This window comes from Streptomyces wuyuanensis, from assembly GCF_900103455.1.
GTDB lineage: Bacteria > Actinomycetota > Actinomycetes > Streptomycetales > Streptomycetaceae > Streptomyces > Streptomyces wuyuanensis.
Window position 1 is genome coordinate 1 of record NZ_FNHI01000021.1, and the last position, 50,168, is coordinate 50,168.

Annotated in this window: 80 protein-coding genes (1 of these 80 running past the window's edge); 7 read left to right on the top strand and 73 right to left on the bottom strand. The window is 69.4% G+C overall.

From position 1 onward, the window contains the following. Nucleotides 1-286 precede the first annotated feature (286 nt). Nucleotides 287-514, bottom strand: coding sequence for a hypothetical protein (locus BLT82_RS26565; RefSeq protein WP_093659238.1), 228 nt, complete (start codon nt 512-514; stop codon nt 287-289). A gap of 407 nt (nt 515-921) precedes the next feature. Between BLT82_RS26565 and BLT82_RS26570 the strand changes: the two genes are divergently transcribed. After that, entirely contained in the window at nt 922-1,077 is a 156-nt protein-coding gene (locus BLT82_RS26570) for a helix-turn-helix domain-containing protein (protein ID WP_093659554.1), read from the top strand. A 312-nt stretch (nt 1,078-1,389) separates the two neighbouring features. On the opposite strand, the gene BLT82_RS26575 is transcribed toward BLT82_RS26570, so the two are convergent. Beyond that, on the bottom strand, nt 1,390-1,617 hold the full coding sequence (locus BLT82_RS26575) for a hypothetical protein (RefSeq protein ID WP_093659240.1): 228 nt from the start codon (nt 1,615-1,617) through the stop codon (nt 1,390-1,392). A 157-nt stretch (nt 1,618-1,774) separates the two neighbouring features. Here BLT82_RS26575 and BLT82_RS38185 point away from each other — a divergent pair, with 157 nt between their 5' ends. Both BLT82_RS38185 and BLT82_RS37295 read left to right on the top strand, forming a co-directional pair. After that, nucleotides 1,775-2,038, top strand: coding sequence for a GntR family transcriptional regulator (locus BLT82_RS38185; RefSeq protein WP_244529632.1), 264 nt, complete (start codon nt 1,775-1,777; stop codon nt 2,036-2,038). Between the two features lie 25 nt (nt 2,039-2,063). Further along, entirely contained in the window at nt 2,064-2,231 is a 168-nt protein-coding gene (locus tag BLT82_RS37295) for a hypothetical protein (RefSeq protein ID WP_167746095.1), read from the top strand. A 121-nt stretch (nt 2,232-2,352) separates the two neighbouring features. Here the strand turns inward: BLT82_RS37295 and BLT82_RS26585 are convergent, their stop codons facing one another. Beyond that, on the bottom strand, nt 2,353-2,550 hold the full coding sequence (locus BLT82_RS26585) for a hypothetical protein (RefSeq protein ID WP_093659243.1): 198 nt from the start codon (nt 2,548-2,550) through the stop codon (nt 2,353-2,355). Nucleotides 2,551-2,583: 33 nt separating this feature from the next. On the opposite strand from BLT82_RS26585, the gene BLT82_RS26590 reads away from it, so the two are divergent. Then, nucleotides 2,584-2,937 carry a DUF6233 domain-containing protein gene (locus BLT82_RS26590; RefSeq protein WP_093659556.1) on the top strand — a complete coding sequence of 118 codons (354 nt, stop codon included), beginning with the start codon at nt 2,584-2,586 and terminating at the stop codon, nt 2,935-2,937. 53 nt (nt 2,938-2,990) lie between these two features. Further along, nucleotides 2,991-3,200: a helix-turn-helix domain-containing protein gene (locus tag BLT82_RS26595; protein WP_093659245.1), complete on the top strand. Its 210-nt coding sequence runs from the start codon at nt 2,991-2,993 to the stop codon at nt 3,198-3,200. A 260-nt stretch (nt 3,201-3,460) separates the two neighbouring features. On the opposite strand, the gene BLT82_RS26600 is transcribed toward BLT82_RS26595, so the two are convergent. The 31 genes from BLT82_RS26600 to BLT82_RS26750 all read right to left on the bottom strand — a co-directional run bounded on the left by BLT82_RS26600 (nt 3,461) and on the right by BLT82_RS26750 (nt 28,040). Beyond that, nucleotides 3,461-4,357, bottom strand: coding sequence for a hypothetical protein (locus BLT82_RS26600; RefSeq protein ID WP_093659247.1), 897 nt, complete (start codon nt 4,355-4,357; stop codon nt 3,461-3,463). A 1-nt stretch (nt 4,358) separates the two neighbouring features. Continuing rightward, entirely contained in the window at nt 4,359-4,928 is a 570-nt protein-coding gene (locus tag BLT82_RS26605) for a recombinase family protein (protein WP_093659249.1), read from the bottom strand. Nucleotides 4,929-5,234: 306 nt separating this feature from the next. After that, nucleotides 5,235-5,366, bottom strand: coding sequence for a hypothetical protein (locus BLT82_RS38600; RefSeq protein WP_280142500.1), 132 nt, complete (start codon nt 5,364-5,366; stop codon nt 5,235-5,237). Between the two features lie 655 nt (nt 5,367-6,021). Further along, a complete protein-coding gene (locus BLT82_RS26615; RefSeq protein ID WP_244529633.1) occupies nt 6,022-6,339 on the bottom strand; it encodes a hypothetical protein in 318 nt (105 codons plus the stop codon). A gap of 43 nt (nt 6,340-6,382) precedes the next feature. After that, nucleotides 6,383-6,730: a hypothetical protein gene (locus tag BLT82_RS26620; RefSeq protein WP_093659253.1), complete on the bottom strand. Its 348-nt coding sequence runs from the start codon at nt 6,728-6,730 to the stop codon at nt 6,383-6,385. A 29-nt stretch (nt 6,731-6,759) separates the two neighbouring features. Then, complete coding sequence (locus BLT82_RS38190; protein ID WP_244529637.1) at nt 6,760-7,551, bottom strand: peptidoglycan recognition protein family protein; 792 nt, start codon at nt 7,549-7,551, stop codon at nt 6,760-6,762. Between the two features lie 18 nt (nt 7,552-7,569). Further along, nucleotides 7,570-8,988 carry a D-glucuronyl C5-epimerase family protein gene (locus BLT82_RS26630; protein WP_244529639.1) on the bottom strand — a complete coding sequence of 473 codons (1,419 nt, stop codon included), beginning with the start codon at nt 8,986-8,988 and terminating at the stop codon, nt 7,570-7,572. Nucleotides 8,989-9,054: 66 nt separating this feature from the next. After that, entirely contained in the window at nt 9,055-9,612 is a 558-nt protein-coding gene (locus BLT82_RS26635) for a hypothetical protein (RefSeq protein WP_093659257.1), read from the bottom strand. Between the two features lie 4 nt (nt 9,613-9,616). After that, complete coding sequence (locus BLT82_RS26640; protein ID WP_093659259.1) at nt 9,617-10,090, bottom strand: hypothetical protein; 474 nt, start codon at nt 10,088-10,090, stop codon at nt 9,617-9,619. Between the two features lie 11 nt (nt 10,091-10,101). Beyond that, nucleotides 10,102-12,420: a carbohydrate binding domain-containing protein gene (locus tag BLT82_RS26645; RefSeq protein ID WP_093659261.1), complete on the bottom strand. Its 2,319-nt coding sequence runs from the start codon at nt 12,418-12,420 to the stop codon at nt 10,102-10,104. 3 nt (nt 12,421-12,423) lie between these two features. Then, the gene (locus BLT82_RS26650; RefSeq protein ID WP_143041540.1) at nt 12,424-14,997 is read right to left on the bottom strand and encodes a coiled-coil domain-containing protein; all 2,574 of its coding nucleotides are present in this window, start codon (nt 14,995-14,997) and stop codon (nt 12,424-12,426) included. A 136-nt stretch (nt 14,998-15,133) separates the two neighbouring features. Next, nucleotides 15,134-15,676, bottom strand: coding sequence for a hypothetical protein (locus tag BLT82_RS26655; protein ID WP_093659265.1), 543 nt, complete (start codon nt 15,674-15,676; stop codon nt 15,134-15,136). A gap of 9 nt (nt 15,677-15,685) precedes the next feature. Beyond that, a complete protein-coding gene (locus BLT82_RS26660) occupies nt 15,686-16,207 on the bottom strand; it encodes a hypothetical protein (RefSeq protein WP_093659267.1) in 522 nt (173 codons plus the stop codon). A gap of 6 nt (nt 16,208-16,213) precedes the next feature. Continuing rightward, complete coding sequence (locus BLT82_RS26665; protein WP_093659269.1) at nt 16,214-17,200, bottom strand: phage tail tube protein; 987 nt, start codon at nt 17,198-17,200, stop codon at nt 16,214-16,216. Then, complete coding sequence (locus tag BLT82_RS26670; protein WP_093659271.1) at nt 17,200-17,418, bottom strand: hypothetical protein; 219 nt, start codon at nt 17,416-17,418, stop codon at nt 17,200-17,202. Before BLT82_RS26670 ends, BLT82_RS26665 begins: the two co-directional genes overlap by 1 nt. Before the next feature lie 29 nt (nt 17,419-17,447). Continuing rightward, the gene (locus BLT82_RS26675) at nt 17,448-17,915 is read right to left on the bottom strand and encodes a hypothetical protein (protein WP_093659273.1); all 468 of its coding nucleotides are present in this window, start codon (nt 17,913-17,915) and stop codon (nt 17,448-17,450) included. Then, nucleotides 17,915-18,733 carry a head-tail connector protein gene (locus tag BLT82_RS26680; protein WP_093659275.1) on the bottom strand — a complete coding sequence of 273 codons (819 nt, stop codon included), beginning with the start codon at nt 18,731-18,733 and terminating at the stop codon, nt 17,915-17,917. Before BLT82_RS26680 ends, BLT82_RS26675 begins: the two co-directional genes overlap by 1 nt. 1 nt (nt 18,734) lies before the next feature. After that, complete coding sequence (locus BLT82_RS26685; protein ID WP_093659277.1) at nt 18,735-19,382, bottom strand: hypothetical protein; 648 nt, start codon at nt 19,380-19,382, stop codon at nt 18,735-18,737. Between the two features lie 2 nt (nt 19,383-19,384). Then, entirely contained in the window at nt 19,385-19,795 is a 411-nt protein-coding gene (locus BLT82_RS26690) for a hypothetical protein (protein ID WP_208868045.1), read from the bottom strand. Continuing rightward, a complete protein-coding gene (locus tag BLT82_RS26695) occupies nt 19,792-20,103 on the bottom strand; it encodes a hypothetical protein (RefSeq protein ID WP_093659279.1) in 312 nt (103 codons plus the stop codon). Before BLT82_RS26695 ends, BLT82_RS26690 begins: the two co-directional genes overlap by 4 nt. 67 nt (nt 20,104-20,170) lie before the next feature. Then, nucleotides 20,171-21,661 (bottom strand): phage major capsid protein, encoded by a 1,491-nt coding sequence (locus BLT82_RS26700; protein WP_093659281.1) that lies wholly within the window; start codon nt 21,659-21,661, stop codon nt 20,171-20,173. Beyond that, on the bottom strand, nt 21,661-22,659 hold the full coding sequence (locus BLT82_RS26705; RefSeq protein ID WP_093659283.1) for an HK97 family phage prohead protease: 999 nt from the start codon (nt 22,657-22,659) through the stop codon (nt 21,661-21,663). Before BLT82_RS26705 ends, BLT82_RS26700 begins: the two co-directional genes overlap by 1 nt. Then, the gene (locus BLT82_RS26710; RefSeq protein ID WP_093659285.1) at nt 22,659-24,011 is read right to left on the bottom strand and encodes a phage portal protein; all 1,353 of its coding nucleotides are present in this window, start codon (nt 24,009-24,011) and stop codon (nt 22,659-22,661) included. Before BLT82_RS26710 ends, BLT82_RS26705 begins: the two co-directional genes overlap by 1 nt. Then, the gene (locus tag BLT82_RS26715) at nt 24,008-24,205 is read right to left on the bottom strand and encodes a hypothetical protein (protein ID WP_143041541.1); all 198 of its coding nucleotides are present in this window, start codon (nt 24,203-24,205) and stop codon (nt 24,008-24,010) included. The genes BLT82_RS26710 and BLT82_RS26715 overlap by 4 nt, the downstream gene beginning before the upstream one ends. Then, on the bottom strand, nt 24,187-25,698 hold the full coding sequence (locus BLT82_RS26720) for a terminase (RefSeq protein ID WP_093659289.1): 1,512 nt from the start codon (nt 25,696-25,698) through the stop codon (nt 24,187-24,189). The genes BLT82_RS26715 and BLT82_RS26720 overlap by 19 nt, the downstream gene beginning before the upstream one ends. Continuing rightward, nucleotides 25,658-25,921: a hypothetical protein gene (locus BLT82_RS26725; RefSeq protein ID WP_244529641.1), complete on the bottom strand. Its 264-nt coding sequence runs from the start codon at nt 25,919-25,921 to the stop codon at nt 25,658-25,660. Before BLT82_RS26725 ends, BLT82_RS26720 begins: the two co-directional genes overlap by 41 nt. A 358-nt stretch (nt 25,922-26,279) precedes the next feature. Continuing rightward, nucleotides 26,280-26,720 (bottom strand): hypothetical protein, encoded by a 441-nt coding sequence (locus tag BLT82_RS26730; protein WP_093659291.1) that lies wholly within the window; start codon nt 26,718-26,720, stop codon nt 26,280-26,282. A 1-nt stretch (nt 26,721) separates the two neighbouring features. Beyond that, on the bottom strand, nt 26,722-27,012 hold the full coding sequence (locus tag BLT82_RS26735; RefSeq protein WP_093659293.1) for an HNH endonuclease: 291 nt from the start codon (nt 27,010-27,012) through the stop codon (nt 26,722-26,724). Nucleotides 27,013-27,026: 14 nt separating this feature from the next. After that, entirely contained in the window at nt 27,027-27,398 is a 372-nt protein-coding gene (locus BLT82_RS26740; RefSeq protein WP_093659295.1) for a hypothetical protein, read from the bottom strand. A gap of 104 nt (nt 27,399-27,502) precedes the next feature. Next, nucleotides 27,503-27,709 (bottom strand): hypothetical protein, encoded by a 207-nt coding sequence (locus BLT82_RS26745; RefSeq protein ID WP_143041542.1) that lies wholly within the window; start codon nt 27,707-27,709, stop codon nt 27,503-27,505. Between the two features lie 103 nt (nt 27,710-27,812). Further along, on the bottom strand, nt 27,813-28,040 hold the full coding sequence (locus BLT82_RS26750) for a MerR family transcriptional regulator (RefSeq protein ID WP_093659299.1): 228 nt from the start codon (nt 28,038-28,040) through the stop codon (nt 27,813-27,815). Between the two features lie 177 nt (nt 28,041-28,217). Between BLT82_RS26750 and BLT82_RS26755 the strand changes: the two genes are divergently transcribed. Continuing rightward, nucleotides 28,218-28,403: a hypothetical protein gene (locus BLT82_RS26755; protein ID WP_143041543.1), complete on the top strand. Its 186-nt coding sequence runs from the start codon at nt 28,218-28,220 to the stop codon at nt 28,401-28,403. A 229-nt stretch (nt 28,404-28,632) separates the two neighbouring features. On the opposite strand, the gene BLT82_RS26760 is transcribed toward BLT82_RS26755, so the two are convergent. From BLT82_RS26760 to BLT82_RS26865, 24 genes are all read right to left on the bottom strand, one after another. Next, a complete protein-coding gene (locus BLT82_RS26760; protein ID WP_093659303.1) occupies nt 28,633-29,043 on the bottom strand; it encodes a hypothetical protein in 411 nt (136 codons plus the stop codon). Nucleotides 29,044-29,100: 57 nt separating this feature from the next. Further along, nucleotides 29,101-29,550, bottom strand: a complete 450-nt coding sequence (locus BLT82_RS26765; protein WP_093659305.1) for a hypothetical protein — start codon at nt 29,548-29,550, stop codon at nt 29,101-29,103. A 192-nt stretch (nt 29,551-29,742) separates the two neighbouring features. Further along, a complete protein-coding gene (locus BLT82_RS26770) occupies nt 29,743-31,857 on the bottom strand; it encodes an FtsK/SpoIIIE domain-containing protein (protein WP_093659307.1) in 2,115 nt (704 codons plus the stop codon). Then, nucleotides 31,854-33,197 (bottom strand): hypothetical protein, encoded by a 1,344-nt coding sequence (locus BLT82_RS26775; RefSeq protein WP_093659309.1) that lies wholly within the window; start codon nt 33,195-33,197, stop codon nt 31,854-31,856. Before BLT82_RS26775 ends, BLT82_RS26770 begins: the two co-directional genes overlap by 4 nt. Nucleotides 33,198-33,218: 21 nt before the next feature. Further along, nucleotides 33,219-33,401 (bottom strand): hypothetical protein, encoded by a 183-nt coding sequence (locus BLT82_RS26780; RefSeq protein ID WP_093659311.1) that lies wholly within the window; start codon nt 33,399-33,401, stop codon nt 33,219-33,221. Nucleotides 33,402-33,491: 90 nt separating this feature from the next. Next, nucleotides 33,492-33,686, bottom strand: a complete 195-nt coding sequence (locus BLT82_RS26785; RefSeq protein WP_093659313.1) for a hypothetical protein — start codon at nt 33,684-33,686, stop codon at nt 33,492-33,494. Nucleotides 33,687-33,701: 15 nt separating this feature from the next. Beyond that, complete coding sequence (locus BLT82_RS26790) at nt 33,702-33,887, bottom strand: hypothetical protein (RefSeq protein WP_093659315.1); 186 nt, start codon at nt 33,885-33,887, stop codon at nt 33,702-33,704. After that, nucleotides 33,887-34,060, bottom strand: coding sequence for a hypothetical protein (locus BLT82_RS37300; RefSeq protein WP_167746096.1), 174 nt, complete (start codon nt 34,058-34,060; stop codon nt 33,887-33,889). The genes BLT82_RS26790 and BLT82_RS37300 overlap by 1 nt, the downstream gene beginning before the upstream one ends. Nucleotides 34,061-34,279: 219 nt before the next feature. Continuing rightward, on the bottom strand, nt 34,280-34,486 hold the full coding sequence (locus BLT82_RS26795) for a hypothetical protein (RefSeq protein ID WP_093659317.1): 207 nt from the start codon (nt 34,484-34,486) through the stop codon (nt 34,280-34,282). Then, entirely contained in the window at nt 34,483-34,704 is a 222-nt protein-coding gene (locus BLT82_RS26800) for a MerR family transcriptional regulator (RefSeq protein ID WP_143041544.1), read from the bottom strand. Before BLT82_RS26800 ends, BLT82_RS26795 begins: the two co-directional genes overlap by 4 nt. A gap of 145 nt (nt 34,705-34,849) precedes the next feature. Continuing rightward, complete coding sequence (locus tag BLT82_RS26805; protein ID WP_093659321.1) at nt 34,850-35,608, bottom strand: GntR family transcriptional regulator; 759 nt, start codon at nt 35,606-35,608, stop codon at nt 34,850-34,852. A 96-nt stretch (nt 35,609-35,704) separates the two neighbouring features. Continuing rightward, complete coding sequence (locus tag BLT82_RS26810; RefSeq protein ID WP_093659323.1) at nt 35,705-36,235, bottom strand: hypothetical protein; 531 nt, start codon at nt 36,233-36,235, stop codon at nt 35,705-35,707. A 127-nt stretch (nt 36,236-36,362) separates the two neighbouring features. Beyond that, nucleotides 36,363-36,662: a hypothetical protein gene (locus tag BLT82_RS26815; protein ID WP_093659325.1), complete on the bottom strand. Its 300-nt coding sequence runs from the start codon at nt 36,660-36,662 to the stop codon at nt 36,363-36,365. Continuing rightward, a complete protein-coding gene (locus tag BLT82_RS26820) occupies nt 36,659-36,961 on the bottom strand; it encodes a hypothetical protein (RefSeq protein ID WP_093659327.1) in 303 nt (100 codons plus the stop codon). Before BLT82_RS26820 ends, BLT82_RS26815 begins: the two co-directional genes overlap by 4 nt. Before the next feature lie 35 nt (nt 36,962-36,996). Beyond that, entirely contained in the window at nt 36,997-37,302 is a 306-nt protein-coding gene (locus BLT82_RS26825) for a hypothetical protein (RefSeq protein WP_093659329.1), read from the bottom strand. Between the two features lie 157 nt (nt 37,303-37,459). Continuing rightward, entirely contained in the window at nt 37,460-37,819 is a 360-nt protein-coding gene (locus BLT82_RS26830) for a response regulator transcription factor (protein ID WP_167746097.1), read from the bottom strand. Continuing rightward, on the bottom strand, nt 37,816-38,046 hold the full coding sequence (locus BLT82_RS37305) for a hypothetical protein (RefSeq protein WP_167746098.1): 231 nt from the start codon (nt 38,044-38,046) through the stop codon (nt 37,816-37,818). Before BLT82_RS37305 ends, BLT82_RS26830 begins: the two co-directional genes overlap by 4 nt. Further along, nucleotides 38,043-38,312 carry a hypothetical protein gene (locus tag BLT82_RS26835; protein WP_093659333.1) on the bottom strand — a complete coding sequence of 90 codons (270 nt, stop codon included), beginning with the start codon at nt 38,310-38,312 and terminating at the stop codon, nt 38,043-38,045. Before BLT82_RS26835 ends, BLT82_RS37305 begins: the two co-directional genes overlap by 4 nt. Nucleotides 38,313-38,376: 64 nt before the next feature. Beyond that, nucleotides 38,377-38,667, bottom strand: coding sequence for a hypothetical protein (locus BLT82_RS26840; RefSeq protein WP_093659335.1), 291 nt, complete (start codon nt 38,665-38,667; stop codon nt 38,377-38,379). 33 nt (nt 38,668-38,700) lie between these two features. Beyond that, nucleotides 38,701-40,428 carry a DNA cytosine methyltransferase gene (locus BLT82_RS26845; RefSeq protein WP_244529643.1) on the bottom strand — a complete coding sequence of 576 codons (1,728 nt, stop codon included), beginning with the start codon at nt 40,426-40,428 and terminating at the stop codon, nt 38,701-38,703. Beyond that, nucleotides 40,428-40,661, bottom strand: coding sequence for a hypothetical protein (locus BLT82_RS26850; RefSeq protein WP_093659337.1), 234 nt, complete (start codon nt 40,659-40,661; stop codon nt 40,428-40,430). Before BLT82_RS26850 ends, BLT82_RS26845 begins: the two co-directional genes overlap by 1 nt. After that, nucleotides 40,658-42,025, bottom strand: coding sequence for a replicative DNA helicase (locus BLT82_RS26855; protein ID WP_244529645.1), 1,368 nt, complete (start codon nt 42,023-42,025; stop codon nt 40,658-40,660). Before BLT82_RS26855 ends, BLT82_RS26850 begins: the two co-directional genes overlap by 4 nt. Further along, nucleotides 42,022-42,645, bottom strand: a complete 624-nt coding sequence (locus BLT82_RS26860; protein WP_093659339.1) for an ATP-binding protein — start codon at nt 42,643-42,645, stop codon at nt 42,022-42,024. The genes BLT82_RS26855 and BLT82_RS26860 overlap by 4 nt, the downstream gene beginning before the upstream one ends. Beyond that, nucleotides 42,629-43,516, bottom strand: coding sequence for a hypothetical protein (locus tag BLT82_RS26865; RefSeq protein WP_093659341.1), 888 nt, complete (start codon nt 43,514-43,516; stop codon nt 42,629-42,631). Before BLT82_RS26865 ends, BLT82_RS26860 begins: the two co-directional genes overlap by 17 nt. A 181-nt stretch (nt 43,517-43,697) precedes the next feature. On the opposite strand from BLT82_RS26865, the gene BLT82_RS26870 reads away from it, so the two are divergent. Continuing rightward, nucleotides 43,698-43,949 (top strand): hypothetical protein, encoded by a 252-nt coding sequence (locus BLT82_RS26870; protein ID WP_093659343.1) that lies wholly within the window; start codon nt 43,698-43,700, stop codon nt 43,947-43,949. Nucleotides 43,950-44,002: 53 nt separating this feature from the next. On the opposite strand, the gene BLT82_RS26875 is transcribed toward BLT82_RS26870, so the two are convergent. The 15 genes from BLT82_RS26875 to BLT82_RS26940 all read right to left on the bottom strand — a co-directional run. Next, a complete protein-coding gene (locus tag BLT82_RS26875; RefSeq protein ID WP_093659345.1) occupies nt 44,003-44,974 on the bottom strand; it encodes a helix-turn-helix domain-containing protein in 972 nt (323 codons plus the stop codon). After that, nucleotides 44,971-45,255: a hypothetical protein gene (locus BLT82_RS26880; RefSeq protein WP_093659347.1), complete on the bottom strand. Its 285-nt coding sequence runs from the start codon at nt 45,253-45,255 to the stop codon at nt 44,971-44,973. The genes BLT82_RS26875 and BLT82_RS26880 overlap by 4 nt, the downstream gene beginning before the upstream one ends. Continuing rightward, the gene (locus BLT82_RS26885; protein WP_093659349.1) at nt 45,243-45,632 is read right to left on the bottom strand and encodes an SLOG family protein; all 390 of its coding nucleotides are present in this window, start codon (nt 45,630-45,632) and stop codon (nt 45,243-45,245) included. Before BLT82_RS26885 ends, BLT82_RS26880 begins: the two co-directional genes overlap by 13 nt. After that, on the bottom strand, nt 45,632-45,991 hold the full coding sequence (locus tag BLT82_RS26890) for a hypothetical protein (protein ID WP_093659568.1): 360 nt from the start codon (nt 45,989-45,991) through the stop codon (nt 45,632-45,634). The genes BLT82_RS26885 and BLT82_RS26890 overlap by 1 nt, the downstream gene beginning before the upstream one ends. A 5-nt stretch (nt 45,992-45,996) precedes the next feature. Further along, nucleotides 45,997-46,257 carry a hypothetical protein gene (locus tag BLT82_RS26895; RefSeq protein WP_093659351.1) on the bottom strand — a complete coding sequence of 87 codons (261 nt, stop codon included), beginning with the start codon at nt 46,255-46,257 and terminating at the stop codon, nt 45,997-45,999. A gap of 77 nt (nt 46,258-46,334) precedes the next feature. Then, a complete protein-coding gene (locus tag BLT82_RS26900) occupies nt 46,335-46,751 on the bottom strand; it encodes a hypothetical protein (protein ID WP_093659353.1) in 417 nt (138 codons plus the stop codon). After that, a complete protein-coding gene (locus BLT82_RS26905; protein ID WP_093659355.1) occupies nt 46,748-47,389 on the bottom strand; it encodes a hypothetical protein in 642 nt (213 codons plus the stop codon). Before BLT82_RS26905 ends, BLT82_RS26900 begins: the two co-directional genes overlap by 4 nt. Then, on the bottom strand, nt 47,386-48,243 hold the full coding sequence (locus BLT82_RS26910; RefSeq protein WP_167746099.1) for a PD-(D/E)XK nuclease-like domain-containing protein: 858 nt from the start codon (nt 48,241-48,243) through the stop codon (nt 47,386-47,388). The genes BLT82_RS26905 and BLT82_RS26910 overlap by 4 nt, the downstream gene beginning before the upstream one ends. A gap of 106 nt (nt 48,244-48,349) precedes the next feature. Further along, nucleotides 48,350-48,589: a hypothetical protein gene (locus BLT82_RS26915; RefSeq protein ID WP_093659359.1), complete on the bottom strand. Its 240-nt coding sequence runs from the start codon at nt 48,587-48,589 to the stop codon at nt 48,350-48,352. Nucleotides 48,590-48,664: 75 nt separating this feature from the next. Next, nucleotides 48,665-48,838 (bottom strand): hypothetical protein, encoded by a 174-nt coding sequence (locus BLT82_RS37310; RefSeq protein ID WP_167746100.1) that lies wholly within the window; start codon nt 48,836-48,838, stop codon nt 48,665-48,667. Continuing rightward, nucleotides 48,838-49,200 (bottom strand): hypothetical protein, encoded by a 363-nt coding sequence (locus BLT82_RS26920; RefSeq protein ID WP_093659361.1) that lies wholly within the window; start codon nt 49,198-49,200, stop codon nt 48,838-48,840. The genes BLT82_RS37310 and BLT82_RS26920 overlap by 1 nt, the downstream gene beginning before the upstream one ends. After that, nucleotides 49,197-49,481 carry a hypothetical protein gene (locus tag BLT82_RS26925; RefSeq protein ID WP_093659363.1) on the bottom strand — a complete coding sequence of 95 codons (285 nt, stop codon included), beginning with the start codon at nt 49,479-49,481 and terminating at the stop codon, nt 49,197-49,199. Before BLT82_RS26925 ends, BLT82_RS26920 begins: the two co-directional genes overlap by 4 nt. Next, entirely contained in the window at nt 49,478-49,738 is a 261-nt protein-coding gene (locus tag BLT82_RS26930; RefSeq protein ID WP_093659365.1) for a hypothetical protein, read from the bottom strand. The genes BLT82_RS26925 and BLT82_RS26930 overlap by 4 nt, the downstream gene beginning before the upstream one ends. Next, nucleotides 49,735-49,947, bottom strand: a complete 213-nt coding sequence (locus BLT82_RS26935; RefSeq protein WP_093659367.1) for a hypothetical protein — start codon at nt 49,945-49,947, stop codon at nt 49,735-49,737. The genes BLT82_RS26930 and BLT82_RS26935 overlap by 4 nt, the downstream gene beginning before the upstream one ends. Continuing rightward, nucleotides 49,944-50,168: the 3' portion of a hypothetical protein gene (locus tag BLT82_RS26940; RefSeq protein WP_093659369.1), read on the bottom strand. The gene runs 54 nt beyond the window's last position; only the last 225 of its 279 coding nucleotides appear in the window; its start codon lies beyond the right edge, outside the window — the gene reads right to left on this strand; the stop codon is at nt 49,944-49,946. The genes BLT82_RS26935 and BLT82_RS26940 overlap by 4 nt, the downstream gene beginning before the upstream one ends.

The window sequence follows — 50,168 nt, forward strand, 5'->3', positions numbered from 1 at the left end:
GGCAGACGAGTCGGGCTGTACGCCGGGTTCTGTCGCCCGGTGTTGCGGGATCAGGGGCAACTCGCTGCGGCCTCGGTGACGCCCTCGTGACCTGCGTTCTTATGAGTTCCGATCGGTTCCGATGCGGTGTAGATCGGAGGTGGATAGAGGGAAATCTGGGTGCCCCCCCGTCGCCCCCCGCCCCCCAATTACCCCCAGAGAACCCCCAGAAGATGCACCCCCGCCAGGGCGTCTACAGCAAGAAGCCGCCCTCCGAGTGACCGGAGGGCGGCTTCTTGCTCGATGTCTACACGCCGAGCGACCCCGGCCGGTACTCCAGCCCGCGGCGGATGGCGTACCGCCGACGCTCGTTCTCCATGACCAGGACGCAGCTGCCGCACGCGGCTATCTCGTAGACGTCCCCTGAGGGCGTGGTGATGTCATCGATGCGCGTGACAAAGACATCCCGATCGGCGCACCGGAAGCAGGAGCCGGGCTTCCAGCGGTACAGGGCAAGGATCACGTCGGGCGTCATGGCCGTCTCCGTCAGACCGAGCAGGCGACGAGGGGGCGTCGCAAGGGGGGACTGCGTAGGCGCGTGGGAAGGCGCTCGATGTTGCTCATGTCCAAGGGCTGCAGGTAGCACGCCGTCATTCACCCCTTTGAGTGAACAGATGTTCGATTCATTCAAACTACAGGTCGCCCTGCGGCATATGCCACACCGCCACAGGGCCTGACCTCCCTCGCCGGGGCGGCGCCCTTGCCTGCTCTACGCACAGGCCGGGCCCGTCCGTCGCGCCAACTCCTTGATCGAATAATGCCTCAAATTTGCTGCTGACTTATGATCTTGATCTGGCTGAGCGTTCTGGGGTGCCAGCCGATCAGCCCGAGTGGATCCTCGACTCCCGTCGGCGGATCGGCCTACGTGTCCGTGACGCCCGCATGTACGCCGACCTGACCCAAGAACGCCTTGCCCATCGGGCCGGCATCGACCGGTCGACGGTGCAGCGGATCGAGGCCGGCGAAGAGATGAAGATCAGCCACCTTCTGTTGATCGCGCGTGAGCTTCGGATCCACGTGGCCGACCTCCTTCGTTAGACGGCGCGTTAACGGTCACTCACCCGATGGCCGGAACGCAACCTTCCGAAACGCGGTAACCAGCCCTGGTTACGGATCTGTAACTTCCTGTTCGATGATTCAGTAAGGGTTGCCTTCGAACCTGCACGAATCTCAGCCACTAAGGGAGTTAGTGCAGGTCAGAACGTTGCACGGGGTTGCACGCATGATGCCCGGATAGGGGGCGTCTTGGGTGGCCCTTTACCTGGCGCACATGTGCCAGTGCCCATTCGCGCCATTGCCCATTCGCGCCATTGCCGCCCGCCGCGGTCCGCCGAACGCGGCGGGCGGCGGTCATGGGGTGGGGGGTATGTGGCGCCGGCAGGACCTGGGGAACCAGGTGAACGTCCGGTCGGCGATGCGCAGGAGTCGAGGCTTCAGGTCGACGGCGGTCTGCGCGGTGAGGACGATGCCGCAGTGGACGCAGTCCATGCCGCGGACCTGGCGCTGGGTGAGGCTGCCGATCGGGGGTAACGGCCGGCCCTCTTCGCTGCTGGTCGTGGCGCGGGTACTCTCCGCCATGGCGACTCCTGCTAGTCGTCCGCGCCCCGGGGCCGGTGACAGCCGGCTGCCGGGGTCTCTCTCGTGCAGCGTACCCGTTCTGCTGCATACCGCTGCATACAGCAGCACACCGCTTCCTGCCACTGCGCGCTGCTGCGGTCAGCCCTACGTTCGCAGTGTGGGCGAATCGGACACCCCGGGCGTTGACCACACGAGCCACGTGTACGTGTACGTGCAGGTCGCGGACCGGATCGCAGGGCAGATCGCGTCGGGCAGGATCCCGGCGGGGGCGATGCTGCCCGGGGAGCGGGCGCTGATGGCCGAGTACGGCATCGCGCTCCACACCGCCCGGCGTGCGGTACGCGAGCTACGGGATCGCGGCCTCGTCATCACCGTGCCGGCGAAGGGGACGTTCGTCGTCGAGCAGCCACCCGCCGACTGACAGTCCCTCCCGCTAGCCTTGCCGTATGAGTGGGGGGCGTAGCGCGGCTGAGGTGAATGCGGAGATCCGGGCGCTGTGGGCGTCGGGCAGCCTGGCGTCCGAGGACCGGGGCCGGTACCACCAGCTGGTGGTCGAGTGGGCGCGGGCGGTCGACGCTGAGCGGTTCGGCGGCGAGCAGGGGCTCGCGGCTTAGTTCGTCCCGCCCGTCGGGTTCTGTCCCCGTGGGGCCGACGGGCGGGTCCGAGTGCCGCGCCCAGCCAGGAGCGCGAATGGGAAGCCCCAGTGTCTCAGGCTGCGCTGACAGTCGGGGGTGGCTACGGCCAGCTGCTCAGCTCGGCGCCGGTGGTCTCGTCGACGAGGGTGATGCGGGCCCCGGGGATGCTGCCGCGCTCGCCGATCCAGGCCCGGTACTTCAGGTCAGCAGTGGCGCGGCTCTGCCACCAGCCGTGTGCTGCGGGCCGGCCGTCGAGGGTGAGGGTGACGTGGTAGCGCGGCAGGTCTGGGGCGGGCATGCGGACAGGATGCCACCACGTATGCTCGAACGCATGTCCGGTCGTCCGCGTGCTGAGCGCATCGTCCTCCTCGAGGGCCTACGCGACTGGCTCGCCTACCAGCTGCGCCAGACCGAACGCACCCTCGCACAGCTGCGCGCCGAGGAAGACGAGGAGCGGCGGCGGCTGGAGGCGGAGCGGATCGCCGGGTCGTGGAAGTTGCAGCCCGCCCGCGTCACCGGCGCCCAGCCCATGCTCCACCGCGCCGACTGCCGCCTGTACAAAACGCAGCTCGGCTACCTCGACCGCGAGCACGCCGCCGTGGCGCTCGAGGAATTCCCGCGGCTGGAGATGTGCCAGATCTGCGCGCCATGGGGCAGCCTCGGGCTGCCGGCGCCAGAGGGCTGACAGTAGAGTCCGACGCCATGCCGTACAGGAAACGTCCCCAGCTCCCGGAGTCAGTGCGCGAAGCGATCCTTACCGATGTCCAGCTCCTCCATGAGGCGAGCATCGCAGCCGAGCGCCTGTTCAAGATGCGCGTACACCTTGCTGTTGAACAGGGCCTGACCACCCAGGAACTCGCCGATCGATTGGGCTGCTCAGGCCAGACGGTCCTCAACTGGAGAGCCCAAGGCGCGAAGTACCTCGCCGAGAAGCAGGGGGGCAGCTGACGCACGAGCGCCCTCCCCGGTGAGGTCGGGGAGGGCGCAAGATGGGGCGTCCCTGCCCCGTCGCATGGGGCAGGGACGCGGGGCCAGTCTGGCACGAGGGGCTGACAGGGGGCGGGGTTTCCCCTAACGTGGCAGTGCGGCCCTCGCAGTTCGCACTGCCCCTTCGGGGGTTGAAGCCTTCGGGCCTCCGAGGGCCGCGCCTATATGCTGACGCAGCGATGCCCCCGCCACTTCGACTGGCGGGGGCATCGTTGGTGCGGCTACTTCTCGTCGTCCGCGTGGTGGCCTACCCACTCCACACCGGACACGACACCAGTGCTGGCGGTGCCGACGAAGCTGGGCGCCCATCCGTCGGCGATGAACTTCGCTGCGGCGGCTGGCGGAACCCATCGGTTCCCTCGGGCCGGGTCGGACATCCAGGTAGCCAGCCCGTCAGCGGTGGCGAACACGGGGCTGACCGGGGAGCCCTCGCTCACGGTCTCCCACAGCTGCCAGCCATCACCCTCCGGCGGGCCGGTCGGCTCCCACGCTTCGGCCTCGGCTCGCTGCCCCTCGTACTTCTCCAGGCTGGCGTGGCCCCCGCACGTCGAGCAGGTGTCGTCGACGCCCTCCCGCTCGCAGCGGGCGCGGATCGCGACGCTGGCGTTGATGGCGTCGTGGCCAAAGCCTCGCAGGGACCACTCGTTGACCTGCTCGGCAGTCGGCGTAACGGCAGGCTCCTTCTTCTGCCAGCCCGCACCTCGGCTCCAGGTGTGGGTGAAGTCGTGGAGCCTTCCGGCTTCGACAAGTGCGTCCACGTCTTCCTGTGAGAGGTGGTGCAGCCACCCGCTGTTGAAGTGGTCAGCGAGCCGCTGCGCCTCGCGCTGGAGCGCGGCCTCGCCGGTGCCGTAGAAGTCCGGCGCGTTGCTCAGGTTGCGCTCGGCGAACTCCCGCACGGCCGGGCTGTCGTGCCGCCACGGTGTCGAGCCAGTGCTGGCTGGGTCGAACGGCAGCTTGCCGTACCAAAGGTCGTACAGGTTCTGCGCCTGCGGCGAGTAGCCACTCGTGCAGTCGGGGCACTTCTCCTCGTCGAACCGGTCGGGCATGAGGAACCCCTGCCAGACCTTGTTGAGAGGCCAATCGAAGTCGAGGGCGACTCGACGTACTTCTCGTCCCATATCAGTTCCTTTCCAGGTAGCGGTAGATGGTGGTGCGGGCGACGCCGAGCTGTTCGGCGATGTCCTGCACGGTGTGCTTGCGCTTGCCGTCGTCGCCCAGCTCGTCGTACATCTGTTGGGCGAGCTCGGCCTGCCGGGGCTTCAGGGCGGCCTTCCGTCCGCCGACCCGTCCGCGCGCCCGGGCGGCGGCGAGCCCGTCCCTGGTGCGCTCTGCGGTGAGAGCCCGCTCGAACTCGGCGACAGCCCCGAGGATGTGGAAGAACATTCGCCCCTGCGGCGTGCTGGTGTCGATCGCCTGATGGAGCACGACCAGGTTGACGCCCTGCTTCTGTAGTCGCTCCGACAGTTCGATGAGGTTCTTCAGCGAGCGGCCGAGCCGGTCCAGCTTGGTGATGACGAACTCGTCGCCCTCGCGGGCGACCATGAGCGCCTTGTCCAGCTCGGGCCGGGAGGCGAGCTTGCCGGACGCCTTGTCGACGAAGATCTGACCGCAGTTGGCCTCGCGGAGCGCGTCCTCTTGCGCGTCCGGATTCTGGTCCCGGGTGGAGACCCGTCCGTATCCGATTCTCATGGCTTCACTGTACTGATTGACAACCCTTTTCGCTACATAGTTGGGGACACGAGTTCTCGTCAGATTCGTCCTGCAGTAACGCAGTTGGAGCGACACCCGTCGACAGACACTCGTTACCGGACACCGCCGATAGCCCATAGTCCGTGCCGCCCCGTACCCTGGCTTCTGCTGCGGCGCCCGACCGTAGCGGCGAGGAGGGGACCATGCGACGCGACCCGAACTGGGACTACGACGACTCCGGCTGGGGCGTCACCGCCTGACCCCGCACAGCAGAAGGCCCCCACCGCCGAAGCGGTGGGGGCTCTGTCATTCCTCCGGTACCGGGTCCGGTGGCTGTGGTTGTTCGGGGACGTGGCCCATGTCGACGAGCGTCTCCAGGTCCGCGGCAGACTCATCCACCCGCCGCTGCACGGGACGCTCGGAGGGAAGGTCGGTCACGTCAGCCTCCTGTACGCGGCGGTTGAGGCGAACAGCCCGGCGCCGAGGAGCCCGCGGCCGTCGTCTGGCGGTGGCGCCCCGTCCCGTCGGCAGACGAGAGCGTCCGGGTCGCCCTTCGCGGGCTGCCAGCTGTAGCCGGTCGGGCAGGCTTGTCCGTCGGCACCGTCCCGTCCGTCTTCGCCCGCGGGGCCGCGTTCGCCCCGGGGCCCGGCCGGTCCGGGTTCTCCCTGCGGTCCCGGGGGTCCTGCCGGGCCGGCTTCTCCGTCGGAACCATCGGTGCCGGGAGATCCGGGTGCGCCGGTCTGACCGACACCATCCGTGCCATCCGTGCCCGGGGAACCGGAGGGGCCGGGCGGCCCTGTGGGGCCAGCCTCTCCAGGCGGCCCGGACGGGCCCGGCTCACCACGCTCTCCCGGCGGACCAGACGGGCCGACGTCGCCGCGACTACCAGGCTTCCCCGCCACGGGCGTGCCGCCCAGCTCCTGCACCTGCTGGGCCAGCGCGTCGCGCGCCATGTTCGCGGTACGCAGATCCTGGGCCAGGCCCTGCATGGTGATGACCAGCCACGCGAACGCAGCCAGACCGATTGCGACCGCCACAGCGAACGCCACGTCCGAGCGCCGGCGGTGCGCTGGTGTGGTGCTCTTGTGTCGTGTCACGCTCCTGCCCCCCGGGCTTGGATGTAGACGGTGAGGAGCAGCATCAGTACGGGCGCGACGATGGCGCTGAACAGCAGCCGCCTGTCGGCGGCGCGGCGGTCAGCGGCCTTCTGCTCGTCCTGCCGCTTCCTCTCCGCTTCCTGCTCGCGTGCTTCCTCAATCACCTTGATGCGCTCGGCCAGCTGAGCAGCAGCCGTGTCGCGGGCTTGCTGCTCGAGCTGGTACCGCTCCATGGAGACTTTGCTGTCGAGCCGTGTGCCCAGCTCTCGGAAGTCCTCCTTCAGATCTTGGCGGACGTCTTCGAGGCGTCTCATCACCTCGCCGAGAGTCGGGTCGTTCGGCACGCGCTATCTCCACTCAGACGCTCGTCGGCTTGGCCGGGGCGGGGGTGGGTGACACCTGCCCGCGGGTGACGAGTGCGAGGACGGCGAGGACGACGGCGTTGAGGGCGCCGACGGTTTCGGGTGCGGTCTCGAGCCCGTAGGCGGCGAGGAGGGCGACACCGGCGGCGACGAGTCCGGTGAACGCCGACGGGGCGACCGGCCTTGTGACGGCGGCGGTGGCGGCGGCGAACACGGCGGACACGACGGCGACGATCGCACCAGCCTGCTCGGCGCTGAGGCCGAAGTTGAAGGACACGATCAGCGACAGGGCCGCTGAGACAGCAGCGATCAGGAGAGCCGGTTCACGGCCGAAGACCTTCATGATGATCTCGATTCTCGGGAGGGGTGTGGCTACTCGGCGAGGCGGGCGGCGAGCTTGTCGGCGACGAGCTCGGCGAGGCGGTTCATCTGCGTGTCGGTGAGGCCCGTGGTTTCCAGGGCTTGGACGCGTGCGTCGATGTCTCCGACGATCTGGCTCATCTCGCGGCCGTCGTCGGCCTTGCTCCGCCAGGCGAGCAGGCCGAGGTTGTCGTAGAGCCGCTGGATCTTCCAGTGGAGGTAGGTGAGCTTGTCGTCCTGCTCCTTGGTCAGAGCCATGTCGGGGGCCTCCTGTGCGGGCGGCGTGGTGGGTGTGCTGGCTGGGCGGGGTGCGCCTTTCTGGACCCAGGCGTACAGCGGTTCTCCGGGGCAGGCGGTGGCGTAGCCGTCGCGGTGCCCGCCGAGCCACGTCCCGGCAGGGCCTTCCTTGCGGCAGTAGTCGATGGCGTCCCGGCCGCCGTGGAGTTGGTCGTCGGTCGGCTTGGTCAGGCCGGACGATCCGACGAGGAAGCAGACCGCATAGTCCTGCTCGTTCAGGCTGGTGTTGCCGTTCGCGGAGTTGCGGCGCTTCAGGCCGCGGCCTTCGTACACGTAGCCGTGGGTGCAGACCAGGAACGAGTAGCCAATGTCGGACCAGCCGTTGCCGTCCATGTGGGAGTCCTGCAGCTTGCGCACGTAGGCGGCGCACGCGGTGTGCGGACGGTCTTCGTAGGCGCTGCCGAGGTAGTGCACCTTCACGCCGCGGCGGGCGCGGGAGTACAGGGTGGCGCCGCCCGGGGTGCGGTATGGACGCGCACCCCATTCGGCGCGAGAGACAAGCTTCATGGACACCCCTCAGAGCGGTCAGCCCAGGGCGGGCTGGGAGTCGATGGTGACGGAGGCCGCGGGCACCCAGTAGCCGGTGAGTGCTCCGGCGGTGATCTGGAACATGGGCCTGCCGTTGACGATGGCCCGGCGGTCGGCCGGGGCGTTCGACGGGTTCGCGAACGACACGGCCTTGACGCTGGTGACGGTGCCGTCGGCGGAGACCTTGTACGTGTCGACGGGCACGCTGCCGCCGGGGAACGTGACCGTCCTGTGCGGCCGGAACAGGGTCGCCAGGTGGATGCCCCGCAGCCACGCTTTCGACCAGTTCTCGCCGACCCACCAGCCCGTGTAGGCGCCCGCGGAGATGAGGTAGTAGATGCCGCGGCCCTGGATCCGGCGTCGCATGCTCGTCGGGGCCTGCGTGTCGCTGGAGAAGGAGACGCTCTTCGACTCGAGCTCGGCGTCGTTCTTCCCGGACACCCACGCGCCGGATGCGGCGGTGTCGAACCGGTACAGGGTGTGGCTGCCCGCCTCGAACTGGATCGTGCCGGCGACCCCGGGCGCGGGGAAGTCGTCGACGAGGCGCTCGGTGTCGTCGGCGAAATCCGGGGAGCCGGTCTGCCAGTGCAGCTGCGAGAACAGGTTGATGTGGTGCTGGTGGTAGGTCGGGGCGGGGATGCGGTGCGTCTGGCAGTAGAAGCTGTGCCACTTGCTGTTCCGTAGCAGCGGGAAGTAACGGGCCATCGTCGTGGCGGACGCGTCGTACAGGTCCGCCGCCGTCTGGGAGCCGGTCGCGCAGTAGTAGTCGTACAGCCCGAACATCGCGAAGATCATGCCGTTGTACGTGTAGTCCCCGGTGCCCGGCTGGTCGCCGGGGTACTCCTGGATCCACAGGTAGCCCGCGTCGTCGACGTTCACGCACCACGGGTACGCCTCGTCGTGCACCAGCAGCGATGCGAGGGCCCCGTCCGCGGCGGCCATGTAGCGGGCCTGGTCCTCCGCGCACACCTCGGCCAGTCCGGCGAGCTGCACGAACAGGCTGATGATTTCGCCCTGTGCCATGCCCGAGTACCAGGGGGCGGTGTAGTCGACGCCGGTGTGGACGGAGTGGGCGAAGTCGAAGCCGTAGGGGAACCACCAGGCGCCGCGGGCTTCGTCGTGCATCGCGATGAGCCGCCCGGCCTGAGCCCGCGCCCGCTCCAGGAACACCGCCCGCCGTGCCGGATCCGTCTCCGTGCGATAGCTGGTGATACAGCCCAGCCCGAACTGGGCCTGGCCCACCGGATGGTCGTAGCCGACCGTCCCGCCGTCCGGGTAGTACAGGTACTCGCCCTGCGCGTTCAGACGGTACGGCCCGGAGCTGGGCGACACGTTCGCCCAGGCGACGGGACGGTCACGCCACGGCCGCATCGCCTCCGGCAGATCAGTGACGAGCCGATAGCCGGCCTGATTCATGAGCCCTCCGGGCATGAGAAAACCCCGGCCAACAGGCGCGGGGCGGGAGAAGTATGGGCGGGTGGGTCAGGCGGTACGGCGGACCACGATGTACGAGCCGGCCACCACCGTCGTGGCCGTAGCCGAGCTGGCGTTCTGCGCCCACCGCATCTGGACCGTGCCGGCCGTACTCGAGGTGACCACGTAGAGGATCTCCTCGACGAAGGACAGCTGTCCGGTGGAGAAGACGCCGTAGTTGATCTCCGTGCCGAAGCTGTTGGTCAGGCCGCTCGCCCTGGTGGTCGTGTCCGCTGTCGACGTCGCTGAGGACACGGCGGGCCCGGAGGAGAACCGCTGCCCGGTGCAGCCTGCGGGCAGGGTCCACGCCATCTTGAAGTCGCTCGACGCCGCGCCGTTCACGGCGATGCGCACGATGATCTCGTACTCGGAGTTGGCGAGCACCGACACCAGCAGGTGGTTGTCGTTCTGCAGCGTCGTCGAGCTGGCGACGGACTCGTCAGCGGTCTTGTGGACGTAGTCGACGTCGGCGATCAGCGCGTTCATCTGGTCGCGGATCTCCGCGTTCATCAGCGCCGCGGTGACGGTCTCACCGACGACCCACGTGCGGGGGCTAGCCAGAGGCACGTGCTCACCCCCTCCTCATCGAGTTCTGCAGGTCCTGTTCGGCCTGCTGCTTCAGCGTGATCGGCGGCCGCGGGCGGGGCCGGTTGTAGGCGGTGTCGTCACTGGCCCACCAGAACCGGCGGGCCTTGAGCGGCTCACCGGCCACGAGCCCTTCCACGGCGGCGACGTCGTCGGGGAACCGCAGCGTGGTCCAGACGCCGGGCTGACAGCCCACGCACCAGAACCGCGGGTCGGCCGGGGACACGACCTGCGCCGACAGGCACACAGGGCACTGGGCCACCCACCGGCCGGCATCCACCCGCGCGATGAGCAGCGCGTCAGGGTCCACCCCGTCCGGCCGTGGGAGGCCACGCTTCTCCATGTTCTCCAGGTAGGCGATGACCCGCTCCGCCGGGGGGATCAGGTCCCATGCGTCTGGCCGGAGCGGCGGCGCCGGGGCGTAGAAGTCCTCCGCCCTCGACACGATCGGCACGGCCATGCGTCCCCCTCTCAGTACGCCAGGCGCGTGGTCTGGTCGAGCTGGCTGTAGTCCGAGCTGTTCAGGACCCACACGGTGTCGGTCTCTGTCCGGCTGACGTGGAAGTTGATGTAGTGCTGGTGGCGTCGAAGGGTTCGGGTGATGCCCTCGATCGTGACGGTGGCGCTTGAGGCTGCGGCCTCGTCGGGGAGGTCCGTCACCTCGAGCACTGTGGACACGTCCGCGTCGAGCAGTGCCCGGTAGGTGGCGAGCGGCAGCGTGTATGAGTCAACGGGGACTTGCCGCATCTCCGGCGGCGGGTCGGCGAACCGGTTGACCAGCCAGTTCGCCGCGTCCACGACTTCGTTGTCCGTCTCCTTCACCAGCGTGATCGACTGCGGGTACTGGCCGTAGGCATCGATGCTGGCCTGGTTCTTCACGCGCTGTGTCGCCCCACCCGGCCTGGTGGCGGTGACGAGGTTGATGAGCTTCTGGTCGTCGTCGTCGAAGCGGACCTCGGCAGTATCGAGGTCCGGATACGACAGGGTGATGGAGGCGCTCGGGTTGTAGCGGACGTCGCGGGACTGCAGGATCACGGCACCACTCGCCCGGTCGGCAACGAGGATGCCGCCCTCAGCCAGGGCCACCTCCTGCAAGTGCGAGAGGGGCGACCCGCCAAGCCCGGCCTGGGATCCGATACCGCCGAACGTCCCGCCCGTCGCCGTCACCGACGCGCCGACGTAGGACGCGATCCGGGCGGCGCGCACGTCGCCGTTCTCCCCGACATGCCTGGTGGTGCCGGTGGTGTAGTGCGCCACGTACTGGGCGACGTCGCCGGACGGGCCCGGGGCGTAGAACGCCAGGTGCGACAACTGGCCGGTCCAGAGTCGCCCGTTCGCCCACGAGCCGACGGTCAGGTGCCGGAGCCGGAACATCGAGTCGACGCCGACGCTGTACGCCACGCCGTCGACCCAGACGTTCCCAGCCTCTTCGTCGTACACGAAGTGATGGTGGACGCCGTTCGCCAGGTTCCCGGTCGCCGGCGCGGAGGAGGTGAGCGTCTCACCCGTGCGAGTGGACTGGATCTGGAACTCGCCGCTGCTGTTGAGGCTGAACACGATTTGGTAGCGGTTGTCGGTGGAGGTCAGGCCGCAGATGACGCGGTTGTTCGTGCTGGTGGAGAACCAGCCCTCGACGAAGATGAACGCCGACGACGACTCGGTCTCGAAGTCCTGGCCCAGGTCGCCCGTCAAGAACTGCCCGTTCGAGGCGTCGACGGGGGTGAGGGACAGCGCGCCCTGCCCGTCCGGGCCAGAGTCTGCGCCGCCGCCGAACGACAGCTCGCCGCCGCTACCGACCGCCGTGGTGCCGAGCGGTCCGGCCGTCGTGCCGGACAGGTCCCCGGCCGCGTCACTGTCCGACGCCTCGGTCAGCGGGTAGTAGCCGAGCGGCTCGTCGAGGAGAACCTCCTCGGACAGCATCGTCTCCAGCTGCCCCTTGCTGAGGATCTTGAACACGTCCGTCGCGGTGATGCTGGCAGTGGCGTGCAGGCCGGTCCACTGCGTGGGCCAGGCGTTGACGCCGCCGAAGAACAGGCCGTGGAACTGCGCGCCGTCCGAGTCGAACGTCGTTGCGCTGCTCCCCTCCTCGAGCTGGACTGCGTCGATGTAGGCGATGTCGCCGGCACCGGTCGGGGTCTGCGGATTGATCCGCAGCTGGAGACTGGGCTCGGTCGCGGCGAACGTGCAGGTGATCCGCTCCCACGCGTCGTTCAGGGTGGAGTACGAGCCGAACGCGTAATCCGTGCCCGTCGACCGGGCGGCCATCTTCAGCCGCACCGACTGATCCCCCGCCGGGACGTACACGTAGGCCGACGCGGTGTATGTGGTGCCGACGTCCAGCCCGTACACGTCGATCCGCACGGACTGCGATCCGACCGCACCCCAGGTGCAGCGCATCGACCCCGTGCCGTCGTGCACCGGGCTGGTCACCCGCGCAATCGCCGGGGTGCCCGACGACGACCAGCCGGATGTGTCCGTCTCAAAGCCAGTATTGGTGATCAGGTTCTTCGCGGTGGTGATCTCACGCACCCGAATGGGCACGCCCTTCTTCACGTTCGGGTAGTACGGCGACGCCGACCGTCCCGCAGTCAGCGCACCGTCCTCGTTGTCCAGCGTGAGCGAGCAGCTACTCGGCTGCGTCTCGGACTGCTCGTCGTTCGCGCCGCGGTTGCTGATGCTGATGCCGCGACTGACGATGTCGACCCGCTGCGTCACCTCAGTCCACGTGATCGACGCGACCGGGGTGGTGACCGTCGACCCGAACCCGAGCTCCACCACCAGCCGCGCCATCCCCTACCCCCTCTCGAAGTTCAGCGGGCCGCCGCCGTTGTTCCGCTTGAACGCAGTCAGCACCCGCTCAACCTCACGGCCCGCGGCCATCGCGTCGATCGGACCGGCAATCGTGACCGGGGCGTGAATGATGACCGTCCGCCCCCCGCCGCCCCCAGTCATCGCCGAAGCCCTCGGCGCGGGCACAGCCGCCATAGCGGGACTGAACTGGCCGGCGTTGATAGCCCGCAGTAGCGGCAGGTGCCGCTTGGTTTGCCGGGCGTTGACGACGAACTCGTTGTCGGACAGGCGGGTGGGGATGCTGTCGGACGTCTCCGTACCCGGCCCGCGAACGAGACCACCGCGGGACCGCCACAACTGCTTCTGGACCTTCTCCTCCACCGTCCGCAGAACCGTCGTGATCGTGGTCGTGGCGATCTTCCCGTTGATGCTGTTGAGCCGCCGGTTCGCCTCGGCGACCGCGTCCCGCAACTGCTGAATCTCCGCCCGGATCTTGCCCTGCTTGTCGAGCGGCGCCTTACGGAGACGCTCCTGCGCGTCCTTCAGTTTGGCCTTCAGGTCGTCCGAGTTGGCCTTGAGTCGGGCCGTCTTGTCCGGCGTGCGGAGGATCTGATCCGCCAGAGCCTTGGCCTGCGCCCGCGTCAGCCCCATACCGCGGGCCGACTTCTCCAGCTCTCCACGGCCGCGCTGGTAGACCTTCATGGCCTGTTCCCAGCTGCCCGTCTCGATGTACTTGGCCTCGACCGCCTTCATCGTCGTGGCAGCGATGGCGTCGAGGGCGGCGTTGTTCGCGCGGCCCTTCTCGGTGTTCTCGTTGAGGGTTTTGCCGTTCTCCTTGAGCGCAGCGTTCGCCGCGTCGATCGCGGCCTCCATCGCACGCACGTCACCGCGGGACTGGAGCACCGTCTGGTTGAGAGCATGCACCGACTGCTGGAGCCCGGCGACACCCTGCTGCAGCGCCTTCAGCTTCCCCTGCGTGGCGACGGCCTGGTCACCGAACGCGCCCATCGCGCGGGCCGCGATCTCCTGCTCGATCTTCGCTGCGGCCACCGCATCCCGGTAGGCCGGGAACAAGGCAGCGATCTCGCTGGCGGTGGCACCGTTGGCCTTCAGTGCCTCCGTGAACGAGGCCATGTTCTCAGCGGCCTGATCGGCGTAGCCGGAGTTCACCAGCGCAGCCAGAGCCTGGTCGACCCCAGCGAAGTCCTCCTTCACCGCACCGAACGACTTGGCCCCGCGGGTGAGATCGTTGAGCTTCGGGGCGAGCAGATCGGCCGCCTTGCCCATCGGGGCAAGAGCCAGCCACGGCTCCGCAGCCTTCAGCCCCTCGGACTCGATCCGCAGCTGCCGGAACTTCGCGCCGAGCCCTTCCATGCTGCCGAACGTCTTAGCCAGCTCCCCGCCGAACTTGCCCGTCTCGGCCAGGTTCTTCAGCGCCGTGCCGAGCCGGTCGACGTCTGGTGGCGCGCCGCGCGCCTTCTTCGCCAGTTCGTCCACGGCCATCGCCGCGATACCGAGGACGGCCAGCGCGGCGCCGGCCTTCTGCAGGGCGGTGAACCGCTGCGTCAGCCCGGCCACCGCCGTGCTGACACCGCCGAAGCGGGCCGAGCGGACGAACGTCGCTACGTTCCCCGCCGCAGCGGCAGCGGCCGTACCCACGGCGGCGAACGCCGCGCCCCCGAGCTTGATCAGCTTGAACGCGATCGCGACCTGCAGCAGCGTCGTCACCAGCCCGGACGGCACAGCCGCCGCCAGCTGAGTCAGGGCATTGACGACCTCGAGCATCCCGACGCCGACATCCGCGCCAGCAATGAGCAGGTTCGTCAGCGATTCGCCGATGTTCTTCAGCGTGTCGGCGACCAGCGGCCCGTTCGCGCGGGCGTAGTCCATGAACGCGTCCACGCCACCCGAGACCTTGCCGGCGTCGAGGTTCTCGATCAGGCGGACGATGCCAGAGTTGACGCGGGCCAGGGAACCGCGGGAGAAGTCCGAGAACTTCTCCACCAGCCGATCGAAGCCAGGCGACTCCATGCCGCCGGCCAGGAGCGTCACCATCCGGTCCAGCTCGGCGCTCGTGCCCTTCACCAGCGGCGTCAGCTTCGGCAGCAGGTTCCCCGCCACCGCCAGGCCCTTGGTGAACGGGGCCATCGTGTCCTGCGCGAGGCTGTCGCTCCAGTCCTTGTACTCGTCCTTCAGGACGGACATGGCGGCAGCCGCGGTGCGGGTCGCGGGCGGCAGCTTCATCATCTGCCGCGTGTACTCCATCTGCGCCTCAACAGCATCAGCCGACCGGGCGCCACTCTCCTCTACGGCGTCGGTGTACTTCTTCTCCGCCTCGGCCGCCTCGCCCATCGCCTTGACCTGAGGGCCCAGCGCCGCCGCGTACACGCCGACCGCGACACCCGCCGCCGCCGTTGCAGCGGCGAGAGGCGCCATCGCCGCCGCGGCGGGAATAGCGGCCGGGGCGAGGGACAGCACCGAGCCCCGCAGCTGCTCCATGGCCTTGGAGCCCTTGTCGTCGACCTCGCCCAGTCGGCGCTGCAACCGGATGGCCGAGTCGCCCGCCCGGTTCAGCACGTCGGACAGTCGGTCGCGTCCGTCCAGGATGAACGTCAGGCGGCTGCTCGCCATCACTCACCCCCGGATGCTGCGGCTCGCGCTTCGGCGAGGTGGCGGTCCAGCGCGTCGACGAGGACGTCGAAGTCCCCGACGGTCAGGTCGTCGACATCTGCGGCTCGGTATCCGAGGACGCTGCCGAAGAGGAAGAGGTACTGGGCTCGGACGACGTCGATGTCTGGGTCTCGTCGCCGTTCTCGCCGTTCGGCTGGGGGTCGGGCTCGTCTTTTGGGTCGGCGAGCATTTCCTCGATCATCCGCTCGGCGTGCTCACGGTCGAGGGCCGCGTCCGGGAGGCCGGACAGTGCGGCGCGGATGTCGTCGGCCGAGGAGTCGGACGATGCTGCGGCGATGGCCATGGCGCCCTCGATCCAGTGGACGACCTCGTCCTTGTCGAGGCGCATGTACAGCTCGTCGATCAGCGGGTCGAAGTCGCCGAACCGAAGCGTCGGTACGCTGCGCTTCTTGATGATCCAGGCCACGACGCGCAGGCACTCGAGGTCTTCGTCCCTCACGCCCTGTGCGATGTCGTCCCACTTGCGGTCGATGGTGCGCTGGGCGATCGACGTCTCAGACACACGCATCGTCCGGGCGTCGAAGTGCTCGGGCTCCCCGCCCTTCGGGCCGTACACGATGAACACGGGCGTCTCCTAGCTCAGGGAGTTGCGGACGTCAGCGAGGACCCGAGCGACCTCGGACCGTATGCGGGGCTGGTGCTTGGCGACGGTCTTGTCCCACCACAGCGGGGTGGTCCACTGGTTCGCCCATCCTCCGCGGCCCTTGTTGCCGAACGTCGGGTGCCGAATGCGGCCGTTCGCGCTGTTCATGACCCACGGCATGTTCTTCAAGTCCGGCGGCAGCTTCCCCTTGTCGGCGTACAGGCGGGCTCCCGGATTGCCGCCGGTCCGGATCGAGAGACTGACAGCGCGGGCGACCGTGTCCCGTAGCGGCCGAGACGTCGGCGATGGACCGCCCCGCTTCCCGGCCTTACGAGGCTCAGAGCGGATCGGCAGGGTGCGGATGGTCTGCTGCATGTCCGCCTTGAGCGGCTCCGCAGCCCGGCGGATACGGCGGGCGAAGTTCGCCTTGAGCCGGGAGCCGCCCGCCACCTTCAGGCGACGGGACATCTCGAGGAGCTGCCCCGTCCCGACGACCTGAACAGTGCGCGCCATGGCAGATCAGAGCGCGGTGTCGGTGCTGACGTACTCGATACGCGGCTGGTTCGTCCCGTCGAACAAGCCCGTGAAGTTGATCGTCGGCTTGACGACGTCGAAGCCCTCCACGGTCGGCGGGGCCTCGTCGATGCGGATCGCGGGCAGCACGATGCGGAAGGTCTCGTTGTACGTCGTCTCGATCTGCGGGCCGACGAACTCCCACACGAGACTCGTTGCAGCGTCCGACGTGTGCAGGTCGTCCAGCGTGGTCGCGACATAGTCCATCTCGATCGACCCGGTGATCTTCACCTGGTCGTTCGCGATCGGCTCCTTCTTCAGCCCCGACTGCCCGGCATAGAACCGATCCGTCGCCTGCGGGCGCTCGAACTTCACCGACACCTTCCGGATACCGTCCAGCGCCGTCTCCGAGCTGTAGGTGCCCGCCTTCACCGCCATCTGCCCGAAGTGGAACGGCGACATGTTGGAGTAGCTGGCCGTGGCCAGAGTCTCCGACTCGGAGCAGTCCTTGCCGTCGATCTCGAACGTCGCCATCAGCATGCCGGCGATGTCGCACGAGAACTCGGCCGCGACGACCTTGCAGCCCACGAAGCTCTTGTCCGTCACCGTTCCCGTGGTGAGCGGCACGCCCTTCTGGATCGTAAGGAACTTGCCGAACGAGTCCGCCAGGGTGTGCGTCTGCAGGTACGCGGTCGTCGTCTCCTGCTGCACCGGCGTCACCGACGTGCCCATGAGCGCCTGCAGCAGCAGCCCCATGGACTTGTTGGTGACCTCGAGGTCGATCGACCCCGACACCTCCTCCTGCGTCACGACACGACGCGACGACAACGGCAGCAGCCGACCCGCGGCAATGCCCGCAGACTGAGCCGTCGTCTTCTTCAAGACGAGGCTCTCCTTGGTGAACTCGATGAACTTCGTCGGCGCAACGAACGTGCCATACGTCGACTCCGCCGCGATACCGAGCTGGGCGCCGAGCCCGGATCCGATCGCCATCAGTCGTCACTCCCCTTCGACGCGGGCTTCGCCGCCGCCGTCTTCTTCGCCGACCGGGAAGCCCCCGGCTCCTCGACCGACTCCCATGTCTGCGGCTGGCAGACGTAGCCGTCGAACCGGGCGTCCGGTACCTCGACGACCTCGTCGGGCTGCACAGCCCGACCACCCAGCTCCGGCACGGTGACCGGCTCCGGGCCGATGAAGCGCACACGCGCCATGGCAGAACTCCTCACGAAAAGGGTGATGGTCAGATACGGGCGCGGCAGGAGACGCTGAATGCGATGACTGCCCGGACGCCGTCAGTGGTGTTGGCCTGGCGCAGCGACGCGTTGGTCAGGTGCGCCCACAGGACCGCGCCGTTCAGCGTCGGCGCCGTCGGGCTGACGCCACTCGCACGAATGGCGTCCTCGACCACGGCGAGCAACTCGAAGGCCCGCGTCCGGCGGGCCGACACATCCGAGTCGCCCGTCCATGTGTCGATCCAGCAGAGGATGTCGAAGTCCTCATCCCGAGTACGGGCGCCCGCAGCGTTGAAGTCCTGCGCCATCTGGACGGACTCTTCGGCGCCCTCCTGATAGCCGACCGCAACGTAGTCCTGCGCAGACTGGTCGCCGACCGGCGGACCGTCCAGCACCTGCACGTCAGCCAGGTCCGGAGCCGCGCGCAGGACCGTGAGCAGCGCATCGATCGCGCCCGGAATAGCGGAGGTCGCCATCAGCCCACCCCCGGCGGCAGCCGGTGCGGTTCCAGCAGCTGCAGCGCCCGGTTCGGCACCGCATAACCCCAACCCGCGATCGGCTCCGACACGTCGAAGTCGCCAGTGCCGAGCTGCGGCCGGCCAGGCCCCTGCTGAGTACGCCACAGGTGCTGCAGGATGATCCGCGCCGCGGCCGTCATGGCGGCCGGGACGATACGCCGCCCGGCGGTGTACGTGACCTCCAGCGGCCCGAGGAACGAGCTGCCGTTCAGGCGCCGCACGATCCCAGTGACCGTGTCGACGTCCAGGTCCCCGACGGTGTACGACGTCCCCCCGGTGAGCACCGGCTCCACCGAGGTCAACGCCAGCACTGGCGTCTGCCGCAAGGCCAGCAGGCGCGTATAGCGGACGTCATGCTGCTCAGTGACCGACCGCACCACGACAGGCCCGCAAAGCCCCTCAATGCCCGCGGTCACTGCCTCGATCCAGCCGCGCACCTCATCATCGTCCGTCGTCGTGGTGAGGTTCAGGTGCCGCTTCGCGTCGGCCAGAGACAGGATCCCCGGAGGCGCCGCCTCGCGCACATCGAAGCTGTCCGTGTACGCCCCGGCGTTGACCCCCGTCGCCACCCAGCGAACCGTGTGCCGCCCAGCCTGGGTCGTCGAATAGTCGTAGGTGTAGACGCCGGTGGACGCCGGCGTCACGGGCGAGACGCTGCTCGTTGTGCCATCCGGCAGGGTGATAGTCAGCGCCATCGCCCCGGCGTTCGCCAGAGTCCCGCCGGAGTCCTTCACCTGGGTGCCGAGCGGCACCACCGCCCCGAGATCGAACGGCATCTCACCCTCCGATCAACGTGGATCCGGTGCGGGCATACGGCCTCGGCCCGGCAGCGTCCCGGCTCGACACCGTCAACCCGCCGGGCCGGGCGATGTTCAAGCTGTCGGCCTCGGCAAAGTTGCTGGTTCCGGCGTCGCGGTGCGACTCCATCAGGAACGACAGGTTCGACTGGGCTGTCCATGCCGGGGACGCCGCGGTACGCAGCACCGTCCACGCTGCTCCGTCCGGCGAGGACTCCCAGAACAGCGACCCGGCGTCCTCACGCAGCCGCAGCCACGCGTGAGCCACCGGATCGTAGGCGGGGAACAGGGCGGCCCCGTCGGCGTAGCCCTGCCGCAGATACAGGCCCATGGCATTCTGGGCCCGGTCCACGATGAACCCGGCGTCCTGGCCACCCACGTCGGACAGCACCAGCAGCGACAGCGCCGCCGTGGATGCGCCGTTGGCCGCAGGCGGATACGCACGGAGCGCCACCTGCGACCACGACAGGGAGTACACCGAAGCCGACCGGTACCCGGCGAAGCCGGACGTACAGGGAATGCGCGCCCTACCGCCGGACTCCACCGGATCCCCATACGACTGAGACCACAGGACAGGATCCACGACACCGTCATCGAACCCGTCCTGCAGCATCCCGAACCCGGGCACGGTCAGGCCCTCGACGGAGGCATCTTCCGGCCGTACCCCAGAAGCACCGTCGCGCCGTACACGCCACCCGTCGCGGGCGACCCGGACACCGTCGACACCACCCTCAGATACCGCTGGTGGCCCGTATAACCGATCTCGTGCACCTGCGCATCATTCGACGACGTGATCGCAGGCTCCGAGCCCTGCAGGAACTCGGCCGCGACCGCCGTCCAGTCCGAGCCGTTCGGCGAGTCCTGCACCTCGATGGTGTGGGTGCCGTCCGTCACCGTCCCGGCGTGAATCAGGATCATCGCCGACCTCGCCGCATCGCCGTCGACGAGGCGGTCGACCGCCGCGCCGGACGTGGTCGACGCGATCAGCGCCGGGGCGATCGTCGGCTTCGCGACCAGCATGTTGTAGACCGAGCGCCTCACGGCGTCCCCTCCTTGCTGCTGTCGTCCTTCGGCTCGTGCTTCACCTCGGGCTTGGCCGCCGCCTTCTTGACCGGAGTCGCGGTCTTCTTGGCTGCCGGGCGACCCACGGAACGCTTCTCGCCTGGGTCGGCAGTCGCCTGCTCCACCTTGGGCGCCCGCTCCGACACGTAGGTGTCGACGTCCTCGAACAGGGCCTCACGGCCCTTGATGACCGGGTCGGAGGCGTCCACCAATTGCCCCACCGTGACCATGCGCGGCACACCGTTCACTGACACGGCGAACGCCGCCCTGCATCGCTTGATCGCCATTGCGCTTCCTTTCCGCCGCGCGCAGGGGCCGAGGAAGCCTCGGTCCCTGCTACGCCGCTACGTGGGATCAGGCCGCGGTGGCGATGTTGAGAAGACGCAGAGCAGAGTCATTAACGACATCTGCCCCAACCCGGTAATACGCGTACCAACCGCGCGAACCGGACGGTCGGTTGTTGCCGGTGGCGAACAGGTGCGGAATGAACTCAACGGTCATTCCGACCCTGTCAGCGATCACGTAGTTCGACAGATCACCGTAGGCGAGGATGTAGTTGTTCGCCGTGGCCGTGGCGTCGAACGCCCCGTCCATGTCCTCCGCCTCCAGCGCCGGACGACCCAGCAGCATCGCCGGAACATCCGCGCCGATGCGCTCCCACATCTGCGCGCCGCCGCTGGTGTCCATCTGCCGAACCAGGTTGTAGATCGCGCGGTTCGCGACCCACGACGCGTTCCCCCTGTAGCGGGCAGGCAGCGCCTGGTCCATCTTGTAGATGTCCGCCGCGGCGAACGTCTCCGCCGTGGTCGGCGCCACCTCCGACGAACCGCCTGCGAGGGCAGTGACGAGACCGGTGGGCTGTCCGGAACCGGAGCCCGTGGCGAACGCCGCCGCCTCGAGGGTGTCCTTACCGAACGCCAGCAGGCGCGCGACCTCCTGGGTGACGTTGGCCTCGTCCTCCAGCGCCTCGATCGAGATCGGCACGAAGCCGGCCGCCTTGTGAACCGGCACGGTCGGCTGGGCGAACGTGGTGGAGTCGTCGGAGACCTCGGCACCCTCCGCGTCCCACGACCACGACACGGCGCCGGAGGAGACGCCGTTCCACACGTCGCCGGTCGCGACGACCGTGCGAGCCGCCTCACGGATCTGGTTCCGCGAACCGTTCGACGTGATGATGACCGTCGGGTCCAGCTGGAACGGCACCAGGTAGCCGCCCGCGCTGTCCGTCAGGCTCATGGCCCGCTCGAGGGCCCGCTGCTCGTCCGGGGACAGCATGTGGCCCTTGCCGGCCGCGCACTTGGACCAGGCGCGCATGTACTCGGGGCTGGAGGTGGCGAGGCACAGCTTCGCGATCCGCGAGTCGCCGTCGTCCCAGCGGGCGACGATGTTGGTGGACGCCTCACGGACGGCGTCGTCGGCGCCGGGCATCCTCTCGATCGCGGACAGGGCGCGGGACCGCAGCTCGCGCGCGACCTGTCCCTTCGACTGGCCGAAGGTGCGAACCTCGGACAGGTCCCACGGGTTACGGAACCGCTGGTCCTCGACCGAGTCGGGGTGGAGCACCGGGTCCAGGTCGTAGCCGTCGCGCGAGGAGGTCGGCGTGCCGCCCTCGATCCTCGTCGCGGCCGGGCGCCGCTCCGTGGTCTTGGTCGCCGACCGCACACGCTCCAGAGCGGCCTTGCGCTCGAGCTGCCGGCGGTGGTCGTCGACGTCGGCGAACTCGCGGGTGAGCTCGTCGAAGCTCTGCTCGTCCTCGGAGGTGAGGTCGTCCTTCTCGCCGAGACGCTCAAGCTCGGCCTGGATGTCCTTGAGGCGGATCACCGCCTGGGAGTGGGAAAGCTCCATCAGTCCTTGTCCTCTTCGATGGGCGCCAAGCGGGTCTTCATGAGCGCCGCGATCTCGCGGATGTCGCTCCTGAGCCGGGCCTGGCTGGGGTTCACGGGTGTGGAGGGGTGCCCATCGGAGGGCGGCGCCTCGGTCGTGCTGGGGGCTGGCGGGTGCTCTCGCTCGAGCGGCGCGCCATCGGTGGTGCTGGTCTCAGGTGCGGCAGGTTCCGCGGCTTCAATGCGGATCGGGGCCGAGGTGGACGGGTGCCCCTGTGCGGGCGGCGCGTCCTCACGGCTAAACAGGAGCGCGGTCGCGACCTCGCGGCGCAACTCCGGGTCCTCAGGTACCTGCGGGGCCGCCGCGTCCCTTGCGAGGGACTGGCGGATCTGACGGGCCATGTCGTCGCTACGGATCAGCTCGGCGGCCAGTCCCCGACTGCGGACGCTGACCGCCGTCCCGGCGTAGGCCGGGAACACGACCGGTCCGAGCTCGCGACACTTCAGCTCGATGAGCTCACGTCGCAGCGGGCCCCGGTCGCCTGGCATCCACAGCAGGTCGAGAACCTCCTCCGGCTTGACGACCTTGCCCGCCGCGTCGCGCCACTCCTCACGAACGACCTCGAACCGGAACGACATGCCGTTCACCGAGCCCTCGGCGATCGCGTCCCGGACCGGCTGCATCAGCCAGTTGTCGGTGATGCGGCCCTCGACATAGAGGCCCTGGTCGTCCTCGCGCAGGTCGACGATCGACCCGATCGGCAGGCTGCCGATGAGCGGGTGCCGGCCGTGGTCGAATTGCATGACCGGGGTCTGTTCCCTGATCGTCTTCCGGAAGGCGCCCTTGCGGATCGTCTCCGTGAACCGGCCCTCCCACGAGTCGATCTCCGTGTCCTGGCCGAACACTGCGGCGTAGCCGTTGAGGGTCCGGCCGTCACCCTCCCCGTCGTCGTCGGCCCGCAGGAATGAGAACGGCGCGGACCGCTCCAGGTCTCGCGCCGTAGGATGCAGGGTGCCCATCAGGTCCCCTCCTCAGGTGGTGTGGGCTCAGTCGGCGGCCCGGTACCGCCTGGCTCTTGGAGTTGGACACTGAACAGACCCGAATGCGCCAGCAGGCCCCAGTCCTCCGAGAGGACCGCGGGCACCACAGACTCAGCCGTGTAGCCCGCATCGAGCAGGGTCCGGATCGTTCGGGACTGAATGCCCTGGATCTCGGTGGCGTCCTTCTTGTCCTCGCGCAGGAACGGCACGTCCCGGGCGTCGTACCAGAGCCGCACCGCCCCCGAGCCACCGCCACCCGGCGGCGTCACGAGACGCTGGAAGGACCCGGCGACGTTCTGCCACAACGGGTGAATCGTGCCGTCAGCGAAGCGCCTACGCGCCTGCCCGTAGTTCGAGTAGGTGGCGGCCTGCAGCCCCTCGGACAGGCCGACGATGATCGGCGGCACCCCGGCGGCAGCAGCGATGCGGGTCTCACCGGCTCCCTGAACCTTCGAGAAGTCCAGCTGCTGGAAGTCCTTGCCGACCACACTCACATCGGCGCCGCCGCCCAGGTACATCGTCTTGTACGCGTTCGCGGCACCCTTGTGCGTGGCGTCCATCTTCGCCTTGAACTTCTCGAACGCCTCCGGTGACACCTCGCGCGCCAGCCGCACCACCAGGTTCGGCGTGGCGGCGTTCTCCATGAACCGCCGCTTGTGGCTGGACATGAGGTCGTCGTTGATGGTCTCCCGAATCACCGGCGTCAGCCACGACATGCCCCGGTACGAAGCCAGCGGATCCGGCACCGGCGCGAAGTGCGCCACCTCATCCACGAGCAGCGGCACAGGCTCCCCGCTCGGCTCCTGGTACACGTAGCCGAGCTTCTTCCACCCCAGCGTCCCGCCACGGAACTCGCGGGGCTCGAGGACGATGTACACCCAGTCCGGGCGCAGCCTGACAAGCTCATCCTCCACCACCGTCCAGTAGGAGTTGCCGGCGAGGTCCGCGTCCTGAATGACCCGGGCCAGGAGATCCTGCGTCGTGCCGCCCGTCCACGGCTCCTCCAGCAGCCGCAGATCCGTGCTGCCGAACATCTCCGACGGCCGGCCCTGGTTCAAGCGCTGCCACTGGAACCGGGTCGCCGAGAACACCGACTGCCGGGCCACCATGCACGCCCAGATCACCGGGTTCGTCGCGAACTTCATCGCATAGCCCGGCAGATCCGAAGGCGCCTTCTCCGCGACCTGTCCCGGCATCGACTGCTGCACCGCCAGCGGCGAGTAGCCCGAGTAGCCCAGCGACTCCTGCAGCGCGAGCGCGTAGTCCTCGATCGTGCTGATGTCGCGATGTTCGGAGGGACGCCCGCGCGTCGCCCGCCACAAGCTCGTCACGGGCGTCCCTCCTTCCCGCCCTCAGCAGGGTCCACATCGGTCAGGAACAGGCACCAGGCCGCAAAGCCCAGCCCGCCCGCGACCAGACCGGCAGCCAGGCCCAAAGCCATCCCCGCGCCGGCGGCGGCCGTCCAGCCGCCGACCAGTACGCCGAGGCGCGACAGGGCGACACGGCTCATCCGAAGGCGACCCACGGCTCGACCTCCTCCTCGGGCTCCTCGACCTCGGCCGTAAGCCCCCATCGAGCCAGCGTCACCCCGACCAGCGGACTGATGTCCACGCCCACGCCACGCCGGGCCCACGCCCACGCCTCACCCAAGTCGCGCTTCCTCGCGCCCGCCAGGGCCGTAGCCAGCGGCGCCTGGTCAAGGTGAACGACATCACCGGACGCGACCGCGTCGTAGAACGAACCGCACGCCTGCGCAACCTGCCGGACCCGCGGCGAGACCACCTCCACGCCCAGCGCCCGCTCCAGGTCCGGGATCAGAGAGCCAGCCGGACCGCCGCCGTCAACCACCCAACAGCGAGGCGACCAGCGTTCATGCAAGTCGCGGGCCCGCTCAACCACCCAGTCCACCCCCGGCCGGTTGTCAACGACCTCCACGTGGACAGCGGCGCCATTCATCCCGGCAACACAGATCGACGTATGCGACCGCTCCGGCGTCATGTCGATGGAGAACGCCACCGGATCCGACGCGCCGCTCTCAGCGTCCGCGAGAGCCCGCCACGCGTCCTCTCCGATCACCTGCCAGGTGTCCTCGGTCTCCGACGGGTACTCGCCCACCCCGAGCCGCTCCCTGGCGAAGATGGCCTCGCCCATCGTCAGCCGCTCGCGTTCGGTGTGCTCCAGCGACAGCCGGAACCCCAGGGCGGGGTTTGCCCGCGCAACAGCCTCAGGAGACGTGGGGTCATCGTGCTCGCTGCAGCCCAGGCGGCATTCCGTCACATGCGGGTTGATCGACCACTCCAGATAGGCCAGCGACGGATCCGGCACACCCGACTCGACAGCCGACAGGGCACGCTGCCGGAGCCGGCCCAGCTGCATTGACGGCGCCCCGATGCCCGCACTGCCCAGATACCAGACCTGCGGGTCCTTCACCGCGGCCATCGTCGGCATCAGTGCACCCATAGCGTCGTCGCTCAGGATCATCGCCTCGTCCAGCACGTTCAGGTTGCCGGTGAAGCCACGCCCGGAGCCGCTGGAGCGGGCCAGGAAGCGCAGCCGCTGGCCAGTGAGCAGCTCGATGGACTCCTCGCCCGTCGTGCGGCGCACCCGGGCCACGCGCTTGCGGAGCTGGTCGCAGTTCATGATGAGCTGCTCGATCCGGCGGAACGCCTCGATGGAGGTCTTGAACTCGTGCGCCGAGTGGAGGATCAGGCGCTCCCCCAGCAGGAACAGGCCGGCCAGCTCGCGGGCTTCGATGATCCCGCCCTTGCCGTTCTGGCGAGGCACGTTGACACAGGTCTCGAAGGCGGACCATGAGCCGTCGGCGTTCTCGCCCAGACCCACGTGCAGTGCGTACTGCTGCCAGGGGTCGAGCTGCAGGCCGGCGACTGCCGCGAGCTCTACGGCCTCCTGGCCCGAGCTGGAGACGAACGGCGGCACCGTGGACAGCCTGGGCCGCTGGGCGCCCTTAGGGGGGCCGTCAGGCGCCGCGGCGCTTCGCTCGGCGAGAAGCGAGGTCATCGAGAGCGTCCCCCTCCTCGACCGAAGTTGCCAAACTGCAAAGGTCCTTCATGACGGCGCGAAGCTGGGCCGCGACGGCGGCGAGAGCTGTCGGGGCGTCAGCTTCGTCGGCCGCGCGCGCGAGGGAAAGTGCCAGCTCAGAGAGGCCGGGGTGGGTCTTGTCGGCACCGAGCATCCGGATCTGACGGCTCGTCGCCTCTGCGTTCGCGTTCTCACCCTTCACTGACGATTCACCTCAGCAAATCCCGCAAAGTTGGCCAAAGGGGTTGACAACGCCATGATCACGTCTTCGGATCAAGCCACGCGCAAAGCCGAGCGACAGGGGCTTTTGGGTCGCCCGCTCATATGAGCGCCACGACGACCCAAGGCCCCCCTCCCTAGGGGGTTGACACCGCCTGACCTGCTGCGATGCGCGCCGATCTGAAGGAGGGTTCGCGACCGATACGGCATCCCGTCCGGTCCCGGTGGGTGCGCTGCCGCTCGACCGGGTGGTCGTCGGCTGCGGCTGCGGCACGCGCTACCCCGCGACCCGGCAGGCGTATGGACCGATGGGAGCGGGAGTTGCCAGTGTGCTGCTGCAATCACCAGGCTCGGGATGCTTGGCGTCCGACCGGCTGCACCTTGGCCTTGGCTTGCCGGTTGTACCAGCGGGTGGCGACGGCGATCATGCCCTCGTGCCTCATGTCCCGCACGCGCTGCATGACGATGTCCCGGCCTGGGTCGACAGCGACGACCTTGGCCTCAAGCCGGCGGTAGCGGGCGAGGGCCTTGGGGCTGGGCATGGTGTGGATGAGGTACACGTCGGTGCGGTCGCGGTGCTTGATGGCCTCATCGAGAGCCGCGAACCGCGCGCGGAGCGCGACCTTGCGGAGGATCTCATCCTGGTTCCAGTTAGGGGCACCTGGCCCCGACAGCGCGAGGGTGATGCGGTCGAGGTCGATGACGACGTCCGTCGGCTTGGCTCTGGCCTGGATCCAGCTGGACTTGCCAGCGGCGGGCGGGCCGGTGATGACGTACAGCACGTCACCACCTCCGTGACGCACGCTCCAGCGAGCGAATGGGGGTGGCTCGGTTCCCGCGTCGCCCGTTGCAGCGGCGGTGCGCGCTGCGGGCGTTGGCCGGGTCGAGGAGGTCGCCGCCGCGGGAGAGTGGGACGAGGTGGTCGAGGGTGAACGACAGGGGTGCTCGCTGCGCCGCTTCGCCTGTGAGGCTGTAGTCGATGGCTCCACCGCAGATCCAGCACGGGTAGCGCATGGCTCGCTGCTGGTCGCAGAGCCGGCGGTACGGGCGCCCGTTGCGCGGGTTGCCGGCCACAGGCGCCTCCCCTCCTACTGGTCCTGCTGGTCCCGGAGCTCCGCCTCGTCGCGTTGGCGCTGCCGCTCCTCGAGGGCTGCCTCGTTGGACTTGAAGAGCCCTTCCATGTACGCGTCGAGGTAGTCGCTCTCCGACAGGTGATTGCACTCCGCGGGCTTCGGATCTTCGCCTGTCTCGGGGTCGAAGCCGGCGGGCCGGGAGCTGATCACGTCGGCAACAGCGTCCACGCACAGCTGGGTCTGTTCAGCCTCGGATAGTGCCGGGGGCTCGGTGACGGTCGCCGTGGCGGTGACCGTGGGCCCGGGTTCGGCATCGCTGCCGCTGCTGCTGCAGCCGCTGAGGGCGAACAGGACGGCTGTGAGTGCGGCTGTGGTGGTGCGTCGCATGGTCCCCCCAGGACTAGCGGTAGTGAGAGGGGGTCATCATGCGCCGGGACTGGGGCGGCGGGAAGCGGAATGACCGTTCCGTGATGCTGCGTTCGGGCCGTCAGCTACTGACCGTGAGGTCGACGCGTTCCACGGAGGAGGAGTCGGGACTGCACCGCGTACACGGCCTGATGCTGCCCGTCCTTGAAGATCGTGAAGATGCCCTCTTCGATGAAGTAGGCCGCGGCGATGCTCTTGGTCAGGACTGTTGTTCCGACGTCTTCGATGCGGGCCTTGAAGTCGTGCATCTGGGTGCGTGCTGGTACGGGCACGGGAACTCCTGGTGGTAGCGCTGATGACGGTGGTGGTGGGTTGTCCCGCTGCCCGGCGTGGGATGGGGGGTGGGCAGCGGGACGTCGGGGCACGGGCCCCGGCTCAGGCGGCGCGGGCTCCCTCAGGGAGGGGCGGCGTCTCGCCGGGCTCGATCAGTGCTCTGGTCTCTTCGTCGCGGATCGCCTTGGGGATCTCGCGGACGTTGTAGCGCACGGACTTGCCGCTGCCGTACCTGCTGATGCGGCCTTCGGACGCCCAGCGCCAGATGGTTCCGACCGACCGGCCGGCCCAGTAGGCGGCGTCTGCGGCGTTGACGAGTGCTGGAGGCATGCGGGGCACCTCCGGGAACGACGAAGGGCCACCCGGTGGGGGTGGCCCTGGCGACACGTGAAGCAGAGTGATCCCAGAATGCTTCGGTGCAGGTCGGCTTGTCAACCTACGTTGCCCTAGGGATGCGTGACCGTCGTTTCCCGGCGGACGGCTGGGTCGCTCCGCCAGACTGCCCGCATGGGTCTTGTGGTGACGGTGCAGCACGACAGCCGCGAGGAGTGCGAGGCCGAGCTCGATCGTCTGTGCCGCGACTACGGGATGACGCCGACGCTGGCACCGACACGCTCGTTCGGCACGAACCGGTGGATGGCCCGCGCAACACCGACGGCCCCGGCCGGAGAGGGCCAGGGCCGCGGGGCGTAGCGGGTCAGACGGCTGGTGTGCCGCTGCCGGGGCAGGTCTCGGTGCCTGTGCCGCCCTTCTGGTGCATGGCGACGGGTTGGCCCTTCTCGGCTCCTACGCCTGCGCCGCAGACGGGGCAGTTGCCTTCACATAACGCGGGGTCGAAGCGGTTGGTGCACATATCAGGTACCTCCTGGTCGGGGTGGTGCTGATAGAGGTGGTGCCACCCGCCCCGTAGTGGGCGGGAGTCTTACAGCTTGCGGGCGAACACCCTGGAGCCGTCGTGGAATTTGATGGTGACGCCGACGTGTCCTTTCCTCGCGCCGTGCCGGGTGGACCAGCGTTCGACGGCCGCGACTTCGGGTGACTCGGCGTGGGAGACGAGGGCGGCCAGCCATGCTTCGGGGGCGTCTGTGGCTTGTGGGGCGGGCCCGGCTGGGGCGGGTGTGCCGGTGACGGGCTGGTCGGTGAAGCCGTCGTGCTTGGCCCCGTCGGGGAGTTGGCCCATGAATTGCCAGCGGGTTTCGCCGACGCTGGTGGTGATGGCCAGGCCGCGGGGGTGTTTGGTGTCGCCGACCTCGGCGAGTGTCTGTACTCGGGTGCAGCCGGGGGTGTTCTTGGCGAGGTCGGTGATGAGGTCGGTGAAGCGTGCGGGGCGCATAGGTGGCTGTGTCCTTCCGTGGCGGCCGGGCCAGTCTAGGACTGGGGGTCGCGGGGTTTACAGGTTGTTGGTGGTCTTGCCGAGCCACCGGCTGTGGCTGTTGACGGTCTGCTGTCGGACGGGGCCGGTGTAGTGGTGGTGGTGCTCGGTGGTGGTCTTGGGGCTGACTTTGACGAGGCGGGCGAGGGCCCAGATGGGGGCGGCGATAGCGAGGGGGGCGGCGGCGATCAGGCCGATGACGGTCGGGTCGGCGTGGCCGGAGGCCCAGAGGACGGCGCTGGCGGCTCCTCCGGTGGCGAGGGTGAGGACGCTGCCGGTGAGCATGAGTGCGCTGGCGTCGGTGGCCTTCTGGGACATGGGTGGCCGGCCGGGCTGGGGTACGGGCGGGGCGGTGCCGTAGCGCGGGAGCGGCGTGTCGTCCCGGTACGACGTGGGGGCGGCCAGGGCGTCGTTGACGGCGGCGATGAGGTGGTCGGCCTGCTGGCGGTGAGCGGGGGTGGTGGTCATCGGATCCTCCGGTCGGTGGGGTGTGCGGGGGCTGTGCAGGGCGGTGAAAGTGCAGGTGGCGGTCTGTGCAGCCCCTGTGCGGGGGCCCGGTGGGACTGTGCGACGTGCACTGGCCTGGGGCCGTGCCGCACAGTGCCCACACAGGGCCAAACCCGCACAAACACACAGGGGCACACAGGGGCAAACAGGGTCCTATCGGGCCCGCTGGAGGGCTTCCACGGTCCAGCCCCAGACACGCTTGCCGTCGAGCGGGAACTGCACCGCCGGCACGTCCACACCCAGCACGGCGAGCCGGTCCTTGAGCGCCGACCCGGCCCGGGACGCGTACCGCACGTCGCTCTCGTCGGCGCCTTGGACGAACTCGCCGTCAACGGTGGCGAGGTGGGCGAACACCTCCGCGCGGGTCACGTTGCCCCGACCCGTCGAGGCCGCAGCCTTGAGCAGGTGGTCGAGGATGTCCGGCTCGGCAGCCGCCGGAAGGACGCCCGCCCGCTGCCGCAGCTCGTAGGCCCGGCGCAGGATCGTCTCGACCTCGTCGTCGGTGTAGAAGTACGACTGCGTCAGCACGGGCTCCGACGTCTCGCCGGTCTGCAGGTAGCCGACGCCGCGCTGGGACTTGAGGATCCGCTGCGCGTTGTAGCCGGCGGTCGCACGGCCCTTGCCGAGGATCGTGTCGGACGCCTCGGGGGTCATGCACCGTCCGGCCCAGCGGGTGGACAGGATGTCGCGGATGCCGGTTGGTACGGCGTTCGAGTCGGGCTTCTGCGTGGCTGCGATGACGATGACCGCGTAGGCCCGGCCCTGCTGAGTGATCAGCCGCAGGAGCCGCTCCAGTTCCTTCTGCTGCTCGGGGCTGGCGGCGGCCATGTACGACGCCCACTCGTCGATGTACAGGATCGTGAACCGGACGCGCTTGTCCTTCGCGGCCAGCGACTCCGAGAACTTGCGGACGCTGTGGTCCTTCACGGTCTGCTTCAGCTCGGGCAGCACGACCTCCCACACGTGCGTGAGGATCGCGAGGAGCTTCTTGGGGTCGCCGTCGGTGTCGATCATCTGGGCGATCGGCTCGAAGGGGGTCAGGTCGAAGCCGCCCTTGCCGTCTGCCAGGTAGAAGTCGGCGGTCACGTCCAGGCTCGCGGCGAGCAGCGGGTTGTTCGCTGCGGCGGACTTGCCGGCTCCCGGCTCGCCACCGAAGAGGGCGGTCTTCTCGAACCAGTCCACGGCCATGACGTCGCCGCGTTCGGAGACGGCCATGGGTACGGGCGCCCAAAGGTTGACCTTCTCAGCTGCGAGGAGCGGCCCCTTGTGGGGCTTGCCGGTGAAGGGGACCTTGAGGGTGACGCGCAGGGTGAGCCAGTCCTCGCGCTCCCCCTTGGTCTGGGAGACCTGCTGGACGCTGACGCCGAATCCGTTCGCGAGCTGCGGCGTGGCGCCGAGGGCCTTGGAGGCGGGGATCCCGTCGGGCAGCTCCAGCCGCACCTCCCAGGCGGCCCCGTCGGCGGTGAGGGTGCACGGCGACAGGAGCTTGACGACGTCGTCCGTGCCGATGACCTTCGCCGACCGGTAGACGCGGTTGACCATGTCGTCGGTCATGCGGTCCCCGTCGCCGATCTTCGCGTCGCGGTCGGTGTAGAGCTCTCCGGCGGTGGTACGGCGTCCGAGGAGAGCGAGCGCGGCGAGCGTCGCGCCCGTGGCCATGAGCCCGCCCGGGGCGCCGAGGAGGTGTATGCCTGCGCCTTCGACGGCGGCGACCGGAGCCAGGGCGGCGGCGCCACGGAGGGCCCGCTTGGTCCGGGCCTCGGCGCGGGCCTTCTTGTAGCCGGCGAGGGCCTTGGACGACTCGGCGAACGCCGCCTCCATGTCCTTGCGGCGCTTGTCCTTCTCCGTGCCCGGGATGAGCCGCTTGTCGTGGGCCCACTTGGCGGACTTGTAGTCGCGCTGCGCCTGCTGAACTTCGTGCCGGGACGCGAGGACCTGTACGCCCTCGACGCCCTGCACCCAGAGGGCGGTGCGGGCGATACCGCGCCACGTCTGCGCGGCGTGGCCGTGCTCGGTGGCCTGGCGTCGCAGCCACCTGCGGAAGCCTCGGGCGCTGTTGACGCGGCCGACGTGGGCGCGGGCCTTCCACCCGGCCCGGGTCTTGGTCCAAGCCGGGGTGAGGGGGGTGTCGCCCATCGGGTCGGCGCCCGCGGTCTGCTTCACGACCGGCGCGGCCTCGGGGGCGGCTCCCGGCCCGGAGAAGAAGCTGCCGACAAGGCGCTCCCACTCGGGGTCGGGCATGCTGCTCGGGGTGGTCTCGACGCTCACTTCTGCTCCTCGCGGGTCTCGGTCTTGACGCGGTTGCGGAGGCGGACGGCGTACTCGTTGGAGCCGCCGCCGATGACCTCGCGCACGTTCCGGGCGGAGAGCCGGTCGGTGCCGCCGAGTGCTTCGGCGAGCTTGCGGACCTTGTCGATGTCGGCCGGGTCGAGGGGCTTCTCGGGTGCCTTCGGGGCGGTGCGGCCGGAAGCCTGCTTCCCTTTACGCCCAAGGGCTGTAGCCGTCTTGGAGCCGCCCGCAGAGGCGGCGCCTGACCCTCCCCCCGTACCACCGCTGGGGCTGCCGCCAGAGGCGCCCCCGGCGGGTCCTCCGTCCCCGCGGTCGGGGCCGAACATCTCGGCGAGGAGGAGGTCGACCGCTATCGACTCGGGTGTGCGTCCGGCGTTGCTGAGGACGGACTCGATGCCGGCGCGGGCGGCCTCGCGGGCTGCGAGCGTCCCGGCGGTGACGCTGAGCGGCAGGAGGTGGAGGTTGTGCCACGCCTGCTCCCAGGCGGTGTCCCGGTCGATGGCTCCGGTCGGATGGGCGACCATGATCCGCCGGTACTCGGCGAACTCCTCTGGGAACAGCTTCTGCCGCTCGGAATCCTCAGCCGCCGCGGTCCGGGCCGCAGCCTTCTCGGCCTCGGCCTTCACCTTGGCGGTGACCTTGTCGGCGGCACGCTGCTGCAGACTCCGAGGATCGGCCGCGGCCTTCGTCTCCAGGAACTGGCGCACCTCAGCGAGGACCGGGCCGATGATCGACGTGGCGGCCAGCGCGACACCGGCGACGATGCCGTACTCCTCGGTGCCGTGAGTCAGGTTGATGTAGCCGGCCACCGAGGCGAGCGACGCGGTGAGGATCCAGAACGGCCAGCGGGGCAGGCCCTTGCGGTGCGCCCACTGGGTGCCGAGGACGCCAACCCAGGCGAGGAGCTCGAGGAAGAACGGGACCGGGAGCATCAGCCACGCGTAGCCGGGGTCCTGCTCGCCCTTCTTGTGGAGCTTGAGGAAGTACGACAGCTGGGCGGGCAGGGCGGCGAGGAGGCCGAGGACCATGACGACGTTGACGAGCGCCTTGAAGTGGCTGCCGTTGTCGGCGGCCTGCTCGCGGCGCTGCTGCTTGCGCTGCTGCTCTTCGTCGGTGGCGTCCTCCTGGACGGCCTTGAGCTGCTTGGCGAGCTTGGCCTGCTTGACCTGCTCGGCCATCTGCTCAGTCGCGGTGCGTGCGGCGCCGGCTTCAACGACCTGCGCTGCGGCAGCGGCGTCGGCCTGGATTCGCGCGGCTTCGGCGCGAGTCTTTTCGGCTGCCGCCTCGCGCTCCTTCCAGGAGCGGTAGTCGCTGCTCACGGTGATCGGTTCCTTCCTGGGTTAGGCGGTCTTGGCGGGGCGGGTCTTGCGGAGGTGGGGCATGGCGGCGAGGCCGAGTCCGAAGCCGACGAGTGCCGGCTGGCCGACCGCCCAGTTGAGGACGGGCACGATCAGGTCGGTGCCGATGCTCGGGAAGAGCAGCAGCACGGCCAGGGCGGCGAGGATGAGGAAGAGGTTCTTCACGGGTGGTCAACCCCTCGGGGTGGTCGGGACGGTCGGGTGTCTGGCGCGTTCTCCTTGGCTCCCGCGCGGGACGGGAGCCGCGGACAGCGGTCAGTCCTGCGGGGTGTGGTCGACGGTGGCGCCGAGGATCCGCATGGCGGTCTGCTGCGAGTAGTCGCCGGAGTGGAGGGTGAGGTCCCAGGCGGCGTGGTGACTGCCGTTCGCGAGCTGCTTCCCGGCTTCGTCGATCTCGGCGTTGGTGGGCTGGTAGCCCTTCGGCTCCGGCTTGCGGCTGAACAGGCCCATCGGTTTCTCCTCGGGTCAGCGGGTGTGGGTCTTCTTGTGGGTGCGGATGGCGCTCTTGCAGTCGGGGCACTTGCGGACGGCACCGTTTCCGACGACGGGGGCCGGGATGGTGCGGCCGCAGATCGCCGGGGTGGATCCCGGTACGAGCTGGGGGTGGCAGTCGGGACAGTGGAAGTGCATGTCCAGGACGGGGCGGCCCATCAGGCGGCGGCGGGCTGGTGGAGGCCGCGGATCTCGGGCATCAGCGGCTCGTCGGGGTTGGCCTCGTCGTGCTCCATGGCGTCGAACACGATGGAGATGGCGCGGTCGTAGTCGCCCTTGGCGCGGGCGGCCCGGTACTCGTTCAGGTAGGCGATGCGGGTCTGCTGAGACATGGGTTCTCCTTGGGTGGCTGGTCCTGGGGGTGGCGTGCCGCGTCGGCGGGGCTGGGGGTGTCACCCGCCGACGCGGCGGTCGTGCACTGGCCCGGGGCGGGCGGGGGAGCCGGACAGGTGCCCCGGGCCAGTGGTCTGGGTGGCCCTAGCGGGGCCGGGTGGTGCTGCGGCGGTTCGCTTCGCGGACCTTGTCCGAGAGGGCCTTGCGCTCGGAGTCGGTCATGACGTCACCTCCACGAGCCGCAGCGGGGCGGCCGGCTGGTCGGTGGTGTAGTTGACGAACCCGGTCGCGAGGCGCTGCCTGGTGGCCGTGTCGGTGACGGACACCCTCAGCAGCAGGGGCCCGTCCGGGGACTCGCCGACCGTGCGGATGATCTCGTCGGCCTTGGCCTGAGCGGCGGTCAGGCGCGCCAGCTCGGCGGTCATGACCCGGCCTGCTTCGGGACGGCCCGGTCGGCGAGGAACTGGTCGACGGATGCGGCGGTGACGCGGAAGCGGGGGCGGGTGCCCTTGCCGATGTCGATGGCGTCGAGGTGGCCAGCGCGGATGAGTTCGCGAATGTAGTTGGAGGTGGCGCCGATGCGGGCACCGGCTTCCCCGGGGGTGATGTAGCCGCTCACGGGGGCGGCGGAAGAAGACGTCACTGGGTGCTCCCCTGCGGTCGACTGGGGCTGACATGTAGAGCGTGACAGATTGCTTCGGTGCAATCAATCGGTACGCAGGGATCAGATCGGAATCCGGACAGCAAGAAGCCCCCGCCATAATGGGCGGGGGCTAACTATCCGCAGGTCAGGCCGGGAAGTCGTACTGCAGCAGGTACCGAGACGCGTCCAGAATCATTCGGTTGACCGTCAACACCCGGTCAGCCGAATCGAAGGCATACCGCACCACCTCGGCCACCGGAGCAGGCGCCCGCACCTGAAGATCAGCAGCCTCGGCCGCCGACGGAGGCCGCGACTGGATCTCCTCGCGGTAGCGGACCGGCGCATGGCCGGCGTCGGCGAGGCGCGCGTACACGCCACCCGGTCCGGTGTCGACCTGGGTAATGCGGGTGCCGCGGGCCAGGTCGTCGGGGATGTACTCGGTCGAACGCATCACGGCCACGCCGTCGACCACGTACTTCCGGTTGCGACGCCAGACGAGTTCGCCCTCGGGGATGTCGAGGGCCCGAGCGACTGAGGGCTCGGCGGGGAGCTGCTCGATCTGAACGTCTCGGACCTCGAGGTCGCGGTCCTCGATGTCGATGTCCCACATGGACCGCCCCCCGCCCCACTGCTCTGCGGAGAGCCGCTGCAGGGCGTTGCGGACGATCGGCCGCCAGCTGCGCACGTACACGCCAGAGCCCACGCGGGATTCGACGAGACCCTCGTCGCGCAGCTTGGCCAACGCTTGCCGGATGGTGCCCTGAGAGATCGGCGCGTACTGGGTGACGAGGTCCCGCTCGACAGGCAGGCGCCCTTCCGGGAACTCGCCGGCCTTGATTCTGGCGCGCAGGTCGTCTGCGACCCGCTGGTACTTGGGCGACCCGCCGCCCGGCTCACGTGCCACATGACCTCCCTAGAGACATATCTAGAGCAACGGTAACTGCTCCATATGCGGACAGGGAAAGCCGGAGGCCCCGACCCGCACGGGTCGGGGCCTTGATCATGCGGCGGTTGCTGCTCGCCGGGTGGGGGTGAGGCTGAGCATGTCGGCGTGGTCGTACTGCTGCTGGCAGCGGGGGCAGCGGATGCCGTCCATGTCGAGGGTGACCTTGAGGATGTTGCCGCACTCGCGGCAGCCGACGGGGATGCGGATGGGCGGCTTCTCTCCAGTGATGAGCCGTTCGGCTTGGGCGCGGACGGCCCGGAGTTCGTCGGCGATCTCCCGCACTGCCGGATGTTCGTCGCAGATCATCGTCAGGTTGAGGAGGAGGATCCCGCAGCTCCAGTCGACGATGGCGACGATCGACGTGTAGTCGGGGATCGACCACTGCTCCCGTTCGCACAGGTCGCGGGCCCATCCGCCGACGACGCCTTCGATGCCGCCGCGGGCGCGGAGATCGACGGCGTCGAGGCTGCAGGGGATGGGGGCGGTGCGGGTGGCGGACCTGCCGTCGCTGCCTCGCCGGCCGGGCTGAAGGACGGTGGCCAGCTCCCGGTACAGGCCGGGCAGGGCTTCGAGGTTGGCGCGCATGCGGTCCTCGCAGCCTCGGTGGACGCGGGGCCGGGAGGGGCGGTCGCACACAGCACAAGGCCAGGACTGCGGGGCGGCGTCGACAGACACGGCGTTCTCCGTTCGGGCGGTGCGGGCGGGGCAGGGGTCAGGCAGACGGCTGGGTGCGGCGAGCCTGCTCGGCGCCTGTAGCGACGCCGTTGAGGTAGTCCCAGGCGGCGCTGAAGGAGCGGGGGCCGGTGATGCTCGAGCCGATGGCGAGGTCGTAGTAGCCGGACATGATCACGCCGTCGGCGGTGTACTGGCTGCGGTGAGCCTCGACGCGGATGCCGGTGTCGTGAGCGACGGCGGCGGCCTTCCAGGTGAGTTTCGTGAACTCGTCCCAGCCTTGCTCAAGGGCAGGCTCAATGCGGCTGCCGCGAGGGGTGCGGATGCGGGTGACGTTCATGTCGTCTCCTTCAGCGGGTTGAGGGCGCGGCGGATGTGTCCGATGGCGGCGAGGTAGGCGCCGTCGAAGTCGGGGTGCTTCGGGTTGGCGCGGACCGCGGCTTCGATGCGGTCGCACTCGGCGCGCACCCGCGACACCGTGCCGAGGGCTTCGGCGATGACGGGCACCCGCAGGACAGCGTCGGCGGCGGCTTCCGCGTTGAGTCGGTCACCGTTCCAGTCGGTGAGGGGCCACAGCGCCTCGGCGATCTGGTCGCGGACGCCGGCCGGGGACGGGACGGGGGCGGGGGTGTCAGTCACGGGGGTCTCCAGTGGGGGTGTCAGGGGGCGGAAGTTCAGGCCGGGTTCCTGGGGTCGCTGCGAAGGTGACGGGCGAGGTCCCGGTAGGCCCGACCGCGAGTCCACCCGTGCCCCGCTCGGGTGCCGAGGGTGGGGTGTTCGGCGAGGTAGCCGTTGAAGTAGTTCTTCGCGGCGCGCCAGTTGCGGGCCTTGATCCGGTCCCACTCGCGGCGGAGGGAGGCGCGCAGGGAGCGACGGGCGTCCTTGCGGTCGGGGTTGTGGACGAAGTGCTGCCAATCGGCAAGGAGGCCGACCGGGTAGATGCCGATCTCGCTGATGGTGACTCCGTCGAGGTGCTTCATTTCGGTTCCTTTCGGGCGGGGTTGGTGGACTGGCGGGGCTGCGGGGCGCTGTGGCGGCTCTGAGCGTCGTTCTGCGGGCCTGGCGGGGATGGAGTCGCTTCGGGCGTTTGCGGGCCGCAGACGGGCGCACAGCCACACCCACGGCCCTGCTGCGGTCTCACGCGGCGGCCGCCTTCGCTTCGCGGCGGGCTCGGCGCCGCTCGGCCCGGTAGGCGCGCTCGCCCTCGGGGCAGCCCTCCGTGCACGCCCACGGGTCCTCGCCCCGGTACACGTGCGCGGCGAACCCGGCATGGTCCCCGTGGCGGCGCGGCTTCCCGTCCAACAGGCCCGCCCGGCAGGCGAGGAGGACGGCATGGGGTGCGTTCCGCGCGGAGAGCTTGGCCAGCACCCGGTTGACGGCGGCGGTCAGGCCCTTGTGGGTCAGGACGAGTTCGTCGGCGATCTCGGCGTGGGTGTGTCCGGCGGCGACCAGCTCGAGGATCCGGAGCTGGTGGTCGGTCAGCAGCGGCGCGGTCACAGGGTTCCCTCCATCACGTCGTTGATGGGCTGGTAGGGGTTGAAGCGGCGGGGCGGGCTGGTGGCGGGTCGGGCGTAGCCGTGCCACGGGTCGGCGTCGAACCCGTTCGGTTGCCGGGTTTGCGGGCCGTGGAGGTCGACGACGGCCCGGTCCGCTTCGGCGAGCTGCCGGTCAAGCTCCGGACCGTCCGGCCACAAACACGGGCCCACATCCCACGCGGCGGTCACGAGGCGGCCTGTTCGGGCAGCGAGTCGAAGCGGCGGCGGAGCGTCCACTGGTGGCCGCAGTTGGCGTTCTGGCAGTAGGCGCGGATCCGGACGGTGTGCGGGTCGTGCTTGTGGCCGCTCTCGAGGTCGGGGTGCTGCGGTCGGACGACGCCGTCGCTGCCGATGACGGCCGGTCCCCAGTCGCTGTAGCTCTCGACGTCCTCGGCGATGCCGCACTGGTGGCCGCACTTCGTGCAGGCGAGTGGCCGGGCGGGTGTGTGGGTCATGGTCGTCTCCTCGGTACGGTGGGGGTGCGCCCGGCCGGATAGCCCCCGGCCGGGCGACACGCGTTCACGGGGCAGGGGTCAGGTCCTCGTTCAGGCCGTCGTCATCGCCATTCGTGAGCGAGTCCGAGAGCCACGCGGCAAGCCCGTCGGCTGCGTCGTCGCTGACGTTCCGGGACACCCACTCGATCGCGGCGGCGAGGTTGTAGGCGTAGCCGGATCCGAGGACGGAGGCCATGCGCAGAGCGGGGTCTGCGTCGACGCCTGCGGAGCCGGTTGCGGGGAAGTAGTCGCGGCTCGCGTCGAGCAGTTCGCGGCGGAGTTCGGTGCGGTTCTCGTGGTAGGGCAGCGGCTTCATGTGGGTCTCTCCTTCGGGTTGGGGCGGGAGGGGCTAGACAGCGGGGGCCAGGGCGGCCGGGGTGGGCTCGGTGCCGAGGTCCTGGGGGGTGTGGATGACGGCGCGCAGTCGTTCCCCGATCCAGGTCCCGACCTGCGGGCTGACGGCGTTGCCGAAGCCGTCCACTTGATCGCGGGCCGAGCCCCAGACAGTGAAGGTGCCTCGGTAATCGCGGAAGTCGACGTCGAAGCCGCAGCCGCGGCCGATCTCGTGGGCGGCCATCATTCGGTAGAAGCACTCTTCGATCGGCAGTTCCGAGAGCGCAGGCCCCCACTCGGTCGTGAGCAGTGCTGTTGTGTCGCGGGCGGTGAGAGTCCCCAAGGGGTCGGTCACCGGGTGTGCTGCGGTCTCGCTGCCCGTGGAGCCGTTCTGCTTGAACCAGCCGGCCGCGGTCAGCAGCCCGGGTATCTGCTCGGCGGTGAAGGCCGGCATCGTTTCGGCGTACATGGTGGGCACCGTGTGCTTCCGGTACGGAATGACCCCGGAGGAGACCACGGCGAGAGTCTCGGAGCCGACCTGGGTGGGCAGCGGCTCACCGGCGCCGCGCGGTGCGCCCTGATAGTTGTCCACGGCGAGCGCGAGCGCCGACTCATCCCACAGGCCCTGGCCGGTCGACAGCAGCGCAGTCTCCTGCTGGCTGGTCTGCGTCGCCAACGGCTGCAACAACAGCCGCTCCGAACCGTGCACACCCTTCGCGGGCATGAGGATCGCCGGGAAGTCCGCGAACTTCTGACGGCACCGCTCGATACGGGCTGTCGTCGACGCGGCGAACGGACCGCGGTGGCCGTCCTTGAAAGTCTTGACCGGCCGGTCACCGATGCGGGTGCCGAGGTCGCTCAGGTCGAGCGCGGTGATCGACGGTGTCATCGGCGGAACGACCGCGGCACGGCAGGACGGGCAGCGGTACTCGTACTGCTCGCCGTAGGCGACCTTCCCGGTCGGCGGGATCCCGGTCTTCCACGTCCACACCGCTTCGACGTCCTTGTCGCAGCGGTGGCACCGCGACACGGGCCGGTGCTCGAGGTCCGGCATGGGCAGGGACTTGTGGACGAACACCCAGTAGCCGCGGTTGCGTGACTGCGGAACCCCGAAGAACTGGGAGTTCAGGAACAGCACCCTGTGGTTGTAGTCCAGCAGGTCGAACTGCTTGAGCCACCACCGGTAGGTGGAGCCGTCGCCGACCTTCTTGCTGCCCGGGAGGAGCGGGCCCCACGACTGCAGCTCGGTCGTGCACTCCACGAGGATCATCCGCGGCCGGTGTGTCTGCGCGTAGTGCAGGACGCAGTTGGCGGTGGCCCGGTCGCGTTCGGAGCGGGTGACCCGCGCCTCGTAGTCCGGGTCTTCCATCCCGAACAAGGTCAGCCCCTGCGCATAGGCTTTGAGGGTGTTGGCCTGTGAGTGGTTGACGCAGCTGACGCCGGCTACCAGTAGGTCGGCCGCGGGCAACTCGCGCACCGAGTGGTAGTCGGACGCTTCGGGGTCGACCAGGTCGGCGATCCAGTGCTCGGCGTAGGAGTGGTTCGCCTCGTGGACCTCGACCTTGTAGGGGTTGTGGTTCGCGGCCATGATCGTGGTGAATCCGGCGCGCCTGATGCCCTCGGTCAGCCCCCCGAAGCCGGAGAACAGGTCGACCGCGACGTACTCGTCGTGGCGGAATCGGCGCTGCTTGACGGCCGGCCGGTGTGTGGCGGTCCGGGGCAGCTTCTTGGAGGGGCGGGCCATCAGGTCTCCTTCTGGCAGTCAGCGCACGGTTGCGGTGTGGGGCCGGTGGCGGCGGTGCCGCAGGGCCAGGCGCCGGGACGGCGGATGTGGAAGCAGGGCGTCTCGTCGACCGGGTCGGCGTCACGCTGGGCCGGGACCTTCGGGGAAAGGCCGGCGGCGAGCATCAGCAGAGCCTTGAGGTCCCCCTGCTCGCGGGCGGCGACGATGTCCTCTTCGGACGGCTCGAAGCTCATGTCTGGGCCATGTCGACGAAGCGGGCGTAGTGCCCCTGGAACGCGGTCGTGATCGTCGCGGTGGGTCCGCCGCGGTGCTTGCCCACGATCAGGTCGGCCTCGCCGGCTCGAGGGGACTCGACCTCGTAGGCGTCCTCCCGATGCAGGAGGATCACGATGTCGGCGTCCTGCTCGATTGCTCCGGACTCGCGCAGGTCGGAGACCATGGGCTTCTTCTCGCTGCGCTGCTCCGGCCCGCGGTTGAGCTGGGCGAGCACGATGACGGTGATGCCGAACTCCTTGGCGAGGAGCTTCAGCTGGCGTGACAGCTCGGACACGGCGACCTGCCGGGACTCCGCCTTCGGCGCCTGCATCAGTTGCAGGTAGTCGACGACGACGAGCCGAAGTCCGGCGGTGCGGACGAGGTTGCGGACCCGGGCTCGCAGCGCCGGCATCGACAGGCCGGCCTGGTCGTTGATGTGCAACGGCGCGGGCTTGATCTTCACGGAGGCCCGGGCCATCCGCTGCACGGCCGCGGTGTCGTCGCCGACGATGCCCTGCTTGATGTGGTGGAGGGCGACCTGCGCTTCAGCGGAGACGATCGAGTTGCCGAGCTCGTCTTCGCTCATCTCGAGGGACTCGAACAGGGTCGGGATGCCATTACCGATCGCGGCGGCCCGGGCGAAGCAGAGACCCATAGTCGTCTTGCCCATGGCAGGCCGGGCCCCGATGACGACGAGCTGCCCGGGGGCAAAGCCGCCGCAGAACAGGCTGTCGAGGTCGATGAATCCGGTGGGGATCCGGTTGTCGTTGGTCGGAGGGGTGACAGACCGCTCGAGGACTCCGGCGAGCAGGTCGCCGACGAGGCGGGTCTCCCCGTCGCTGCTGGCGCGGACGACGCCGTCGAGTTCGGTCTGGGCGACGGCCACGTCGCTGTCCGGGTCGAACGCGGCGGAGCGGGCGAGGAGGCGGCTGTTGTGGCCGTGGGCGTCGAGCCGGCGGGCGATCGCCTTCCGGGTGATTCGCTGCGCGTACCAGTCGGCGGAGCCGACGGCTTCGCTATACAGCTCGGCGAGCTGCTGCTGGTTGAGCGGGACGACGGGGATGCGGCCTTCGGCGCGCCATGCCTGGAGCTGCCTGTCGACGGCGAGGTAGCGGATGTCGCCCTTCTGGAAGTGGGGGGCAAGCTCTTCGACGGCGAACCAGACCCACCGGAAGCGGTCGTCGGTGATGTCGCTGGGGTCGAAGCCCTGAGCGGGCAGCTCATCGACGAGCGCGGGCTGGCTCATGATCGTGGCGGCGAGGACGCGCTCAGCGTCGAGGTCGGCGATCAGGTTCGACGTGGCTGTCTCGTCGAGCGGGGTCTCCCACATGTCGGTGCTCACGCGGCGGCCCCCTCGCGGCGGTCGGCGCCCTCGAGGAGGAGCACTCCGCCGCGGAACATTTCCCGCAGCCGGGACTGGACACGGTCGCCGACGATGTCTCCGGTCGCGCCGGGCAGCACGTCGCAGGTGATGAGCACCGGACGGCGGTTGATGTACCGCTCGTCGAACAGTTCGTACAGCCGCTCCTGGGTCCACCCGGTCGGCGAGACGCGGGCGGCGGCCAGGTCGTCGATGTACAGCAGGTCGGCCTTCTGCAGCTGGGCGGTCAGGACGCGGGCGTCGTAGTCGTGGTTGTCGGGGCGGAGCGCGTCGAAGAGGGAGGTGGACCGCCAGGCTTCGATGGAGGGCCGCCGGCCGGTGCGGGTGACGCGGCGCTCGAGCCAGAGCCGGGCGGCCTGCCAGGCGGTGTGGGTCTTGCCGACGCCGATGGCTCCGGTGAGGAACAGGTTCCGCGGGGCGTCCGTTCCCTGGGCCGCCCACTGGACGGCGGTGGGGTGGATGTCGACGTCGTGGCGGTAGATCACGGGGGTGCTGTGGATGAATGCGGCGAGGGCGGCCTCGCGGCGCTCGCGGTAGACCGACTCGCGCGGGTCGAGCTGGTCGTCAGAAGTTGAGTGCACGCTGCCTCTCCTGTTCGGTCATGTGGCTCATGTCTCGGGGTGCGGTCTGCGGGCCGGCGGGCTGCTGCCTGCGCTGGTTGGTGGCCTGGCGGCGGAGGGTGGGGTACTTCTCGCGGAGCTTGGCCGGGGTGAGGATGTGGGCGTTCCAGAAGTCGTCGGCGTGGGCCCAGTCGATGGCGGCGATGGCGTGGTCCGGGGTGACGCCGTCGATGTCGATGAGGCGTCGCATGTCGGTGCGCCACTTGGCGGTGATGCGGGGGCGCTTGTCGCCGCCCTTCTCGATCACCGAGGCGAGGTGCTTGCAGACGCGTTCGACGTCGTGCCGGGGCGGGGTGTCTTCGGACTCCGCAGGAGTTCGAGAAGTCTTTTGTTCTTCTTCTGTCTCTGTCTCTGTCTCTGGTTCGGTTTTGCTTCCCGCTTGCTTCGCTTTTGCTGAAGCACTTGCTTCGCGGTTTGCTTCGGCTCCGGAGGCTGCGCGGCGGGACTCGCCGGACCGCTTGCCGCCGCGTTGACCTGCGGCGGAGCGCTTGGCTCGGAGGTCGGCGACCTCTGCTGCGGAGCGCTGGTGCTCGAGGTAGTCGTGGATGACGTAGGCGTCGGCCCCTGCTTCGGGGCAGGTCGGGCAGTCGTGTTCGCCTTCGTGCCACAAGCCAACGCGAACGAGTGCTGAAGCACTTGCTTCGGGTTTGCTTCCGTCGGTGAGTCGAGGGACGAGCCGCTTCGGGAGCACGCCGTCGGTGAGCTGTCGGGAGGCGTAGGCCAGGCCGCAGATGTACAGCCAGCCGGCTTCGCCGCCCGCCTCGATGATCTTCGGGTGGTCCGGCAGACCGTCGTGCACCTTGACGTAGGTGCGCTTGTCCTTCTCGGCCATTGGGCTTCCTTCTCGGGAGGGTGTCGTCGTCTTCTGCGGCTGCGGCGGACAGCCCTCATGGAGGTGATGCGGGTGGGGTGAACCAACCGACAGAATGAGAATAGCGTTCGCGGTCGCTCTTCGCGACCACGATGTGCGTACACGTGGCGCGACCACAGAGAGTTGTGCAACCATGTGCTGCATGGACGCCCTCGAGATGGAGATTCAGGCAGCAGCGAAGAAGCGCGCGCGATCGGAAGCCGCCTTCAAGCGCGACGACGAAGAGCTGCGTGTTCTCCTGGTGAAGGGACGCGCCGCCGGCCTCGGGCCCTCCCAGATGGCGAAGCTGACCGGCTTCACCCGCGAGTGGGTCGCGAAGATCGCACCGGATCCGCAGGCTGCTGCCAAGCGCGACGCCATGGTGCGGCGCATGCGCAAGAGCTCCGAGTCCTGACACGTCCCCTCCTCCCTTCCTGCCCCGCCTTGTGGCGGGGCTTTGCCGTGCGTTCAGGCGGCGGTGTCGAGCCGCTCGGGGTGTCGTTTCATTGCCTGCTGGAGGTGGTTGCGGGTGACGCCGAGGCGGGCCGCGGCGACGTCGACGGGGATGTCGAGGCGGAGGAGTTCGCGGGCGTCTTCGGCGAGCGAGGCTTCGCGGCTGGCGGCTGTGGCCCGCTGGGCGAAGAGGCGCTTGTTCCGGTCCTCGCGTGTCAGGTGGGCGTGGTCGGCGACCCACCGTTCGTGCGCTTCGGCGCAGCGCTCACACATGGCCAGCTTCTGAAGGGTGTGGACCCAGTAGCCGCGGTCTGTTCCGCAGTGCCCGGTCCATTCGGGGTGGGCTGCAGGATTGTCGAGGTCGTCCCAGGCGGCGGGGGGCGCCCACTGATTCCGCTCTGCTCGTCGACGGGATCGGGTGGAGGTGCCTACAGTCCCGGCGAGTTTCCGGTAGCCGGCATCGATCCGCTGTGCGACGTGCAGCTTGACGACGGAGAGGCTTCCGTTCACCAGGTCGCTGATCATGGAGTGTTCTACGCCGCTGGCTATCGAGATGGCCTTGCAGGGGTGTGCGGCGGCGAGAAGTGCGCGGATGCGTCGGATGCTGCCGATGGCGGGGACGAGCCGGCCGGGCGGGATGGCGTCACCGGGACGGACGGCGAGGATCTTGTTGGCTGTGGTCCGGCGGCACTGCGGGATACGGCCCGTCAGGATCTTGTGGAGGGTGGAGCTTGAGCAGCCGGTGGCGGCGGCGAGTTGGACCCATCCGGCGCCGGCGTTGAAGAGGTCGCGGATGTGGTCGGCGACTGGGGCTGTGTCGACCATGAGGGTGCGGCCTGTGGCGTTGAGGTAACGGCGTCGCTTGTCGTAGGCGTTCTCGGCGTCGCGGCAGGGGCGGCAGGGGCATGGGGGGATTCCGCCGCTGGGGCGGCCTTTGGCGCGGGCGGTGGTGCCGTGGTCGGCGAGGGGCTTGGTGGCGGTGGTCACTGGCCGTTCTCCTTCCGGCGGTCGAGGCGGTGCTGGGTGTCGGCGATGCGGGCGGCGCGGTGGGCGTCGGGCCAGATGGCCCAGACCCGGTCGTGGTCGTCGAGGGCTTGGGCGAAGTGGCGGCACTCGCGGGCGATGGCGGCATCGGCGAGGACGTCGGCTTCGGTGCGGACGGGCGGGGCGGGCCGGCGGTAGCGGCGCCACAGGGCCGAGCCCGCGGCGTACACGGCGGAGGCGGCGAGGGCCACAACCGGCAGCAGGGCGAGGCTCACGCGGTCCACCGCCTGACGGGAATCCCGGCCTGCTCGGCGAGGGCGGCAGTGTGGCTGGCGCCGCGGCTGCCGTTCTTGATGAAGGCGAGGCAGACATCGGCGCCGAGGTTGACCATCTGGGCGTTGCGGATGAACCCGGCGCGCTTGCCGTTGAGGGACCAGTTCGCGGGGTGCGCTTCCTCAGTGACGCCGCCGAGTCCGGTGGCGGGCCAGTCGCGGACCCATTGGGCGGCGTGCCGGTCGGCCCCGCGGGGGCAGGCGCCGTGGACGATGATGATGGGGTTGCGGACGTCGTTCCAGACGCGGGCGAGCTCGCGGCGGACGAGGCGCTCGTCGTCCCAGTCGCGGCTGCCGGTGACGAGGACTCGGTACGGGCGGTCGGCCATCAGGCTGCCCTCCGTGCGCGTCGCTGTTCGGCTATGGCGCGGCCGCGGTCGCTGAGTCGCCAGCAGGCGATGCGGTGGCCGTTGGTGGACGGGAGGGTGGAGGGGACGACGCGGCCGGTGTGTTCGATCAGGCCGGCGGTGCGGAGGCTGTTGATGGCGGCGCCGAGGTAGCCGTGGCCGAGTTCGGGGAGAACGTCCCTGAGGCAGTTCGCGGAGAACTCGCGGTGGCGGGTGCCGAAGTGGAACACGGCCTGCTCGACGAGGAACCTGTCCCAGGAGGACTGGTCGGCGATGGTCTCGAGACGGATGTCTTTCTCGGCCGAGGCGAGGCGTTCGGCGACGGTGATGCGGCGGGTCATGACGGTCACCGGTCCTGCTCGAAGTGGACAGCGGTCAGCGCCTTGAGCTCTTCCGCGTGGCGGCGCTGCATGGCCTGTAGGGCCTTCTCGTGCGGGTAGCAGAGGGCGAGGGCCCCCCAGCCGGGCCGCATGCCGGGGATCCAGGTCGCGCCGTATCCGCCGCAGCTGTTGCAGCGAAGGTTCCAGCCGATCAGTCCGGCCTGCGCGGCTTCCTCGGGGGTGTTCTTCGGCGGGCCGAACCGGTCGCGGGTGGTCTTCGTGGTCATGGGCTTGTCCCTTCGGGTGTGGTTCTCTGGTGGTCGGAGCCGGCCGCATTGCCCGCGGCCGGCTCCAGGCGTGCGGGCTAGAAGGGGACGTCGATCTCCGCATTCCGCTTGGCCTTGCGGGCGGTCGGCGAGAGCCATGCGTTGCGCGGGTCGCCCCAGCCGATGTCCTCGATGTAGGCGTCGACTTCGCGGTCGATGTTGAGGTCGACGGAGTCGAGGTACTTGGCGAGGCCGAGCGCGTGCTGGTGAGCTTCGTCGCCTTCGCTTAGTGCGAGCCCTTCGGCGACCTGCCGGATCAGCGCGAACCGGTAGGTGTGGATCGCGTGTCGATAGCTGGCCACATCGGCTGCCGCTGTCTCGCCCGCGGCGAGCGTGGCATGGACCTGGGCGGCGGCAATGACTCCCTCTCCGCCGTTGCCGAGCTCAGGGAACTCCGGGTCACGGAGAACCCCTTCGACGAGGCGGATCGCTTCGGCGCGGTGGTTGATGGTCATGCCGCACCGTCCTTGCCGCCGAGGTCGGCGATGTTGAGGGCGGGCCGGTCGGGGACGATCTCGGCGTGCGCGACGCCGGACAGTTCCTCGGCGACGTAGGGCATGCCGTGGAGGACGTCGCTCGCGATGAGCCGGCAGAGTTCGCCGGTGGCGCGGGCGACGAGCATGGTCTGCCGCTGCTTTTTCCACTCCGACTTGTCGGTGAGCCCGAGCTGCGCGGCGCGGTCCAGGTCCCAGCGGACTTCCTGCCAGGCTTCGGACCCCTTGCGGCGGCCGCGCATGACGCAGTGCTCGGAGGTCGATTCGACGAGCTCGATCTCGTGGCCATGGGCCTGGACGAGACCCCGCATGGCGTGCGCCCGCAGGGCCGGGGTGCCCTGGATGATGTCGACTGCCTTGAGGCTGGCCATGGGCTTGAGGCCCAGTTCGTTTCCGGCGAGGATCACGGCGGTGACCTCGTCGGGCTTGCCGCGGAGCGCGCCCGCGAAGCTGGTCTTGCTGATGGACTCGGCGACCTGGGAGATGACGCGGGCTTCGCGGGCCCACTTCTCCATGGCGCTCTCGCCGGCCTGCGTGGGGCCGGTGCCGTCGGGGACGGCGGGCATGTTCTGCTGTTCGTAGGTGGCGAGCTCGGTCATCGGAGGTACTCCTCGGCTTGGCGGATGCTGTCCCAGCTGGGCATGGCGATGGGCGGTATCTCGGTGGTGGTCCCGGTCCAGTCGGGCCAGTTGCCGGTGGCCTGGCAGTCGGCGTAGATGCGCAGTGCGCGTTCGTTGCGGGCGCGGCCGGTGTCGCGGTCTTGCTGGACGAGCTCCCCGACGGTGATCAGGTGCGGGGGCTGCTTGGAGACGAAGACGAAGACGAAGCGGACGTCGGCGGGCTTGAGGACGGCGGTGATGCCGTCGATGTAGAGCGGGTCTTGCTGGTGGTAGGAGTGGTCGCGGATGGCGCGGGACACGGTCTCCGGATCCGACGACTTGATCGTCTTGAGGTCGACGGCGAGCGTCAGCCCGGGGTACTCCTTGAGCCAGTCGGGGCGGGCTCGGCAGCGGACCCCGGTCGCCGGGTCGGTCCAGTACAGGGACCGTTCGGCGATGCCCTTGCCGGCGAACAGCGGCCCGGCTTGCGGGTGCTGGCGGATCGCGGCGGCCATGGCTTGCACCTGCTCGTACTCGTGATGCAGGAGCGGTACCCGCCGCTGGTCGTAGGCGGCGTCCCGCTTCTCGCGGGCATCCGCCTTCAGCCAGTTCGGGGCGTCGATGACTTCGATCTCGTGGCCGTCGCCGAGGATCTCGGTGTGGGTGGCGTTGCCGAGGTCGAACTCCCGCTTGGGCGGCTTGGGGTTGTTGCGGTCGTACAGGTACTGGGCGGGGCAGCCGGGCGGGAGGAGGGCCCGCAGCCCGGACGACGAGATCGACGTCCGGTCTGCGTGGTAGTCGTCCGCGGGAAGCCCGTCCACGAACGCCGGCTCGGTGTCGACGGTGGCGGTCACTGTCCACCGTCCAGTTCGTCGGCGCAGTCTTCGCAGAGGGGCTTGCCGCCTTCCCGGACGAAGGGCCCGTTGTCGTCGCCGCAGCGGTCGCAGGTCAGGGGGCCCATCACGCCGCCGCCTTGCCGCTGGCGATGGTCTGGAGCTTGGCGACGGTGTCGGCGTTGCCGTCCTTGAGGGCGGCGACGAGGGCGGGGTAGATGGTGCGGAGCAGCGCGGTGTGAACGTAGTCGGCCCGGTCGATGGTGACCATGAGGGACTGGGTGAAGCTGCCGGGCTGTACGCCGCCGGGGCGGCCCCAGTGCCAGAGGACGTGGCGTGCGGTCTCCGGGCTGATGGGCTGGGTCACTGATGTCTCCTGTGCGGGGTGGGTGGTGTGGGGCGCCGGGGCGGCCGGTCGTGGCACGGTCGGCCCGGCGCCAGTTCAGGCGGCCTGGTAGTCGCGTTCGGCGCGGAGGGTGGAGGCGTGGAAGCTGGCGGAGATTTCCGGCAGTTCGTGCGCGGTGGTGATGTGGTCGGTCATCTGCTCGACGGCCTGCTCGCTGGCGGTGACGGTGTACCGGCAGCGCGGGGAGGGGCAGGTCAGGTACTCGCGCATCACGCCGCCGTCTCCTTGCCGAGTGCGTCCCAGAGGGGCCGGACGTCGATGCCGGTCGGGTGGGTGGGCTGGTCGTCGGGGTCGATGTCCCGGGTGCCGGCGGGGGCGTCGATGGCGAGGATGTTCGCCTTGAACGCCCGCAGCTCAAGCAGCTCGGCCCGGTCCGCGGCGAGTTCGTCGGCGCGCTGCTTCTCCTGCTGCCAGCCTTCGATGGCCTGGTCGCGGTCCTCCATGAGGAGGGTGAAGAAGTCGGAGGCGGCGACCTCGCGGGCGAGGAGGATCTGGTTCTCGGTGCGGAGCCGGTCTATGACGACGTCCGGGTCGTGCTTGCCGGCCTTGCGCCACGGGAGGGTGAGGCTCACGACTCGCCTCCCTCGTTGCGGCGTTCGACGATCCAGCCGGGGCCGCGGTCTGCGGTGCGCTCGTCGCCGTAGGGGGGCCGGTAGCGGAGCCGGTAGGTGTGGTGGTCTTCGGCCGGGTCGAGGACGGTGATGCCGTTGGTGCCGAGCTTGTCGGCGAGGGCGAGGAGCGGGTCGGCGCCCCATTCGGTGAGCCGGTTGAGGGCGTCGGCGAGGTCCTGCCAGCGGGCGTACTCGATGGCGTCGAACATGCGGGCGACGGTGTTGTCGTCGGGGCGGCTCACGACTCGTCCTCCTCGTCGTCTTCGTCGTAGGAGGCGCAGCGGCCGCCGTCTTCGGCGCCGACGAAGTCCGCGTCGCAGCCGGTGCCGCAGTCGGGGCAGCCCCAGCCGTTGCACCCTCCGGCGTCGCAGCCGGAGAAGTAGGCTTCCTGCTCACAGTCGGGGCAGCCGCGCTCGTCGGGCGTGAGGTGTTCCCGGTCCGGGTCGAGGAACACGACCTCGGTCACGGGACCGGCGGTGAGGTTGATGGGCTGGCTCACGACTCGTTCTCCTCTTCGGTGGCCAGGCGGCGGAGTGTGCGCCAGGCGGTCCGGCGGGCGGGGTCGCGTTCGGCGGCGATGCGCTCGTCGATCCACGACAGGTCGCGGGTCGGCGTGATGCGCTGTTGGCGGGGGTTGAGGGCGATGAGGAGGGCCATGGCGGCGAGGATCAGCAGGCCGATGCCGGCGACGATCGGGTCGTAGCTCACGCCGTGGCCGCCTTCCGGTGCTCGCAGGTACCGAGGAAGCAGGGCTCGGCCTGCTGCTTCCACTGGGCGCGGGTGAGGAGGTGGATGCTCCAGCCCTGCCTCTGCTCGCGGTCCCGGTCCCGCTGCCGGGGCACGAACTCCTTGTGTGCGTCCTCGGCGGTGAGGGCCTGGTCGCCGTGGAGGCTGCTCCAGGTGCAGCCAGCGGCGTCGACGCGGATCCA

What these genes read in the sequence shown, in the direction of transcription:
- BLT82_RS26565 (WP_093659238.1), bottom strand. Translation starts at nt 514, where the DNA reads ATGACGCCCGACGTGATCCTTGCCCTGTACCGCTGGAAGCCCGGCTCC.
- BLT82_RS26570 (WP_093659554.1), top strand. Translation starts at nt 922, where the DNA reads ATGTACGCCGACCTGACCCAAGAACGCCTTGCCCATCGGGCCGGCATC.
- BLT82_RS26575 (WP_093659240.1), bottom strand. Translation starts at nt 1,617, where the DNA reads ATGGCGGAGAGTACCCGCGCCACGACCAGCAGCGAAGAGGGCCGGCCG.
- BLT82_RS37295 (WP_167746095.1), top strand. Translation starts at nt 2,064, where the DNA reads ATGAGTGGGGGGCGTAGCGCGGCTGAGGTGAATGCGGAGATCCGGGCG.
- BLT82_RS26585 (WP_093659243.1), bottom strand. Translation starts at nt 2,550, where the DNA reads ATGCCCGCCCCAGACCTGCCGCGCTACCACGTCACCCTCACCCTCGAC.
- BLT82_RS26590 (WP_093659556.1), top strand. Translation starts at nt 2,584, where the DNA reads ATGTCCGGTCGTCCGCGTGCTGAGCGCATCGTCCTCCTCGAGGGCCTA.
- BLT82_RS26600 (WP_093659247.1), bottom strand. Translation starts at nt 4,357, where the DNA reads ATGGGACGAGAAGTACGTCGAGTCGCCCTCGACTTCGATTGGCCTCTC.
- BLT82_RS26605 (WP_093659249.1), bottom strand. Translation starts at nt 4,928, where the DNA reads ATGAGAATCGGATACGGACGGGTCTCCACCCGGGACCAGAATCCGGAC.
- BLT82_RS26615 (WP_244529633.1), bottom strand. Translation starts at nt 6,339, where the DNA reads ATGAGACGCCTCGAAGACGTCCGCCAAGATCTGAAGGAGGACTTCCGA.
- BLT82_RS26620 (WP_093659253.1), bottom strand. Translation starts at nt 6,730, where the DNA reads ATGAAGGTCTTCGGCCGTGAACCGGCTCTCCTGATCGCTGCTGTCTCA.
- BLT82_RS38190 (WP_244529637.1), bottom strand. Translation starts at nt 7,551, where the DNA reads ATGAAGCTTGTCTCTCGCGCCGAATGGGGTGCGCGTCCATACCGCACC.
- BLT82_RS26630 (WP_244529639.1), bottom strand. Translation starts at nt 8,988, where the DNA reads ATGAATCAGGCCGGCTATCGGCTCGTCACTGATCTGCCGGAGGCGATG.
- BLT82_RS26640 (WP_093659259.1), bottom strand. Translation starts at nt 10,090, where the DNA reads ATGGCCGTGCCGATCGTGTCGAGGGCGGAGGACTTCTACGCCCCGGCG.
- BLT82_RS26645 (WP_093659261.1), bottom strand. Translation starts at nt 12,420, where the DNA reads ATGGCGCGGCTGGTGGTGGAGCTCGGGTTCGGGTCGACGGTCACCACC.
- BLT82_RS26660 (WP_093659267.1), bottom strand. Translation starts at nt 16,207, where the DNA reads ATGGCGCGCACTGTTCAGGTCGTCGGGACGGGGCAGCTCCTCGAGATG.
- BLT82_RS26665 (WP_093659269.1), bottom strand. Translation starts at nt 17,200, where the DNA reads ATGGCGATCGGATCCGGGCTCGGCGCCCAGCTCGGTATCGCGGCGGAG.
- BLT82_RS26670 (WP_093659271.1), bottom strand. Translation starts at nt 17,418, where the DNA reads ATGGCGCGTGTGCGCTTCATCGGCCCGGAGCCGGTCACCGTGCCGGAG.
- BLT82_RS26675 (WP_093659273.1), bottom strand. Translation starts at nt 17,915, where the DNA reads ATGGCGACCTCCGCTATTCCGGGCGCGATCGATGCGCTGCTCACGGTC.
- BLT82_RS26680 (WP_093659275.1), bottom strand. Translation starts at nt 18,733, where the DNA reads ATGCCGTTCGATCTCGGGGCGGTGGTGCCGCTCGGCACCCAGGTGAAG.
- BLT82_RS26695 (WP_093659279.1), bottom strand. Translation starts at nt 20,103, where the DNA reads ATGGCGATCAAGCGATGCAGGGCGGCGTTCGCCGTGTCAGTGAACGGT.
- BLT82_RS26700 (WP_093659281.1), bottom strand. Translation starts at nt 21,661, where the DNA reads ATGGAGCTTTCCCACTCCCAGGCGGTGATCCGCCTCAAGGACATCCAG.
- BLT82_RS26705 (WP_093659283.1), bottom strand. Translation starts at nt 22,659, where the DNA reads ATGGGCACCCTGCATCCTACGGCGCGAGACCTGGAGCGGTCCGCGCCG.
- BLT82_RS26720 (WP_093659289.1), bottom strand. Translation starts at nt 25,698, where the DNA reads ATGACCTCGCTTCTCGCCGAGCGAAGCGCCGCGGCGCCTGACGGCCCC.
- BLT82_RS26740 (WP_093659295.1), bottom strand. Translation starts at nt 27,398, where the DNA reads ATGCGACGCACCACCACAGCCGCACTCACAGCCGTCCTGTTCGCCCTC.
- BLT82_RS26750 (WP_093659299.1), bottom strand. Translation starts at nt 28,040, where the DNA reads ATGCCTCCAGCACTCGTCAACGCCGCAGACGCCGCCTACTGGGCCGGC.
- BLT82_RS26755 (WP_143041543.1), top strand. Translation starts at nt 28,218, where the DNA reads ATGGGTCTTGTGGTGACGGTGCAGCACGACAGCCGCGAGGAGTGCGAG.
- BLT82_RS26760 (WP_093659303.1), bottom strand. Translation starts at nt 29,043, where the DNA reads ATGCGCCCCGCACGCTTCACCGACCTCATCACCGACCTCGCCAAGAAC.
- BLT82_RS26765 (WP_093659305.1), bottom strand. Translation starts at nt 29,550, where the DNA reads ATGACCACCACCCCCGCTCACCGCCAGCAGGCCGACCACCTCATCGCC.
- BLT82_RS26785 (WP_093659313.1), bottom strand. Translation starts at nt 33,686, where the DNA reads ATGGGCCTGTTCAGCCGCAAGCCGGAGCCGAAGGGCTACCAGCCCACC.
- BLT82_RS26790 (WP_093659315.1), bottom strand. Translation starts at nt 33,887, where the DNA reads ATGGGCCGCCCCGTCCTGGACATGCACTTCCACTGTCCCGACTGCCAC.
- BLT82_RS37300 (WP_167746096.1), bottom strand. Translation starts at nt 34,060, where the DNA reads ATGTCTCAGCAGACCCGCATCGCCTACCTGAACGAGTACCGGGCCGCC.
- BLT82_RS26795 (WP_093659317.1), bottom strand. Translation starts at nt 34,486, where the DNA reads ATGACCGCCGAGCTGGCGCGCCTGACCGCCGCTCAGGCCAAGGCCGAC.
- BLT82_RS26810 (WP_093659323.1), bottom strand. Translation starts at nt 36,235, where the DNA reads ATGCGCGCCAACCTCGAAGCCCTGCCCGGCCTGTACCGGGAGCTGGCC.
- BLT82_RS26815 (WP_093659325.1), bottom strand. Translation starts at nt 36,662, where the DNA reads ATGAACGTCACCCGCATCCGCACCCCTCGCGGCAGCCGCATTGAGCCT.
- BLT82_RS26825 (WP_093659329.1), bottom strand. Translation starts at nt 37,302, where the DNA reads ATGAAGCACCTCGACGGAGTCACCATCAGCGAGATCGGCATCTACCCG.
- BLT82_RS26835 (WP_093659333.1), bottom strand. Translation starts at nt 38,312, where the DNA reads ATGACCCACACACCCGCCCGGCCACTCGCCTGCACGAAGTGCGGCCAC.
- BLT82_RS26840 (WP_093659335.1), bottom strand. Translation starts at nt 38,667, where the DNA reads ATGAAGCCGCTGCCCTACCACGAGAACCGCACCGAACTCCGCCGCGAA.
- BLT82_RS26845 (WP_244529643.1), bottom strand. Translation starts at nt 40,428, where the DNA reads ATGGCCCGCCCCTCCAAGAAGCTGCCCCGGACCGCCACACACCGGCCG.
- BLT82_RS26850 (WP_093659337.1), bottom strand. Translation starts at nt 40,661, where the DNA reads ATGAGCTTCGAGCCGTCCGAAGAGGACATCGTCGCCGCCCGCGAGCAG.
- BLT82_RS26865 (WP_093659341.1), bottom strand. Translation starts at nt 43,516, where the DNA reads ATGGCCGAGAAGGACAAGCGCACCTACGTCAAGGTGCACGACGGTCTG.
- BLT82_RS26870 (WP_093659343.1), top strand. Translation starts at nt 43,698, where the DNA reads ATGGACGCCCTCGAGATGGAGATTCAGGCAGCAGCGAAGAAGCGCGCG.
- BLT82_RS26885 (WP_093659349.1), bottom strand. Translation starts at nt 45,632, where the DNA reads ATGGCCGACCGCCCGTACCGAGTCCTCGTCACCGGCAGCCGCGACTGG.
- BLT82_RS26890 (WP_093659568.1), bottom strand. Translation starts at nt 45,991, where the DNA reads ATGACCCGCCGCATCACCGTCGCCGAACGCCTCGCCTCGGCCGAGAAA.
- BLT82_RS26895 (WP_093659351.1), bottom strand. Translation starts at nt 46,257, where the DNA reads ATGACCACGAAGACCACCCGCGACCGGTTCGGCCCGCCGAAGAACACC.
- BLT82_RS26900 (WP_093659353.1), bottom strand. Translation starts at nt 46,751, where the DNA reads ATGACCATCAACCACCGCGCCGAAGCGATCCGCCTCGTCGAAGGGGTT.
- BLT82_RS26905 (WP_093659355.1), bottom strand. Translation starts at nt 47,389, where the DNA reads ATGACCGAGCTCGCCACCTACGAACAGCAGAACATGCCCGCCGTCCCC.
- BLT82_RS37310 (WP_167746100.1), bottom strand. Translation starts at nt 48,838, where the DNA reads ATGCGCGAGTACCTGACCTGCCCCTCCCCGCGCTGCCGGTACACCGTC.